This is a genomic window from Winogradskyella pulchriflava (assembly GCF_042434315.1).
In the GTDB taxonomy this organism is placed as follows: Bacteria; Bacteroidota; Bacteroidia; order Flavobacteriales; family Flavobacteriaceae; genus Winogradskyella; species Winogradskyella pulchriflava.
Genome location: NZ_JBHLTQ010000001.1, coordinates 1,037,324 through 1,094,994, shown reverse-complemented (window position 1 = coordinate 1,094,994; position 57,671 = coordinate 1,037,324). Strand labels below are relative to the sequence as shown.

Genomic DNA, 57,671 nt, shown 5'->3' with positions numbered 1-57,671 from the left:
TAGTATGGATGGACTAATTGACCAAGCTAAAGCACAACTTTGGCAAATAGTAAATGAATTGTCCTATGCTAAATACGAAGAAAAAAACCCTAATCTTAAAATTGCACTTTATGAATATGGGAATGACAATCTCAATGCTGATGAAGGTTACCTAAGGCAAGTCATTGCCTTTAGTGATGATTTGGATGAAATTTCTAAATCCTTATTCTCACTTACAACCAATGGTGGCAATGAATATTGTGGTAAAGTAATTTCAACAGCATTAAACCAATTAAATTGGGGAGATAATGAAGATGACTTAAAACTTATTTTTATTGCAGGAAATGAGCCTTATACCCAAGGACAAGTGAGCTACAAAGAAGCTTCAAAATTAGCGCATAAAAACGATGTCACCGTTAACACTATTTTTTGTGGTGATTACGACCAAGGTATTTCTGCCTATTGGAAAGATGGAGCGGATTTAACTCATGGCAATTATATGGCTATTAACCACAATAAAGCATCGGTTCATATTGCGTCACCTTATGATGATAAAATTTTAGAATTAAACGAAAAGCTTAACAAAACATATATAGCGTACGGAGAATCTGGTAGAGCAAAAATGGAACTTCAAGCTGAACAAGATTCTAATGCAAGAGGATATAACAAAGCAAATGCAGTAAGTAGAACGGTAAGTAAAAGTTCTAGATTGTACAAAAACAGTTCTTGGGATTTGGTAGATGCAGAAAAAGAAAAAGACTTTTCTTATGATGATTTAACGCAAGACCAATTACCTGAGGAATTAAAAGGTAAATCTAAAGATGAAATTAAATCCTATGTGAAGACAAAACGAAACGAACGCGAAAAACTTCAACAGAGCATTGCTCAGTTAAATATTAAAAGGCGTGATTATATTTCAAAAAAATCAACAGACGAAGCCAACGGTTTAGAAAACGCAATGATAAGTGCTATAAAAACACAAGCTAAAAAGAAAAACTATAATTGGGAGTAATAATAAAAGGCTCGATTAAAATCGAGCCTTTTTTTTTAGTTTATCGCTGGGCAATTACATTCATATTTCTCTCTTCTACAATTAAAATTATAGCCTAGAGTTATTTGATGAAAGCCACCAGTATTAAAATTAACAGTGTTTGCTTGATAAGAGTATGTATAAGCAAAAACAAAGTTGTTATAATCTACACCAAGAAACGGTGTTATGTATTGTAATTTTTGGCTACTTGTTCCAGAGCCATCAACAAATTCTGCACCATCTAAGCTTCGTCTATAAGACAAGCCTCCCCAAATTTTACCAAAATCCATCTCGCGATATACTTTAGCATTAATATCAATTGACGATTCTTCTGTTGCGTCTCTATACATATACATAATTGAAGGTTCATAACTCCAATCACTTCCATATTTACTGAATGTATAACCCATAGACGCTAAATAAGTCCTAAGATTATCAAATTCAAAACCTTGATCATTAAAGTTTATACCTTCATTCTTCAATATATTCTTAGCAGTAAAATGTGCATAGAAATCCACAAAATGGTATGAAAATCCAAAATCTATATTAAAATTAGTTGCACTTTGCTCTATACCAGCAATAAGTTGATCAAACTCCCCAGGTGCTAAAAAATCGCTTTCATCTAGCTTATACTGTAAAAACCCAGCACTTAAACCAAATGAGAGCATATTCAAATCAATTTCATTCCTGGAAAACATTAAATGATATGCAAAAGTCGCATAGCCACCAACAGTAGAATGATATCCATTAGAATCATTAAATAGAATTCCACCCAGTGCTACGGGCGAATCTCCTAATCTCCCATTAACACTCAAGGTTTGCAAACTTGGTGCATCATCAACTCCAAACCATTGTTGTCTGGCAGTCAACCTGACCTTGGCACAATTAGCGACACCTGCCATTGATGGATGTATTAAATAATAATTATCCGTTAAATAATCCGAATAAATTGGTACACCCTCTTGTGCAAAACCAAAATTTGCTACTAAGGCTGTAAATGCTACTAAACAAAACTTTTTTAATTTCATAATAAACTTTATCGTTTCAAGGTAAAATGGGCTTTAAACTCTTTTCGCTTTCCCGTTAGTGGTTCGTCGTACTCTACGGTAAACCAGTAGCCATTGCTCGGCATCCTGTTCCCATTGAATGTTCCGTCCCATCCTGGGCCTGTCGGGCTCAATTGCTTCAACAGTTTCCCATAGCGGTCAAATATATAAATTTTTGCACTGCTTCCAATGCCTTCTATGTTCCATGTGTCATGGTTGCCATCTCCATTTGGTGTAAAGTACAGTGGGTAATCCAGAACGAACACCGTCTCCACTGCTATACCACAACCGTTCTTGTCCCTGGCCACAACCTCATGCTCTCCTGACGAAACATTGGTAAACGTACCACTGTCCTGCCATGGACCTCCATCCAGACTGTACTCATACACTCCTGGTCCACTTGCCACTGCTTCTATAACGTGATTATTTGCAAAAGCTTGTGTGACCACATCAGCTACCAATGTCGGTGGCTCACTTTCTATCACTACAGTGCTGTCCATATTAACACACTGCGTCACTGTTGATGTACTGATATCAGTTACTATAACACTATAGGTTCCTCCTTGTAAGGGGTTTAAACTTGACCCTGTCTCTCCTACAAGTACGTTACCATCCAATGACCATTCAAAGGTATAGTCCGTCTCTGATAATTCAGTATCCAGTACCAATGGATCCAGTATCTCTGTTCCGTTGGTATTGACACACAGTATATAACTGTCAGCTAAATCAAAGTTTGGTAATGGATTTACCTGAAGGGTCAATTCTGCCACTGCAAAACAGATCGAACTGTCCGCTTGGTTATCAAACGTACCGTCGTTGTTCAAATCCACTGGGTCTCCATTACCGTCTCCATCGATGTCTACATACTCAAACAGACCGTCTGCATTGGCATCTATACCATCCGATAAGCCATCTCCATCCACATCGATAAGGTCAAAAATACCGTCTGCATCGGTGTCATAGGTATCAATGGTGCCATTGGCATCCAAATCCAATCCTGCTGTCAAGGCTGCTAAGTCTAGAGCGACTGGGATTACCGTTAAGGTGTTATTGTCCACTCTTGCATAGATGACTTGTGGGTTGACGACATTCTCATATAAATTTGGTAGCGGATTGACATTTAAGTTGGCATCTTCTTCCGTTGCATAGTAGCTCACGATATAGTCCGTTGGATTCTGGCCGTCGAGTACTTGGGCATCTTGTGTTGATAGATCAAACTGTACACTGTCGTTGCTCGGGTCTCCGTCCGTTTCCATATGGTCATCACATTCTTCGTAAAGGATAGGGTCCATGTCCGGATTGGCCTCTGCGGCTTCATCCACTTGGATATTGAAGCTTTGTGTGCTGATGGAACAGCCCGTGACGTTATTGGTAATCGTTACGAATATCTGCTGTGGGTTCGTTGTGTTGATGTATGGGCTTACCAAGGCATTCATCCCTGACTCTGCGTCTGCAAGGTTTTCATGGTAGGTCACTATGAACTGGGTTGGGTCCTGTCCGTTCAAGACTTCCTCGTCTTTAGTCGTTAGGTCAAAACTGTCAAATCCATCGGTATTGAGTTCGCACTGGATAAAGTCCGTTACCGCCACGACTTCTGGCAATGGGTTGACACGTATAGTAAAGTCTACCAAGGTGTAACAGCCCGTTACATCGTTGGTCACCCTGACATAAATCGTCTGCTCTGGTGTCTCTATGTTGGTATATTGGGTTGGGTCTACGATTGCGTTCATCCCTGAGTCTGAATCTTCTGGTGTCTCATGGTAGGTTGCCGTAACTCCGTTCTCACCATTGAGCAATAGCACTTCGTTTTCTGTTAAATCGAAGATTTCAAAACCATCTCCTGTATTGATCTCATCACATAGTTCTAAATCCGGCAACTGATCACTTGGTGTTGGGGTTGGGTTTGGTAATACTCTAATGGTCAAGGTCGTGTAGTCCACACAGCCTGTATCGGTATCCGTTACCACAACATATAGGGTCTGTGGGTTGGCTGGTAAGCCTCCTACAGAGGTATTGGTATATGCTGTCGGGTCTGGTATGGCACCTGTCTGTGCTTGTGCATCGGCATTTGTTTCGTAATAGGCTACGGACCAGCTGGCATTGCCTCCCGTAATCTCTTGGTCTTTTACAGTAAGGTCAAACTCGGTCATCTCGTTCCCTGGCGATTCCCCTAAATCATCACATAGCTCTAATGGTGTTGGCTGTACCGCTGTTGGTGGCAGCTCTACCTGAAGCTCAAATTCGCCTGTATCGTAACAATCCGATGTTGGGTTGTACAAGCGTACATAGATTGTCTGTGGGTTGCCCGTATTGGTGTAGTTCCCTACATTGATTATTGGGTTATTCCCTGATTGTGCGTCTGATGCGTTTACATGGTAGGTCAACGTCACATCAGCTGGGTTTTGGATACCAAGGATATCGGCGTCGCGCTCTGTAAGGTCGAACTGGGCAATACCATCGGCATCGGCATCACAGATGATCAGTGGGTCTAAGCTCGTTGGTACTTCTGGCGATGCTACCACGACGAGTTCTAATGTGTTTAAGGTCAATCTGTAACAGCCTGTTAACGTGCTCTCCGATCTTACATAGATCATCTGGCTATTGGCCACGATGTTGGTGTAAGGGCTTGATAATGGGTTGTCCCCCATTTCTGCATCTTCCTGGGTCTCGTGGTAACTGATCACCACATCGGATTCACCATTGGTAATGGCCACTGTACGAATCGTAAGGTCAAACTCTGCAAAACCGTCGTTGTCGTCATCACAGACTTCTATCGGTTCTGGATCTTGTTCTGGTGATGGTAACGGGTTGACCCTCAAGGTCAGCGTTACCGTACTGTAACAGCCCGTGTTATCGTTCTCTCCTCGTATATAGATCGTTTGTGCATTGCTCGTATTGATATATGGGCTTGCTATTGGGCTCGTCCCATTATCGGCATCTTGCTGTGTCTCGTAATACGTTAGGGTGATGCCTGTCTGTCCGTTTAGTATTTCTGCATTGGCATCTTCCAAAGTGAAAGGCTCTTGCTCGTCTCCTGGATTGTCCACATCACAAAGTTCTAATGGTGATGGTTGTAATAGTACTGGTAATGGGTTGACGATAAGTTCTAAGCTCGTTACTTTATAACAGCCTTCTACCGTATTGCCATCCTCCACGCGTATCCAGATGAACTGGCCGTCCTCTTGCGTATTGGTATAGGCATTGGGATTGGCGATAGGGTTCATTGGTGCATTGGCATCGGCTTCGGTCTCGTAATAGCTTACCGTGTACTGCATTGGGTCTAACCCGTTCAAAACTTCTGGTGCCTTGGTGGTAAGGTCGAACATCGCATAACCGTCCGCTGAAGCATCGTCACAAGCGTGCAATGGACTTGGCGCTACTATCTGTGGGCTTGGCTCTACGATCAGTACCAGTTCTACTATAGTGGCACAGTCCGTGGCTATGGTCTCGCTCTCTACTCTAGCGTATAATGTCTGTGTGTTAATTACGATATTGTTGTAATCTACTGTTGTGTCTATCGCGTCCACATTGTTCTCGGCATTGGCCATCGTCTCGTGGTAGGTCACCGTAAGCCCTGCTGCTCCTATGGTGATATCGTTCTCGGCATCGGTAAGGGTAAACATCCCAAATCCATCATTGTCTGGATCACAGTAGCGTAACGGCTCTGGTGTATTGGCCACCGGTGCTTGCTCTACTCCCAATTCTAGGGTTGTTGTATCGTAACAGCCCGTTGTGTTGTCCTCGACACGTACAAAGATGATCTGAGGGTTGCTGATATTCGTGTATGGGATTGCCAAAGGATTGGCTGCGTTATCGGCATCTGCCTGAGTCAGATAGTAACTCACTGTATATCCCGGATTGTTGCCCGTGATCTCTATGTTCTTTAGGCTCAAGTCGATCTCCGTTAAACCGTCTGGTGTGCCGTCGTCGCAGACTTCTAATGCTGTTGGTGGGATTAGAGATGGGAGTGGATGAACTACTAGTTCAAAAGTGACACTTGATTGGCAACCAGTATTTGTATTTGTTAGAACTGCCACTATTGTTTCAGGATTACTGATGTTTGCATATAATCCAGTAATTTCATTCATTCCTGTTGTTGCATCCGTTTGATTGGCATAATAAGCAACCGAAACATTCACTTGACCATTAAGTATTTCTAAGTCTTTTGTAGTTAAATCAAATAGCTCTTGTTCGTCACCAGAATTATCATAATCACATAATTCATAAGGTGTGACTGCTACAGTTGTTGGGACTGGATTTGCTATTAATTGCAAACTTGTTGTATCATAACAGCCTCCAGAATCACTATCAATACGTACATGAATTAATTGTGCTCCAGAAGAAGTATTTGTGTATGATGTTGGTAAAACACCTATATCCATGATAGCATCATTCTCTGATAAATGGTATGTAACCGTAAGTCCAGTCTGAGCACCTAATACTTCGGCATCTTTCAGACTCAAATCAAACTCGGTAAATCCATCATTATTATCATCACAAGCTTCTAATGGAGTTAGAGAATTTGCTTGTGGTGTTGTTATTACCTGAAGGTCTAAAGTCGTAGTAGCATAACAATCTGAATTAGAAACAGTTTCTAGACGAACAAAAATAGTTTGATTATATGCAGTAGAATTAGTGTATGGCTCAGGTAATGGAGACATATTATTATCTGCGTCTGCCTGAGTTAAATGATAAGACACTACTACGGTTGATGCATCATTACTACCTATAACTTCAGCATTTCTATCGGTAAGATTAAACGATGTAAATCCATCAGCTATGTTATCATCACACAAGATTATTGGTGTAATTGCATTATCAATTGTAATATCAGAGAATCCCAACTGAAAAGATGTTGTGGCAAAACATTCTTGCGAGTTGTCTGCAATACGTGCCCAAATCGTTTGAGGATCAGATATATTTGTATAGTTAGTTGGTAATACACCTACATTGTCAATAGCATCTTGTTCGGTAAGGTGATAAGTGATGATAAAATCGGCTGCGTTTTGGACTCCTAGAATATCATCATCATTATCTGATAAATTGAACTCAGCCGTACCATCCACATCACAAACAACTAGGTTTTGAGCAGGGTTTGCGGTTGGGCTTGGTTTAAATTCCACAAAAATAGAGTCATTAGCTTGACAAACACCTGTAAAGAAAATATCTACAGAATAAGTTCCCGTTTCACTTGCTAAAATAGTAGAACCTGTTTCACCAGTAATTACGTTTCCTTCAAAATACCATGTATGTTGTGCAGTAGTAACTCCAGTATCTAAAGTGATAGCTGTTCCACCACACTCTGCTGTACCAGCTGCAATCGTAATATCTTCACCTAAATCTCCACCTAAATCAAAACTTCCTGCTCTAAGAAATACTCCAGTATCATAGATATTATCCCTGTCATCAGCAACAACTAGTTTAATAGTATAATTCTCTCCAGGGACAACAGCAGATTGTGCAGTAAATACTGCTGTTCTACCATCAAAAGCAATTGGAGGTGCATTGTTTGGTGTATATGCTCCAAAATATTGTTCATTTGCTCCACCACAGGTAGCACCATTATCTGGGTGAATATTTGTAACAAGAATAGGTGTTGTTGTTCCAGGCAAAACTGCCAAATTTGTTGTAACACCATTAGAGTCCGTTAACAAAAACGCAAAAGCATCTGAATAGTTACACTCAAAACTACCCATATCATATTCTTCTGATGCCATAAGGAAATCAAAACTTATAGTATCGGCTAGTGGTGTAAAATCAAATTGAATAAAAGTAGCGTTATGAGAATCTACCAATAATTGTGAGTTTAAATCTGCATCGCCAGGCCAAAGATCAGTGCCTTCTCCTAAAAGATTATTGTTAGGCCCTCCCGCTTCACTGGCATCACCACTTGTTAATAATATCCCATCTTCAAACGGAAAATCCACTCCATTACTAAAAAAATAGCCAATTCCATTAGGCTCTGATGGGTTAAAATTAACACCTGTAGAAGATATTATATTAGATACCGTTGCGCATGGACTATTAACAAGTACATCTTCAATTAACTGCTCTGGAGTAAAAGAATTTTGATCCACTACAACATTGGGTCCTAGTACAAATACAGTTATTGTAGTTGAATCCGAACAGCCTTGAGGGTTATCGTCGGTAACAGTTAACACTACTGTATAAGTTCCTGGATTGGCAAAAGTATTAGAAACATTAGCTCCTGAGCCAATATTACCATCCCCAAAAAACCAACCATATGTAGCATTAGAGCCATCAACAGAAAATGTTGCACTTCCAGAAAAATCCACTGTTTCTCCAGGCAAAATTCCAATTACACCTGATCCATTAGGCGCTGGTACAGTAGTATCAATAGAAGCTACTATATCTTGGCAAGGTGTTGCACACAGAATATCTGCTTCCCAACCTGCTCCACTAGCAGAATCATTAGACACAAACTCAATAGTTAAGCAACCAGAGGCACTACTTGCAGATACAGTTCCTGGAGAGTTAGGCCCTGACCAAGTTCCTAAAATTGCAGCGCTAGTATCATCACCATCATAAATAGTCATAACATCTACATTGAGTTGTGTAATAAAGGTTGTGAAGTCTAGAATAACAAATTCATTGGTATTTTGTGGACAAATTGTGGTTACAAAATTTTCGTCATTACCATAATTACCGAATTCACCTCCAGAATCAAAAAATCTGTCAGGTGCGCATCTGTTAAATGTTCCGTTTTGCATTGAAACATCTTGAGAAAATCCAATTGATGATACAATTAAAGCAAAAACGTAGAGTATCTTTTTCATCAGTTAACTTTTTTCAAAAAGCAAATAGCCTTGCTATACTCGCAATGCAATGTTGGCTTTGTCGCTCTTTTATAGTTAGTTAGGTTCATTTAAGCTATAGAAAAGCAGTAAAATTTTACTTATACTACATATAGCTTTTATAAATGAGGACGAAATTTAATCAAATTATATGAAATGTCTCAAGATTTTAGTTGCAAAACACATTCTTAGGATTAACGTTTCAAATTGATATTTCCTATTTTTGCAAAAAAAAGATGTCGAAGACCAAAATTTCCATAGTACCAACTTCAAACGAAACTATTTTAAAGTTTGAAGCTGACCGATTTTTAACCGATCATAATAGTTTTGAATTCAATAATATAGATGATGCCAAACATTCTCCTTTAGCGCAGCAACTGTTTTATTTGCCTTTTGTAAAGAAAGTTTATATCGCTTCTAACTTTGTAGCTATAGAACGCTATAATATTGTTGAGTGGAAAGATGTGCAAGATGAAGTTGCAGAACAAATAGAAAGCTATCTATCTAATGATGGTATTGTAGTAACTGAAGAGGCTATAAAACCAAAGGCTGCCGTAACTGTTTATGCAGAAAGCACTCCTAACCCAAGTGTTTTAAAATTTGTTTGCAATAAAGTTTTGGTTCCTAATCTATATGAATTTACATCAATAGAAGAAGCCAAGCCTTCTCCTCTTGCTACTGAGTTGTTTCAATTTCCATTTGTAAAAAATGTGTATATGGAAAAGAACTTCATTTCCATAACTAAATTTGATATTATTGAATGGGAAGAAATTACGCTTCAACTGCGAGAATTTTTAAAGTCGTATGTTGAAGAGGGTAAAACCATATTAAATGATGATGCGCCTCAAAAATTGAACAAGACTGAAGAGGCTATTGAAAAGAAATTTGAAGCCTTAGACGATACCTCTAAAAACATAGTAAACATTCTTGAAGAATATGTTAAGCCTGCTGTGGCAAGTGATGGAGGTAACATAGAGTTTAGGTCTTACGATGAAAACACAAAAAAGGTAGAAGTTTTATTACAAGGTGCGTGTAGCGGTTGTCCTTCCTCAACATTTACATTAAAGAGTGGTATTGAGAATATGCTAAAAGAAATGCTTAATGACGAAGCCATTACGGTTAATGCTATAAATGGTTAATATTATAAGTGACTTTTTGTAATTTTAAGTTTCTTAAGAATATAAACCTTTTTAAAAAAAAAATATAATGGCAGTATTAAAAGTAATTGAAGTTTTATCTAATTCAGACAAAAGCTGGGAAGACGCAACTAAAAAAGCAGTAAAAGAGGCCTCTAAAACAGTAAAAAACATTCGTTCTGTATATGTGCAAGATCAAAGTGCAATAGTAAAAGGGGATGATGTTACTGAATTTAGAGTTAATCTAAAATTGACATTTGAAGTAAAATAAAATCATAAACTCACTCGGTTATTACAACCGAGTTTTTTATTAATAAATAAAAAAAACCAATATGGAAACACAAAAATGGATTGACGAAGGCTATAACTTAATAGTAGAATTTGGTCCAAAATTGATAGCTGCTATTCTAATATGGATTATAGGTAGCTGGATTATTAAAATGATCATTAAAGGCATTAGAAAAGCTATGACCAAAGCCAATTATGATGAAAGCTTAAAGAAATTTTTATTAAACCTAATTACATGGATTTTCAAGATTATTTTAATTATTGTTGTCCTTGGTACCGTTGGTGTAGAAACTACATCTTTTGCAGCTGTAATAGCCGCTGCTGGTTTAGCCATTGGATTGGCTCTACAGGGCTCACTAGGTAATTTTGCTGGTGGAGTTTTGATTATGATTTTTAAACCATTTAAAATTGGTGACTTAATTGAGGGACAAGGTGAAATAGGTGTCGTAAAAGAAATAGAAATTTTTACCACCAAACTTACTGGATTGTCTAATAAAGAAATTATAATACCAAATGGCGCACTTTCTAATGGTAATATTATTAATTACACTACAGAAGGCACACGAAGAGTTGATTTAGTCTTTGGAGTAGGATATGATTCTGACATAAAGCAAACAAAAGATGTTTTTGCCAAAGTTCTTGATGCAAATGCTAAGGTTTTAAAAGACCCTGCACCAACAATTGCAGTTTCGGAATTGGCAGATAGTTCTATCAACTTTGTGGTTAGACCATGGTGTAAAGTAGAAGATTATTGGGATGTGTATTTTGGAGTTACAGAGCAAGTTAAGGAAGCTCTTGATGCTGCTGGAATTGAAATACCTTATCCACACCAAGTGGAAATACAAAAAGAGGGTTAGTTCTTCTTTTTTAAAGCAATAAACTCCTTTAAATAATAAGGCTCAAAATAAGCGACATCTTCGGTGTCGCTTTTTTCATACTTTAGCTCCGCTAATTCTCCCATTTCATTTGCAGATGGTAATTTTCCTTCTATAAAAACAGCATTAGGATGTTGAATGATTTTTTTGGTTTTATCCACACCACTTCCTATAAAATAAACTTTACTAGTATTTAAAAGTTCTGCAAAACTATCTTCTGAAAGTATTTCGGCTTTAATTTCCCTGTGCAATTCTAGTTTAGAATCGTAAATAGCTGAATAGACTTCCATACGTCTAGCGTCTAACATAGATACAATAAAGCCTTCTTCGGTTTTTACTTGATGTGCTAAACTTTTCATAGTATCTACAGCGATCAAAGATTTATTTAATGCAAAACACAATCCTTTGGCTGATGACACACCTATGCGCAAGCCAGTATAAGAACCAGGCCCTTTACTTATAGCAACAGCGTCAATTTCTGAAGGTTTTAATTTTGAAAGCTTAAAAACTTCATCTATAAAAACATGTAACGTTTCTGCGTGAGAATAACCAGAACTATTATCTTCTTTTAAAACTAAAGTCTCTCCGTCTTTAGACAGAGAGACTGAACAATTAGTTGTTGCTGTTTCTATATTAAGCACTAATGCCATTGGCTAATATGTTTTCTATTCTTCTTCCGTTTCTGAAGATTCAGCTTTTTTATTTTTTTCTTCTATTAAATCTCCTGGCTTAAGGGTTTTAGAAACAATATTATAAGGACCTGTAATAATGTTATCACCTTTACTTAATCCTGAAATAACTTCAATATTGGTGTCATCTTGAATACCTGTTTCAACCACTCTTAGCTTAGCTTTACCATTATCATTTACAAAAACACATTCAAATTTTTCTTCTTCCTTAGACGTATCATCATTAATTTGTGCTTTTTCACCAAAAGGTTTCTTAGTAGAGCTTGTGTCTGTCTTAATTACTATAGCACTGATTGGAACAGCAATTACATTATTACGTGTCTTTGTAATGATATCTACTGTAGCTGTCATACCAGGTCTAAACGGCGAATATGTTTCGGGTTTCCCTTCGGTTAAATCTTTATATGACTCTTCTAAAATTCTAACCTTTACTTTAAAATTGGTCACCTGATCTGCTGCTAATGTACCAGCTGCTGAATTGGCGATTTCAGTAACCACACCTTTAAACTCTTTCTTTAAATAAGCATCTACTTCAACAATTGTTGAGTCACCTATACTAACCTTAACAATATCATTTTCGTTAACATCTACCTCTACCTCCATATTCTTAAGGTTGGCAACGCGAAGAATTTCTGTACCAGCCATTTGCTGTGTACCAACCACACGTTCTCCAAGTTCTACATTAAGCAAAGATATTGTTCCGCTCATTGGTGCGTATATTGTAGTTCTGGTTAAATTATCTTTTGCTTCGTTTACTGTAGCTGCTGCACTTTGCACACTATAATATGCCGAGCTCCTATTTGCTTGTGCAGTTTCATAAGTTGCGATAGCTCTATCCCAATCGGCCTTAGAAATAACACCTTTTTCAAAAAGTGTTTTACTTCTATCGTAATCGGCTTTGGCTTGTTTTAAATTTGCTTCAGCTTGCTCTAAACCAGCTCTCACATTTTGGTAGGATGCTTGAGATCTGCTCACTGCAGATTGAATTAAATCTGGATTTACCCTCACAAGCAAGTCTCCTTTTTTAACTTCTTGACCTTCTTTGAATGGTAATTCTAAAATTTCACCAGAAACTTCCGAAGATATCTTAACCTCAACTTCTGGCTGAATCTTACCTGTAGCAGAAACGGTTTCTACAATATCTGTAAGCGTAACTTCCTTAACGGTTACTTCTTTAAAATTTCCTTTTTTACCGAACCAACCCATTTTAGATCCTACTACAAGTAGGACCAATACAAGAATGACAATTCCGATAATAATTTTTACTGTTTTGCTCATAATTAAAACTTTAATTCAGTTGCTGGTATTCCAAAATATAATTCTAGAACTTTTAGTTTAAAAATGTAATCGTATTTAGCACGATTTAATTCAATCCTTGCATTATCGTACCTTAATTTAGATTGGCTAAAATCAAAGGCATTAGTTAAGCCAACATTATAGCGCTCCTTTGCATATTCATAGGCTAACTCTTGAGACTCTAAGGCTAATTCTGCCGCTTCGTAAGATTTTAAAGCACCTTTTGCATCTACATAGGCTTGATATACTGTAGATTCTAAATCGAGCTCTGCTTGCTCTAACTGATACTTAGAGTTCTCAAGATTGATTTTACTTCTCTGAATGTTTCCTTTAGTATTGAATCCATTTAAAATAGGAATGTTTAACTGCAGCCCATAGCCAATACCATCATTTTGATATAACTGATCTACAAAGGGATCTGCACCAACTTCAACAGGAAATGTATTAGGAAAAGTACCAATTACAGCTTGTCCTGTTCCTTCAACTGTACCAATTTGTTGTGTAATAGTTGGATTATCTGGATCTATTTGTTGTGTAAAGCTTGTAGTATTGGCATAACGTGTATTGTACCCAAAAAAAGCTGTTAAGGTTGGCCAATTTGCACCTTTGGCAATTTTTAAATCTATTTCGGCTAGCTCAACATTTTGCTCCGCTATTTTAATTTCGTTTCTGGTTTCTTTTGCTGCTGCAATAATTTCTGAAACATCCCTACCCGAAACACCATCATCAACGATATTATAACCCTCATCTTCAATATCAAAATTTTCATAATCTTTGATTAATAATAATTGAGCAAGGCTAATTAATGAGATTTGAATATTATTTTCTGCGTTAATAATCTGTTGTTGCTCGCTAGCGTCAGTAGCTCTAATTTCTAACAAGTCACCTCTTGGCAGAGAACCAGCATCTACCAATTCTTGGGTTCTTTGAATTTGTTCTTTAGTAACTTCGTTTTGGGATTTTAAGACCTCTAAATTTGCCTTATTTAAAATTACCGTTAAATAACCATTTGCAACAAAAAGCGAAATATCATCTTTCATTTTATCCAAACGATACTGACTAGATAACTTAGATATATCTGCACGTTGTAGTTGCCTAAAGTTTCTTAACCCATCAAAAAGGGTGTAACCTACATTAATACTTCCTGAAGCAGAAAGAAAAGTGGTTGTTTGTGCATTGTTTGTTATTGGGTTAAAACCTAGACCTGTATTCTCTGAAACACCAGCACCTGCATTAAGACTAGGAATAAAATTACCCTTAGCCGTAAGTTTTTCAACCTCAGCCATCTCAATGTCTAGTTCGCTTTGCTTTACTGAAATATTATTTTCTAAAGCATACTGAACACATTCTTTTAGAGTCCACTTTTTATTTTGGGTTTGACCTACTAATCCAATGAGTAGCAGTATTATGATGATTGGTTTTTTCATCTATTTTGAAAATTTTTATTTCATTAGAATGAAACAAACTAAAATTTTAATTTGCTTGTATCCATTTTAAGATACTTATATGTCTCTATTTAATTGAAAGTGTTACAAAAATCACTTAAACAAAATATTAAGTTGCCATCCTTACAACAACTATTTTAAGTATTCCTAATTATGGATTTCTAGTATGACTCTAAAACTAAGAAATTGTTACAGACTTTCTTCTGTATTCTCCAAGTTTTGCGGTTTATTATACTTTCTATAAATAAAATAGCCTATAGCTGCGACTAAAATATACGGAATTGCCATTAAAAACATAATTCCATCATTAATACCTTCTGCTGCAGATTGGTCTTCACCACTTTCTAACACAGCTCTACACATAGCACATTGCGCATTTGTACTTAGTGTAAAGTAAAAAGTAAAAAGTAAAAAAGTTATTTTCTTTTTCATATTATGTATAATATGGTGAAATCATAAGATATACAATAACTCCTGTTACTGCGACATATAGCCATAACGGAAAAGTAATCTTTGCGATTTTTTTATGACGTTCTATATTATTAGTAATAGCTCTTACATAAGTAATTAATACAAAAGGGATGATTACAATTGATAATAGTATATGCGTTATAAGAATAAAATAATAAATGTATTTTACGAAACCTTCACCACCAAATTTTGTAGAATCACTTGTCATGTGATAAGCTACATATAACACCAAAAAAACAACAGAACACCATATAGCGGTTGTCATTAAATTTTCATGAAGCACTATGTTTTTCTTTTTTATAGCAAAAAAAGCGATAATTAAAATTACTGCTGTAAGCCCATTTATAGTTGCATAAATTGGTGGTAAAAATGTTAGTGGCTCTACATCGAAACCAAGCTTTCTAAGATTAACTCCAAAAAGTGCAGCTACAGCCAGCGGAATTACTATTGAAAGTATAACAATCCACTTATTATATTTCTTTTCTTTTTCTAAATCAATATTATTGTTCATAAGCTAAATTCTATATGCAATAAACTATGGTTGTAATTATGGTGCTTCTATTCTTCTTTTAAAAGCTTTGCTATATCTTCTTTTAAAATCGTAATTTCTTGTGGTATACCTTCATCATCAACTCCCTCTGCTTCAGATATAATACCATTATAATATATTAATGGATTATTAGGAGATTTTAATCTCGAACGGATATAACCTTCTTTATCTATTAAGGCAAAATTTCCAGAATGTTCAAAACCATCAATTATATCTTCATTTTTTGCTGTGTAAAGATAAAATCCTTCATTAGCTAATTTGTATATGGCTTCTTCATCACCTGTCATTAAATGCCAATTAGGGTTTGTTATACCATAATTGTCTGCATAAGCCTTTAACACTTCGGGAGTGTCTATATCTGGAGTAATGGTAAAAGATGCTACGCCAAAATCTTCAAAATCTTTAAACTCATTTTGAATTTCAACTAGGTTTTTATTCATTCTTGGGCAAATGGTTGGGCATGTTGTAAAAAAGAATTCTATAACATAAACTTTACCTAAATAGTCCTTATCGGTAATCGTTTGTCCGTACTGATTAGTGAAGCTAAAACTTGGCACTTTCTTATGCTCACCTTCAGCATTTGGTATGTACACCAAATCACTCTTGCTTTGTTTAGAATTATTTGCAGGAGTTGTTGACAAATCTTCACTTCTACTTTCATCCCTAATAATATCGCTATTACTTGCTCTATCTATAATTTTTGGAATAAAAATTATACCAAATACTAAAATGATAAATGCAATACCTGCGTAAGAATAGTTTGTTTTTTTAGCCATTTTTTAAATCCTTTTCGCGTCTTTTATTAGATTCGTCAAACTCACCTTTTCGTCTATCTCTATACTCTTTGAATAAAACACGCATGTCTTCTGCTGCCATTTTGTTTTTTAACACAGCAACCTGTATGCAGTCGTAATCAAATAGTCCATAAACTGGTTTTTCTCCCTCAATTTCGGCATCTGTTCTATCGTCTAACCTTCCTCTTTGGTTTCGGTCTTTATCTATAATATAGACGTAGTTACTAGCAAGGTTTCCATCAAGTTTTACTTCTGATCTTAAACTATTAAAAACTGTATTAATTTGTTCGTCCTCTGCATATAAAAAATGCCAAAACCTAAGATCTTCGTAAGACTTAATTTCTTTAAGTAATTCTTCTGCTTCATCTTTTGCTTCTAAAGGCAGTAATACCACTACTTGAAATGTTTTAAACCCTTTATTCCTATCGTATATTAGCTCCTTTAAGTTTAATGCTGCTATAGAGTTTTCCATAGGTTTTTTACCCAAAAAAGATAAGACTGTAATATGATCTTTTAGCTGGATGCTATCTTTATTAACAGGTAGTTCGGAAATATTTTGTTTTACAACATCTAGCGGATTATAATTCTCTTTAGACAAAAGCATTATGATAATAAATGCTACTGGCAAAAAGAACAATATGCCTAGAATTGTGTAACGTTTTCTTTTACTTAATTCCATAATGCAAAAATAAAAAAGGTGGTTTAGAAAAACCACCTTTTGATATCATTTAACTTAATATTTTAAGTCTAAAAATCTCGTTTAATAAGTGCGTCATCGGTATTATAAACTTCAAATACATAACCACCTTCTTGTAACAAGATAAAGATAAGGTAACATATTAGAAAAACTCCTGTCCACACTACCATGCGTCTTAGGGATTTTGTTTCATCTCTCATGTGCATAAAATCCCAAGTAATGTAATACGCTTTTACAATGGTTAAGATGATGAAAATTAAATTTAAAGGTTTCATGTATATAAACGCCGAGAAAAGAATATTCATAAGCGTTGCAAAGAAACCACCTTCAAAAGGAGTCATCCAAGGAGACATTAAACCTTCTGGCTTATATATACCTAATACAACTTCGATAGCTGTAACAAAGGTTAAGAAAGCTAAAACTCCCCAAATTTTTTGTGTGTTAGACTTAAATTTCCAAAGTCCTCTAAATATTTCTAATTTATGTTCGTGTGCCATAACTGAATCTTAAATTGCTTTTATACTAAGTAGAAGAATGTAAATACAAATACCCATACTAAATCGACAAAGTGCCAATACAGTCCTACTTTTTCTACCATTTCATAACTTCCTCTTCGTTCGTAAGTACCTAGAATAACATTAAAGAAAATGATAATGTTAATCACTACCCCCGAAAATACGTGAAATCCGTGAAATCCAGTAATAAAGAAAAAGAAATCTGCAAATAGCGATGTTCCGTATTCATTGACATGAAGATTAGCGCCTTTTACAACTAACGTTCCGTTTTCTTTTATTTGTTTTAAGGATTCTGCTCTAGATAGTACTGTTTTTTCACCTTCATCATTAATAATCTGAGTTCTTACCAAGATGTTTTCATTAGCAGCTAACCCAGTATATATTTCGTTTACACTATAAGGTGGTAATGACTCCTCAGTAACAAACCAAAGTCCATTTTTACGCTCATGTTCTGCACGTTCAGTAGGAATAGAAACAGCAAAATCATCAATAGAAATACGCTTAAATTTCTCTTTACCATCTACAGTAACATACTCTCCAAACTGAAGAATATTTCCTCCCTTTGTTTGCACAGCACCATAATCTCCTTGAATAAATGTTGCCCATTCCCATGCTTGTGACCCAACGAATATAGCTCCACCAATAATTGTAAGGAACATATATAAAGTCACTTTAACCTTGTTCATATGATGACCTGCATCTACAGCTAATACCATAGTTACGGAAGACATAATAAGTATAAATGTCATAAACGCAACATATATCATTGGCAACTCCTGACCATGTAAAAACGGTACGTGAGTAAACACCTCATCTGCAATTGGCCATTCTTTTATAAACTTGAATCTTGAAAAACCATAAGCGGCCAAGAAACCGGAAAACGTTAATGCATCAGATACAATGAAGAACCACATCATCATTTTTCCATAACTTGCTTTTAGAGGTTGATTGCCACCTCCCCAAGTTTTTTCTTCTGTACCAGTACTTGCTACTGTAGAATCCATAGAATTTATTTAAATTTTAAGATTTGACAAAAATAATCAAATTATATCTCTAAAAAAATATAAAAACAAAAAGAGCACAAGCCAAAGTATATCTACAAAATGCCAGAAATTAGCTGCTAGTTCTAAACCCAACATATTGTTGGCATTGTACTTTTGTTTAAAATGATTATAAATTACGACAAGGATGCATATTAAACCAGCAATAACGTGCGCTATGTGCACTGAAGCGATGATATAAATATAAGACATCGTAATATTACTTGATGGTCCTGTAAAATAATGACCAGCATCAATAATTTGACTAAACCCTTTAAGCTGACTAAAAATAAACGCAACACCCAACCCTAAAGTTAATAGTAACCAAACCGTAGTCATCTGTCTGTTGTTTTGTTTTATGGCACGTTTAGCCAAAATAAAAGTGAGACTACTTAATAAAATAACACCCACACTAATAAAAAAAGCATCAGGCAATTCGTAATTACTTAGCCAGTCTTTATCTTTTCTTTGTTTAGCACTAACAATAAAAGCACTTATCCATCCTGCAAAAGACATTATTAGAGAACCAATACCAAACCAAAGCATCATCTTTTTAGATCGCGCTATTTTCTCTTCTGGTGTTCCTTGTGTTAAATCCATTTATCTTAAAAATTTATCTGCAACATATATAATCTGTAACATGGTAATATAAAAAACACTTGACAACATCAACTGTTTAGCAGCTTTGGCTGTACGTTGCTGAAACAACCTAAATGCATACATTAACATGACCATACCTAATATAAAAACCAGAATGGCTCCAACAATAGACAGTTTTAAATCTCCTGTAAAACCAAACACTGGAATTATAGAGGCGATAATCGTCCACACACTATACACAATAATTTGTACTGCTGTTCCTTTATCTGGTTTTCCTGTTGGTAACATAAAAAAACCACCTTTTTTATAATCTTCATGCAGAAACCAACCAATAGCCCAAAAATGTGGAAATTGCCAAAAAAACTGAATGGCAAATAAGGTTCCTGGTTCAATACCAAAATCGTTTCGTGCTGCAACCCATCCCAACATAAAAGGAATAGCACCAGGCAAAGCACCAACAAATACAGCCAAAGGCGTTTTTGTTTTTAATGGTGTATAAACACTAGTGTATAAAAATATAGAAATCGCTCCCCACATTGCTGTTTTGGGATTGATGATATATAAGGTAATAAGACCTAAAACTGTAAACGCTGTTGCTATAATAAACGCTGTGTTTACAGACATTCTACCAGCAGGTATAGGTCTGTTTTTGGTACGATCCATTAAAGCATCTAAATCTCGCTCAATAATTTGGTTATAGGCATTTGAGGCTCCAACCATAAAATAGCCACCAAGAGCCAATAAAAAGAAAGTTGTGAAATTTATAGTTTCAGCACCAAGAAGATACCCAGCAAGAGCAGAAAAAACCACACTTATGGACAAGCCCATTTTAGTGATTTCCTTAAAATCTGTAATCACAGAGGCTGTTGAAACCGAAGATTTTGTACTACTCAAACCGTTAGTGCTTTGTTCTATTCTTAGCGAGTGCAAAGATAGTTTGAAAATTGATTATGAGCAACGTAAAAGACTAGTTTTATAGAAACCAAAAAACAGAAACTACTTTTAGAAATCATTATACCAATTAAACAAATCCGTTCTAACACCAATACTAAACCAAAATGTATTAGAGTCCATCGTTGTAGCTGTAATTGCATCTGGATTAAAATCTCTGTAAATAATATTTGTAAAGAGTTTTAAATTGGTTTCTGGATTCAATAAATACCCAGCTTGTAGTTCAGTCATAAAACTATTGGTTTTATTCCCTTGACCTATTGTTATTCCTGTATCAGCATTACGTTCATTATAATCTCTATAAATATCACCTCCATAAGAAAAACTATCTTCTTCAGTATTAAAATCGAAACCTCTCTTCCCTATGATAAATTTTGCATCAGCAAACCAACGTTTGTAATTGTAACGACCAATTAAAACCAATTCCTTAAAATTGGCTCCCCAAAGGTGCGCCATAGGCTGATTAAAATGACCATAGTTTAAAACAATTGTATTATGAGAATAGGTGTAAGGACGTACTTGGTTATACTCAGCTTGCAGCAATAAATTATCTACCTTGAATGCATTGTAGTACTTAACACCCAATTGATAACCATATTTGTTCTTCCAGCTTTTATTACCACCTGTAATGTCACTAAGTGAAAACTCATCAAGAATAAATTGCCCATAAAGATTAACCTTATTGTTCCATTTGTATTTTCCACTTAATCCTAAAATGGCATTTCCGGCTCCTTGACCAGTTTGAAACTCTATAGCTCTAAAAAATATAATTGGGTTTAAATAATTTACATCAAAACCTCGTCCATTAGTATCTGCCCACATTACAGACTCAAACAAACCTATATTTAATCGTTTAGACACATTCCAACTTAAGTAATGATTTGCCATATACTTTGTTAAAAAAGCGTCATCTTCAACAACTTCTGGCCTTACATCTTTTAACCACATCCATGTACTAGTGTACTTTATTTTCCAAAAGCTAGTGTTCAATTTTAAAAATGGATACGGACTAGATACATCACTTTGCAATAAGGAACGATAACCATCACCTATAAAATTTTTTCCATGTCCAAATTGAATATTTAGAAAATCGGCTGGAGTATAAGATAAATACGCTTCGGCAACAGGATAGTCATACGAGTTTTCTTTAAAACGCTTTGCAATACCACGTCCTGGAATAATGGCAGGATCTGGCCCAAAAGCCTTTAGACTTTCTGCATAGCCATTAAAATAATCCGCAAAACGACCTTGACTTTCGTAAATTGAAGCTGATAAATTAAAACGTTTTCCTAAACCAGCTTGTACAAAAACACCTCTTGTATTGTTCCAAGTTGACCCAGAATCTCCTTCGGAATCGCTTCCAACTTGTAAATCCAAAATAGGATCTATTGTAAACCAATAATCCTTACCTTGTATTTCTACCAAATGCTCATTATATAATTTTCTACCAAACCAAGAGTCGGTATCTTTTGCCAAGCTCTCTTTTTCCGCTTTTATATCGTAATACTTTGCAACATCATTGTAAATAAATGGCTTGGATGCTGTATGGCTATTGGTACCTATGGCATTTATTTCATCATCAAAACGTGCGTAGTACGAGTGTGTAAAAGGAATATTTAACTGACTAGTATATTCTAGTTTTTCATAAGTCTTAAGTTGCGCATTAACCGCATCATATTCATTAGACAATGTTGCATTAAGACTATCTGCCTCTGTTAGTTTCGTCTCTGTAGTTTCTATAGAAGTGTATTTAGGCTCAGTCAGCGGAATAGCAACAGTTAAGCTATACTGAACAAAGGTCGGCTTGCCGTTATATGTTGCAGGTTTAACTTTAGGAAGCATTTTGAATACACGTCTTGCCTCATCCTTTAATTCATCATTAATAGCATCGGCATAAATCACTTTGAAAGCACCTTCTTTATCAACTTCAAACAAAATCTGAATATCACCTTGATAAGCTTCATCCAGAGTTGCTTGTGGCACTTTAAAGTTGTTATACACAAAACTATTTAGTGTATAATTAAAACAAGGTTTTAATTGTGCCACGGCTAATGAATCGCACTCACTAAAAATTGGAGGCTTTTCATAAGTAGAAATCGTTTGAGCATTACTTAAAAAAGAAATTAATAAAAGGGTTACAAGCCAAAAATGCTTCATAGAAAAGACTTAGTTTTTATGGTCGAAAGATACTTAATTTTTTTAGTAACCATAAAACAAAAAAACCGCTATCTAGTTGATAACGGTTTAGTTTGTGGTAATGGACTAATTAATCCCTTACATAAAATGTTATTGGCAGTGTATATATAACACCAACAGCTGTATTTCTTTGATAACCTGGTTCCATATTAGGAATTTTATTTATTAAGCGATCCGCTTCTTTCTCTAAAGCAGGATGCGGCCCTCTTACTTTTACATTTGTAACTGTTCCATTTTTATCAATGGTAAATTGCGTGTATATTTTTTGTTTACCAGAAAGTCCGTATTCTTCAGCAAGACTGGTGTTGAATTTATTATATACCAACTTGGTAATCTTTTCGGACATGCATTTTTTTCGTTGATCGTTAGTTGTGTATTTCTCACAACCTGGATAAATTGGCGCCTTTTCTATTTTAATAAAATCTACAGGAGGAAGATCTTTAGGCTCTTCAATGACATCAATATCACCTACATCTACAGGTTCTGGTGCTGTTTCTGGTGCATCTGGCGTAAAAATTTTATCCTCAATCTTTGGTTCATCATTTTCCACCTTTTTGTATTTATCACTCAAAAAGGTGCTTCGTTCCACTTTTGGTTCAGGTTTTTTAACCTGGACTTCTTCAACCTTATATACAGGAGCCACATCAATAGTAGCGACCTCATCAATGGTTACAGTATCTGGAATAATAATTTTTTCCTGAAACTGCATTTCAAAAAGTGCATAAGTACCCAATAAACAAAGTATCAACCCTATTTGGAAATATAGGGTTGAGTTTTTTTGTAAATTTGCATCATGCTTTTGTGATTTCTTTACTTCAACAACGCTCTGACCAGCGTTATTGAAATCTTTTTTAGAGTTTTTCATAATACGTATTATTTAAAATGTTAATATTATGATAAAGTCACAATAAGCATACCAAAACGAAAATCCCGTCCAATTAATTTTGAACGGGATTTTTATATGTAAAAAATATTTATTCTTTAGTCTTGTACTTGGAATACAATTGGTAACGAGTAAGGTACAATTACAGCCTTACCTCTTTGCTTACCTGGCTTCATTTTAGGAAGTAAGCCAATAACACGTTTTGCTTCTTTTTCTAATGCCGGGTGAGGACCACGAGCACCAACCTGTACTACATTTCCGTTTTTATCTATCTTAAACGAAACGAAAATACGTTTTTTACCCGCTTGCAGACCTAAATCACTAGCAAGGTCTTTGTTGAATTTTTTATTAACTAATTTCTGTACTTTTTCAGACATACAAGCTTTTTTAGCTGCGTTTCCTTTTTCATTTTCACAACCAGGGAAAATTGGCACGTTTTCAATTACAGAGAATGGTACCTCAATATCTTCTTCTACTTCTTCTACCTCTACTTCTTCAACTTCTACAATTTCTGTATCCATTTCAGTTTCTGTAGATTCTATAACTGTTTCCTCTACTTCCTCTTCATCTTCTACAACTTCAATAATCTCTGGAGCAGCAGGTGGTGGAGGTGGTGGAGGTGGTGGAGTTATAATCTGTTCTGTAATTGGCACTTCTTCTTCTAATTCATCATCTAAATTAAGTGAATCGGCAACTATATTACTTTTATCGTAAGTTTTATAGTTAATTGCCATATAGGTAATACCTAACATTAAGGCAAGACCAACTGCAAAGAAGAGTGAGCTGTTACGGCTTACGTCTGATTTAGGATTCTTTTTAGGTTCCATAGTACTTTTCTTTATTAGAGTGTCGCTAATTTAACTAAATAATAGCTAAAAATGCAACACTTGGAGTTATTTTAACTTAATAATATTGAATTTATGAACAATTAATGTGCCAAATAATACACCTAAGCAGTTTGCCATTAAATCATAAACATCATAAGTTCTGTTTGGATTAAGTTGATGCTGAATTAACTCTAACACCACACCAAATGCTATAACACTTACAAATACTATGGTATTGGTATGCCTTTTATGAGATGGCTTGAAATAAGTTGTCCATAAAAATGCCAACACAAGGTAAGCTACAAAATGATATATTTTATCATCAAAGGATGAACCCAAACTGGGCACATTGTTCAAATTGACAACACTAGCAATAACCAGCACAACAGTGTAAACCATTGCAACAGGCAATAGCATTTTTTTAACCACTTATAATGGCTTTATAGTCGTCTGCTGATAACAAATCATCAACCTGAGAAGCATCAGAAATTTTTATTTTTATCATCCAACCTTCACCATAAGGATCTGTATTTACCTTTTCTGGCTCGTCTTCAAGGTTTTCATTAAATTCAATGATTTCACCAGATAGTGGTAAAAACAAATCAGAAACAGTTTTAACGGCTTCTACAGTACCAAAAACTTCTTCAACGTCTAGAGTTTCATCTAAAGTGTCTACTTCTACATAAACGATATCACCTAATTCTCCTTGTGCAAAATCAGTAATGCCAACTGTGGCGATGTCGCCATCAATTTTAATCCATTCGTGGTCTTTGGTGTACTTTAATTCTGATGGTATATTCATCTGTAATGTTGTAAATAATTAATGAAACAAATGTAATTTTTTAATTGCTTCAATTCAAAATTAATTACCAAAATTATATCTTAAGGTAATTCCAGATCGTATTGATGTTTGCGGAAATGATGTTGAAATGGCAAAATCTGAAAACGTATAATCAAAATAGAAAATAGCCGTTAGGTTTTTACTAAATGCATAATCCGCTGAATACTTTAATCCCCAAATAGTCTGACCAGCTGTTACTTGGTTATTTTCTAAATCCAGATATCTAATAATTGTTTTGTTATCTCTAACCGAAACATCCGCTCGCATATTCAAATCACTTTTTATGATTTGTTTTGGTCCTGCAAGTGCGGAACGAATACGCAAATCTTTAATTCTATAACCTAAGCCTAAGGTGTATTCTCTACCTTGTATTTCGGTCATTAAATTATTGTCAAAACTCAATGAAAGCAATCTGTCTGTTTTAACCTCTGCTAAAACTTTAATTGAGTTTTTCATTTCAAACTCTAAACGAATTAAAGGACTGAATTGCTCTTCTAAATTGATATTACTGAATAAAGTCTTATTTTTAAAATTACCTGACTGATCCAAAGCTTCTTCTGGTTGGTCATCATAGGCTTCACCTGTATTACCGGCTTCAAAATCTAAATTAGTTCTAAACTGATTAATTGTATATCTAGATCTGTAACCATGCTGAATTGAAAAACGTCTAAACGTCTTTTTAAACCAAGGAATTTTCATTAAACCTGTGTACTTTAATGTCCAGTTTGGTATTGGTACATCTCTAAAGGCACTCGTTGTTATTTTTTTAGGATCTGACCCTTGATAAGCTGATAAAAATGCTGGTATTAATACACGCTGACTGTTTTTACCAAAGCCTTCAGGATAACCTTCAGCGTCAACGTTAAACGGTGTATCACCGTAAAATTGTCTTGCTAATCGGTTTGCTATTACTAATCTATTAGCTCTAAAATCATCAAATGGAGCAGATTGATTTTCGTCACTCTTACTAAAAGCAGTTTTTATTAATGCTGTTGATATGTTGAAGTTTCCAAATGAATTGGTAATTAGTTGCTCATAGCGATCACTCAAACCATCTAAACCATCTTCAGGGTCATCCACACCTTTAAATGTTTCAGCAACATTTTTTGCATAGGTTCTATTTCCAATCAAATCGATTTTTAAATCACGCATTGGCTCAATATTCACAGAATAGTCTAGCGTTTTGTTGGTTACTTCTGTGTACTGCTGATTGAATTCCGGGAATGTTGTTAACCAACCTTCTCTTGCCACTTTATTTCTAATGTCTTGCTGACTTCCAAATGTATAACCTAAAGTTGGTTTTAAAGTCCCTATAAAACCTGGAGTTGGCAAATAACCTGGCAAATAAGTACCATTATTTTCGGTATAACCAAACTGAATACGCTTTACCATAGTAACAATGTCTACCATAGTATTATACGCTTTTTTTCCTGTACTTAATTTGTTTGGATCTTGAGGTTGTTGCGGATTATCCTTATCATTCAACGATGCATTTGGAGTAGCAGTACGCGTTTTTGGTTGTGCATTTCTCGTTCTTCCTCGACCTCTTTGATTACCCTTTTTTACAAAACCTATAGATTTATAAAAGGTTTCCATATTAAGGGTTGAGTTGATATTGTGCGTATTAGAATTTTGAATAGAATGTCCTAAATTATATGTCCGTGGCACATCTGGAGTCGTTGGGTCATTATCTAAATCAACTTCAATTTCAAGTCCTTCATTAAGGTCTGATCCTTTTTGCCATTGGAATGTACCGTTATAAGCGTAAGTTGTTCTTAGGAAGCTTAGTGCAGGAATTTTGTATAACGGTAACTCGTAGTTAACTTGAATTTGTTGTGTCTGATAATTTGGATCTCCAAAATCAAAGAAACCATCCCATACATTTAATTCCGGGTCTTGCCTTCCGTTGATACGGTCATCAATAAAATAATTACGTACTATATTATTATTGGCTGCTGTAAAATTTAAACTTAAAGCATCTGTAATATTATAGTTTATAGCATATTGAAAATCGAAAGTATAATTTCTTCTATACAGTTCTTCGATACCAATATTATTTCCACCCAGTTCTACTTCTCTAAATTTTTGTCTACTAAATTGTCGATTAATATCAGTACTTACAGTGAAGCTTGAAGGCAATAAATTAAAATTAAAATCTTTTAAAATCTTCCAGTTTTTACCTGTAAACAGGGAATCGTTATTTTTAAAAGGTTCAATTCTTACAGGCTGAAACGCATAATTGTAATTAACTCCAGCTCTAACATTTTGATCTAGCGCATTTTCAATTTCAAAATCACGATGCTCAACCTTGTTGTATGAATAATTGAATGTTAAATTTTCAACATCATAGAATCTCTTTTTGGCTTCACCCATTTTTTGTTTTCTTACTCCAATGAAATTGATGCTTTTCCTTTTGGTGTAGTCTTCAGATTGTCGTCTTATTCGGTCTTCATCTTCACTAGTTTCTGCAGCATCTAAACGCGATTCTAGGGTAAGATCATTATAGAACTGATCATATTTTGGTGTCACTAATTCTTCGCTTTGTGCATAATTAAAAGGTATTTGAATTCCCCATTTTTTAGGTAATAACTGACCCAATTGCACATTGGTAACGACATCGTATTGTTGTACATCCTCAAGACTTCGTTCATTTGGCCCTTGGTCTATACTACCAAAACCTATTGTACTACGTCTTCCTGTAGCACTAACATCTGCAAAATCTGCAATGTTAGAATCCATACTAACTACAGCTGCCCAACCACCTTGGTTCTCTAAGTCGGACATTCTTAGCTCATTAAACCAAACTTCACCACACACATTAGAACTTGTTGATCCTGAATTTTTAACACCAACCATTAACACTCTAATATCTCCAAAATTAGGATTACCTTTTATTGCTACACGTTGCTGACCAATAGGTAAATTAGAAAATTCTAAAACAGAGTCTTCACTCAACTCATTATTTATATAATCAAAAAATAAAGGAACATTCTCAGTTGGAGGGTTTTCAATGTACCTTGACTTAATTTGCTGTAAGATTTCCAGAGGCACATTTATCTCGTTTTCAACAGGCCAAGCTTCATCCGCTGGTGTAGTTTGATTAACAAACCCTGTGTTTTTTAATGGTACTTCTATTTGATAAAAGTTATCGGTAAAATCATTACCCATTCTAATGAAGCCAACCATTTCTCCATCGTCTAACATTTGGCCTTCTTGCTGTTGTGCATGGATAAACATACGTAAGTTTTTATACTGACGCATATCAATACTAATATTTTTAAACACACCTCGAGAATCTTCTGGTTCTAAATCACAAGCTTGCAAAACCAAAGCTTGTTCATTTTGTCTTATAACATTATTGTTATTATTAAGCTCTTCTCGTCTTACGCCAGGAGGACTGACATACACCTCTCCGTTTTCTTGTTCTCCAATAATAGCAACATTAAATTCAGCATTAGCACTATTGTTAGTTGGGTCATTATCTAAATCCAAAGTATAACGCCTCCAATCACTTCGCACCAAATCTAGTGTAGCAAAACGCAATACTGTTTTCTCGGTAAATTCTCTAAGATATAATCTAGCAAAACGAACTGATCTAATATCTGAAATACCACCTATTGTATTTGTTGGTTCGTTAATAGGTAATCTAAACTGATACCATTTAACATCTCTTTGGTCTCCATTTGGTAGTGTAACTGTTCTTGGTTTTATATCATTAATTTGAGGGTTATTGATATTAAGACTTGCAGGAGTCATTTCTACCTCATACTCATAATAGCTATCAATAGTATTCATGGTGTTATCACGGTTAATATCCTCTACGTCTGGCTGAGTTGTAGAACCTCTATTAGTATCCGTGAATACATCTGGTGTATTACCTTCTAGTCCGTTGTAGCGCTTATAGCGCTCATAAATATCACCATCAGTGTTTAAATAATACCTATAATTATCTCTAGATGGATCTTCACCAAAATTATTTGCTCCAAAAATCTCAGTCAACATTTGACTTTCCTCTACATCATCATAACCATCTAAACCAACATCTTGGTTAGTACGTTCTTGCCCTGTTGTAGCAAAGGTGTATATTAAAGATTGATTTTGAGGCACTACATAAGGTGAACTTGGTTGTAAAGGATCTGCCTGTAAAAATTCTATATTACCATCATCTGGCAATCCATTTTCATATTGCTTTTTTCCATCTTTCAGCACATCTTCCGAGATGTTACCAAGGTTAATTGTAAGTTTTCCACCCGAACTTGATGGATTGTCTAAAAATGGATCTTGCACCCAAAACTCAATATATTCTACATTAGCCTGTTCAAAATCTGTAGAAGTTATCTGTCTTGTAATACCTGCCCAACTTTGGCTTGGGTTTAATGTATTATTGGTAGCATTAGGATCAAAATTATATGGCCCACGCTCTGTTGGATAATAGGCTAAGTCTAAGGTATTGATTACCGACGTTTGGCCTTGTACAATATCAATTTGCGGAAAAATTTCTTCGATAAAAACTCGTCTGGTGTACAAATCTGAAACGTCATCATCATCAATACCACTTGGTCTTTGGCTACTATAAAAAATTGGATCTATAGTGTACCAGTTTAAAAATGCTCTACCATATCCATTTTCAATGCCATTGTTGTCATTTCCTGGTATTGTAGCTGGCAACTCCTTTGGCCTACTCGATAATGACCAAGATAATGGACTAGACAAATCAATTGAGCCTTGCGTACCTTCAAAATCATCAATATAAGCCGTAGCTTCTCCGTCAAAATCTGTGCCTTTTGGTGCACCAGGTAACAGATAGGCAAACTCACCTCTTAAAGACAAGTTAGACGGCACATCTGTATCTACATTTGGAAGTTTATTAACCAACCGTGTTAAGAATGGAACTTCAGTTGAATAGTTACCATTAAAACCAAAAATAGTATTGTTAATAGGCTCTGAATTATAATTTGCCTTCTGCGTTATTGGTCTTTCATTAAGATTTAATAACGTGGCACCTAATACAAAGTTTTCATTAAACTGATGCTCAATATTAACACCTGTAAAACGTCTTGTCTGTTGTCCAAATACTGCATTGTTTTCTACCGAAACATTGATTGGAGTATTTGATGCTTTTAAGGCTTCATCTAAAATTTCTACACGACCCAGTTGGTAATTTACTGTATAATCAATGCCTTCTACCAAAACTCTACCACCAGCAGTTACTCTTACAGACCCTCTTGGCACATTGAACGCTCCTATTGGGATTCCACCATCACCTCCACTACTTTTAAAACGTCCTTTTATTTGAAACTTATTCTTTTCTGCTTCGTTTAAAGCCTGTGTTTTAGTGGACTTATAGAGTAAATCGTAAACGTACTTCTCTTGGTTTTCGTTAGGATATGTATCCAATTCGTAATCTGCATCGTTGTTATTTGGGTTACCATCATCATCCAAAACATCAAATAAATAGCGACCAAAAGGTTCTGCTTTGGTGAAGATAATTTTTCCATTTTGAGTTAATACCGTTATCCCATTTACATAATCAAAAAAGCCATCACCTCTTTCTTGAGGGTCATTATTAGAATTTAGCCTGTCTAAATGAAATAAACGAATTAAGGGAGTTTCACTAATCTCAGTATCGTCTCCTGTAAAAGGTGTGTTATTATCAAAAGGTGGAAATGTAGTATTCTCAACTGGTCTAATGTAATTGAGTGCAGAGGCTTCAGTATAAAAAATGTTTAATCTAAAATCTTCTTGACTCAACTGAAACGCACCTGTATCGTAGATGTTTTTCATCATTAAATCCCAAATTGGTTGCTCTACTGAAGTTACGGCACTTTTAAGCATTTTTAGAACCAAGCTTTGGTTATTAACCACTTGATTTCCATTAGTACCATCGCTAACTTCAGTTGCATCTACTCCATCGTTAGCAAATTCACCAACCTGAAACACTTCACCTCCTCTAGTATATTGAAATGCAACAGCCAAAACTTCGTCATTAAGTAAACGCTGGTTTAATGATATGTATCCTAATTCTGAGTTTAAAACATAATCTTGTCCTTCTTGGAGTTTTCTAGCTGCTTCTAATTTTCCGTAATCAAAACCTTCGTTAACATTAACTAGAACACCAGCTTCAACATTTGTAATATCTCTTACTGATTGTGTTAATAATGAACCTGGTCCACCAATGTTGGATGGGTCGAAATCATTATTTCCATTATCTGGTAATGGATTTGGATTATTTACAAATCCTGCAGGCAATGGATTTAACCCAATATTTTCTCCTTGCGACTCACCTAAATCTTGAAACGCTACAATATTCCTAACATTCTCCGTTTGGTTGTTTCTGTTTGTTACCCAAACTTCCACACGTGTAATTTGCAACCCTTGATTATCAATAAAAGGATATTGCAATAAGGCATCATCATAATTATCCCTAAAATAGTGTGATAAAAAGTAGTGCCTGTTTTCATCATAGTCTCTTGCATAGAACTCAAACTCTTCTACTGTACCACCTCCTTGGGCGACTACAGATTTTGATTGCGATTGTTGTTCAGAAAATACAGCTGTTACTCTTGTTTTACCAAATTGCAATTCGGTTTTTACACCAAAAAGGCTTTGAGCTCCTGTTATTAAGGAGCTATTTAAAGGCATATTTACATTACCAACTTCTATTTTTCTGACAATATCATCTTCGGTTGGTGTGTATTCTAACTTAATGAGTTGTTGAAAATCAAACGTAGCTTCAGTATCATAATTTGCAGTAACCTGAAGCCTTGTACCTACTTTTCCAAGTAAACTTAAACCAATCCTTTGGTCAAAATCAAAGGTAAAGTTGGTTCGGTTTCTTGGTGAGAATGATGGGTTATCCTGTTTTGAGAACAGTACTCCCAAGTCCACTTCTGCATAACCACTAGGAATTACATTTATGGTATTTCCTCCAAAGATGGTTTCAAATAAACCAGAATTGACATAGAACTCTGGCAAAAGGTTCTTTTGATCTTCTTCAGAACCCTCCTTTTGTCCTGCGGCTGCATCTGCCATTTGCTTGTAATACTCCCTTAATTTTTCTTGAAGTACTAATTTCTGAAATTCTTCTGGAGTAAGTATTAATGGGTAGTTGATATTGAAATTTCCTATTTTTTCTGTATATACATAACGGTCTAAAATAGGGTCGTAAGTATATTTAGAAACAATACTGTTTGGGTTTGGCATATTTAGCTTCCCAAAAGCAAAAGTGGTCTTTGTGGAATCTTGTTCAGTCTCGGTTTCTTGCGCAAATGAAGATGTGCTCATTAGCATCATTAACACTATGGCGCTATAAAAACCAAATAAGTTGAGTAGATTATAGTTAGTTTTATTCAATTGTATTATAAATTTTTTAGAGCTTCTTTTATAATGTGCTCTACTTGGGCATCTGGTTGTACTTTTAAAATTCTATCAACAACTTTTTCCGATTGTTTTTTATTAAATCCTAAAACATCTAAAGCAGATAACGCTTCATCTTTATTCCTATTGTTTGGTGTAAGAGAAAGTTCGTCTATACCGTAGACTTTTAACACTTTATCTTTTAAATCTATAATAACACGCTGCGCCGTTTTTGCACCTATACCTTTAACACTTTGAATTAGTGCCACATCCTCACTAGCTATACCTTCCTTAACCTGTTCTGGTGTTAATGAAGATAACATTGTACGTGCTGTATTAGCACCTATGCCACTTACTGAGATTAGCAACTTAAATATCTCTCGCTCTGTTTTAGATGAAAAACCATATAAACTATGCGAATCTTCTCTAACTTGAAGATAAGTATATAGCTTTAAATGCTCTCTATCTGGAATTTGTGAAAATGTATGGAGTGATATATTAATAAAATACCCTACACCATTGCAATCGATCACAATGTCAGTAGGATTTTTTTCAACAAGTTTGCCCTCTAAGTGCGTAATCATTTATTAACTAAGCTTAAAAACCCAAATGTAATAAAATTATTTACATTATAAGGGCAAGATAAAGACTAAGAAGATATCTATTTTTGCTGCCTTTTTTCGCGTTCTTGTGCATCGATAACCGAAATGGCTGTCATATTTACAATTTCATCTACGCTAGCACCCAACTGTAAAATATGCACAGGCTTTTTCATACCCATCATTATTGGTCCAATGGATTCTGAATTATTAAGTTCTTTAAGCAACTTATAAGTAATGTTTGCCGCATCTAAATTTGGAAAAACTAATGTATTTACTTTCCTGCCTGCTAATTTTGAAAACGGGAAAATATCTTGAAGCATTTTAGCATTTAGTGCAAAATCTGTTTGCAACTCACCATCAACTACCATATCTGGATATGCTTTATGTAAGTACGCCACAGCTTCTCTTACTTTTTCGGCTCTTGGGTTGTCTGAAGATCCAAAGTTAGAATAAGATATCATCGCTGTAACTGGTTCTATGCCAAACATTTTAGTTACTCTGGATGTCATACGAGCAATCCTTGCCAAGTCCTTAGCTGTTGGGTCTATGTTTATTGATGTGTCACTTAAAAACATTGGCCCGCGTTGGGTCATCATTACATTTGTTGTAGCAACTCTAGAAATACCGTCTGCCATTCCAATCAGCTCTAACATTGGCTTAACAACTGAAGGGTAACTTCGAGAATATCCTGTAATTAACGCATCTGCATCACCAACATTTACCATCATTGCTGCGTAATAATTTCGCTCTCGCATTACTTTTTCGGCAGAGTAAATAGTGACACCTTTTCGTTTTCTTTTTTCCCAATAAGCCCTTGCGTAACGGTTTTTACGCTCTAGCTCTTCATCTGACTTAGGGTCGATGATTGGTACATCTGCATCAAATTCAATCTCTTTCATTAAATTAATGATAGTATCCTTTCTACCTAGTAAAATAGGATGAGCAACACCTTCTTCATATACAATTTGAGCCGCTTTAAGGACATCGAGTTGGTCTGCCTCTGCAAATACAACACGTTTTGGATTAGTACGTGCTCTACCTAATAATTGACGAACTAACTTATTATCTGAGCCTAGTCGTTCTAAAAGTGAATTTCTATAGCGATGCCAGTCTTCAATAGGTTCTTTAGCAACACCACTTTCCATAGCTGCTTTTGCAACTGCAGGTGGCACTTCTGCAATTAATCTTGGATCAAATGGTTTTGGAATAATATAATCTTTTCCAAAGGTTAATCGGGTTTCGTTATAAGCAAGATTAACTTGCTCTGGAACCGGTTCTTTTGCTAATCTAGACAAAGCCTTTACCGCTGCCATTTTCATAGCCTCATTAATCTTAGTGGCTCTAACATCTAGAGCACCTCTAAAAATAAATGGAAATCCGAGTACATTATTTACTTGGTTAGGATGGTCACTACGACCTGTTGCCATGATTATATCATCTCTTGTATCTATAGCTAACTGATAGCTAATCTCTGGGTTTGGGTTAGCCATTGCAAACACAATAGGGTTTGCCGCCATAGATTTTAACATCTCTGGTGATACAATATCTGCCATAGACAACCCAATAAACACATCAGCATTTTCCATGGCCTCTTCAAGCGTGTCTATTTTACGATGTGTAGCAAATTCAGCTTTTTCTGCACTTAAATTTTCCCTGTCATCTCTTATAACGCCTTTACTATCCAGCATTACAATATTTTCACGCTTTGCACCAAAGGCTTGATACAAACGTGTGCAGGAAATTGCGGCCGCACCAGCACCACTCACCACAACTTTAACTTCTTCTATTTTCTTTTTAGCAAGTTCTAGAGCATTTAATAGTGCAGCAGCAGAAATAATTGCCGTACCATGCTGATCATCATGCATTACTGGAATATCTAACTCTTCCTTTAAACGACGCTCAATTTCAAAAGCTTCTGGTGCTTTAATGTCTTCGAGGTTGATACCTCCAAATGTTGGAGCTATGTTTTTTACGGTTTCAATAAATTCATCAATATTTTCAGTATCGACTTCAATATCAAACACATCAATATCTGCAAAAATTTTGAAAAGTAAACCTTTTCCTTCCATAACAGGTTTAGACGCTTCAGGTCCAATATTTCCTAACCCTAAAACCGCTGTTCCATTAGAAATTACAGCAACCAAATTTCCTTTTGCTGTGTATTTATAAACGTTTTCTACATTTTTTTCAATCTCTAAGCATGGCTCTGCCACTCCAGGAGAATATGCCAAGGACAAATCTCTTTGAGACGCATATTTCTTAGTAGGTACTACTTTTATCTTTCCTGGTGTTGGCTTTGCATGATATACTAATGCTTCTATACGCTTACTTTGCTTGCTCATAATCTAATTGGATTAAGCCGCAAAGATACGTAATGAAAATGGGTCTAAAATTCAATAGTTTCAAAAATTGTACGTTATTTAGCAAAGCTGCTAACCAAAAATATTAATGAAAAACCTCCTTTTAATAGCTATAGCTCTTTGCGGTTTTATTGCTAGTGCTCAAAATATCAGAAAGTTAAAGCTAATAGACGAAGACACGAAGAAAGTTATTCCGTTTGCAAATATTCTTTTTAATACCGAAACACATAAAGGCACATCAACAGATATTGATGGAATTTTCCATTTAGACGAAGCCATAAAAACTATAACTATTAGCTATGTTGGCTACGCGACTAAAACTGTAGTTGTAGAAGACATTGTGAACAATACGATTACTCTGAAACAAACTATTAGTGAGCTCGATGAAGTTGTAATTGATGGCGAAAATCCTGCGCATCGTATCATTAGATTGGCTGTTGCTAATAAAGACCTTAATAATCCTGAAAATTTAAACTCTTACACCTACAAATCTTACGACAAGATTATTATAACATCTGGAAACCAAAAAAAGGAAAGAGATACTATTAGAGAAAAACTCGATAGTATTATGAAAGGTTCTTATTTTTTTATCACAGAAACTATTGCCAAACATAAATATCTGAAACCAAGATTTTCTGAAGACAGTGTTATAGCAACGAGATCCTCTGGATTTAAAAACCCTCAATTCGCCATGTTAGCGAATGCATTTCAGCCATTTTCTTTTTATGAAGAACATATTTCATTGTTTGAAACAAATTACCTAAACCCTATTTCTAAAGGTAGTACACGTAAATATAAATTTAGACTTAAAGAAGAATATATTAAAGGTAATGATACTGTTTTCGTAATTTCCTTTGAACCAAAAAGCAATAGAAATTTTGAAGGTCTAAAAGGCTTACTACAAATCAATTCTAATAAATATGCTGTACAAAGTGTGGATGCTACGACATTTAATTCAGGAAAAATTAATGTTACCATTCAGCAGAAGTACAATTATATTGAAAATTCGTATTGGTTTCCTGAACAATTAAATTTTGAAATTACTGTTGGTGAAGGTTTTGGAAGCGCTAAGTATGTAGGCAAAAGTTATTTGTCTGAAATTAAACCTAATGCATCTTTGTCTAAAAAAGATTTTCCTTTTGTTTCTGTAACATTACCTAAAGGAGCGAGCTCTAAAGGCGAAAACTTTTGGTCACTAAACAGAAGGGACACCTTAGACTTTAGAGAAAAAAGAACATATGTTTTTATAGATAGTATAGGTGAGAAAATAAAAATAGATAAGATTTTTAACTTATTACCTAGTCTGCTTAAAGGACGTATTCCTTTTAAATATGTTGATGTAGATATAAATCAACTATTACGATATAACAAATACGAAGGCAATAGACTCGGGTTGGGCTTGTATACAAATGACGATATTTTTAAAGATGTCTCCATTGGTTGTTATGCGGCTTATGGTTTTAAAGATAAAGCCTGGAAATATGGTGGAGATCTTTTAATTGAAGTGCTAGGAAAAAAAGATATTTCTTTTCATCTTAGCTATGTAAACGATTTACGCGAAACAGGCAATTTCTCTGGTAATAGCGTTGAAAACCCTTTTGTGCAGCGCAACTGGATTGCTAGCCAAATGGATGGCATAGAAGCCTACAGCATTAATACCAACATGAAACTCTACAGATATATAAATTGGTCTTTAGGCTTTAATACAGCCAAAGTTACTCCGCTTTATGATTATCAATTTGTGCATAATGGCTCTTCAATCACCAATTATACAAACTCTGAAATAAATCTGGGTATTGGTTACCACGTAAAAGAAAAGCTGGTTAACAACTTTGGTATCACAACCAGAATGCCTAATGATGCACCTGTATTCAACCTTATATATTCGAAAGGGTTAAACGGGACTTTTGACAGTGATTTTAGTTATAACAAATTACGATTGACGTTAGACCATAGTTTTATTACCAAAGGACTTGGTAAAACAACTTACCGTTTAGATTTAGGCTATATAGATAGTACACTTCCTTACGGATTATTGTTTACTGGAGAAGGTACTTACGATAAAGATATTCCTTTTGTTGTTCGAAATTATTTTCAAACAGTTGTACCTTATGAGTTTTTATCAGACAAATACGCACATCTTTTTACTACGCATAATTTTGGAAGATTATTTAATAACAAAGGTTATCTTCAACCAGATATTTTATTGCACAACAACTTTGGAGTTGGTAGTTTAGATGACACTTCATCTCATCAAAGTATAGCTTTTAAAACCAAAGAAAACATTTTTTTTGAAACCGGTTTAGAACTTCAAAACCTTATTAAAATACCAGTTATGGAATTAGGTTATTTTGGAATTGGAGTTGGTGCCTTTTACCGTTATGGTTATCATCATCTAGAAAAATCCAGTGATAATTTTGCCTTTAAATATTCTATGGGCTTTAGTTTTAAGTAGACTAGTGTAGCAAATTACTTATTGGTAGCGCATAAAGATTTAGCGTAATATTTTCTATCTTTAAATTTTATCGCAATCTATGCCACGCTTCTTAATTTGTATATTTTTTTTATTTGGTAGTTTATGTTATAGCCAAGTATCTGTAGATAAATTAATTGATAGTTTAAATTTAAGTTCTACTACAGAAAAGAAGATAGACTTATGCCAGAAAATTGCTCTAGAATTAAAATATTCTGATTGGCAACGCGCGAATACATACTTAGAATTAGCAGAAAGCGAAGCGAATAAAACAGATAATCCCGATAAATATTTAGGACCCATTTATGATGACATTGCTTCTTTATACTACTCTAAGGATGTATTTGATGTGACATTAGATTATTACCTAAAAGCTTACAACATTTATGAAAAAGCCAATAATAGTAAAGCTTTAGCAAAATCTGAAAATAACTTATCCATCGTTTATGCTAGACTCAATAATAAAGAAAAAGCCTTAGAGCATTTTCAAAATGTTTATAATAATCTAAAGCAAAAAAACGACTCATTGGGATTAGCACAAATCCTAAATAACATGGGTACGCTCTATCTCGAACAAGATATAGACTCTGCTTTAAATTACTATCTAAAGTCGTATACCATTTCAAAATCGCTCAACAACGATAACTTAAGCGCCTATATCTATACCAATTTGGCTAGGGCTTATATGACGAAGGATGATACGCTTCAAGCAAATTTCTATTTCAAAAAAGCACTTTCAACTACAAATACTGCAATTTCTGATCCATTAAAAGCTTTTGTATTCCACACATTATCCCAGCATTATTTAAAACAACAAGAAAACGATTCTGCAATAATTTATGCAAAAAAAGCTGTAGATTTAATGGAGAATAATTATTACACTTTTAATAATCAAGATGCTATTAATACGCTGTACAAAGCCTATATAAATAAAGAAGATTATAAAAATGCAGTGAACTATTTTGAAGCTTTCAATACGATAAGAGATAGCTTAAATATTGAAGAAAAAGCTGTTAATGTAGAACGGTTAAAACTTCAGCAAGAGTATAAAACGCGTGCTCAAATACAAGAGTTGAAAGACTCAAAACAACGTTTTAAATATCTATTAATTGGTTTGAGTTTAGTGGCAGGTATTTTGGCATTATCAATTTTACTGATTAAGTATAAAAACCGAATTACCAAAAACCGATTAGAAAAGAAACTTCTAGAAGCCAAACAACAAGAGCTCAGGCAAAGTCTTGATGCTAAAAACAAAGTACTCATAGGTAAGGCAATGACAGAAATGAATCGTACTGATATTATTAATGGTATTTTAGAAGACCTTAAACAGATAAAGTTAAAAGCGGTAAAGAAAGAAACCCAAAGTGCCATTGATTTTATTTTGAAGCGTTTGCAACGTGATTTAAATACTGACATTTGGAAAGAATTTGAGGTTAGCTTTGAGCAGGTACACAAATCATTCTATAAAAACTTAAACAAAGCGCATCCTGATCTTACTCCAAAAGACAGACGACTTTGTGCTTTATTATTTTTGGATCTTACCTCAAAAGAAATTTCCCAAATTACAGGACAATCATTTAAAGCTGTTGAAAATGCACGTACCAGATTACGTAAAAAATTGGATCTTACCAACGAAAAAATTAATCTTTCTACATATTTAAACTCACTTTCTGTGAGTTAGAGCACACTTTTTTAAATTTATTAAATAACTAATAATCAATTTTTTGAATAATTTTGAGTGTTATCTATTGGGCAAAAATATAGTGTTGAGTGTTTTAACAATAGGTGATTTTTAGACTTCATATAATTTGTGTTATAAGTTTGTGTCAGAATGATAAAGCATCTTTTATGCCTTCAAAATCAAAACAACAAAACAAAAGTTTAGATGAACTTTTAGAGGACTCTAAAACAAAAAAAGAGGCTTTAAAGAAAATCATCAAAAAAATTAATACTAACACAAAATCAAAATAATTATGAAAAAGATTACTCTTATCTTAGTTTGCTTATTTTCAACACTATTTGTTGCTGCTCAGTGGAATACCGATACTGCTATTAATACACTAGTAGCAGATGCCGATTCTAGCGTTCCTCGATCAATTGTTGGCTCAGATGGTTCTACTTATATTGTTTTTTGGAAGGAATTACCATCACCAGACAATTACGAATTAAGAATTCAAAAATTGGATGCTATGGGCAATCAATTATTTGGTACAGAAGGAAAGTTAATTAGCAATACTATGCCAATGAGCTCATTTACTCAAGTTAAGTCGGTTGCCATAGATGCCAACGACAACATCTACGTTGGTGCAACAGCAACCTCAGGAAATGGTGGATATGCCTTTAAAGTAGATAGTAATGGAAACAACCAATGGACAAGCGATGGTATTAGTTTGGGTACAGCTTATATAGTAAGAATGTGGCCATTATCTAACGGAGAGGTTATTATTTCTATGCTAAATGGTTCTAGTTATAATGGAGAAATGCAAAAATACTCAGCTAATGGAACTCCTGTTTGGGCAACTCCTACGGCTGTAGAATCTCTTAGCGCACCTGCCAACATTTACGAGATGTCTAATGGAGATGTTGTTTGTCTTTACCATAAACTGGGAAGTGGAGTTACGTCAACTATATATGCACAACGCTTTAATTCTACAGGAGCTAGTGTTTGGGCATCACCTACACAATTATTCTCTAGTAACAACAATACGGTTTATAATGTTATCTATTATGGAGCACAAGATGGAGATGTCGTTTATTACTCATATAAGCTCGCTCATGACAGTCGTTTTGATGCTTATGTACAACGTATTAATCCAGATGGAACACTACCTTGGGGAATTAACGGCGTGGATTTTGACACCAATCAAACCAATTATGAGCAAGAAATTCAGATAGCTTTAACTCCCGGTTCTCAATATGTATATGCTTTATGTAGATATACAGATTCAGGTCAAGGTAATGTTGGTATTTATTTACAAAAATTTGATAAAGTAACTGGTGCCAGAATGCTAACTGACAATGCAAAAGCAGTTTATAGTATGGGTTCAGGTGTCAATCCTTTGGGTGATTTTAGAGTAACAAATGACCACCCTGTTTTTTTAACATCGCTCGGAAACAATCTTGATATGGTCCTACTAGATAGTAATGGTGATTTTGTATGGACAGAAGAGTCTAAACCTGTTGCAACTTTTGCAGCTGCGAAAAGCAATGTTAATCTTCATGCTAAATCAAACAATGAATTTGTAATTACATTCTTAGAAGATAAAGGTAGTGGTTCTAGAGTTTATGCTCAAAACTTTACAGATGCAGCGTTGTCTATAGACGACGTAAATTCAACTAGCGCTTTACAATTTACCAATCCAATTACTAATGAATTAAAATTAAAAAGTAGTAATACTATTAATTCTGCTCAGGTCTATAATACATTAGGACAATTGGTTTATAAAACTACCAATAACAGCCATAATGAATTAACAGTTAATTCTCAAGACTGGAATCCTGGAATGTATCTTGTTATTGTTTCCGCTGAAAACGGAAACACACAAACCCTAAAAATTATAAAGAAGTAACTATTAATAGCTGCCCCTTTATGAAGCTCTTTTGAAATTATTCAAAAGGGCTTTTTTATTGGTCTTTTAAAAACTCAATATTCCGCTTCAACCCAGAAAACTTAGTACGCTTAACAGCCGACTTTTTAAACACTTGCCTAAAGGTATCTTCTGTAATCTCCTCCCAATCTTTTTTGGTCATGGATAGCAATTCTGGATGAGGGTTGAATAATGGTTCTTTATGTGATTTAGAAAATCGATTCCATGGACACACATCTTGGCAGATGTCACAGCCAAACATCCAATCCTCAAATTTTCCTTTAAATTCTGTTGGTATATTTTCTTTGAGTTCTATTGTAAAGTATGAAATACATTTGCTACCATCCACAACATAAGGTTCAGTAATGGCTTCTGTTGGACACGCATCAAGACAAGCTGTACAAGTGCCACAATGGTCAGTTACTGGTGTGTCGTAATCTAATTCTAAATCAATAATTAATTCTGCAATAAAATAGAAAGAACCAACTTGTTGGGTTAGTAAATTGGAATGTTTCCCTATCCAACCTAAACCAGATTTTGCTGCCCAAGCTTTATCTAAAACAGGTGCAGAATCTACAAATGCTCTTCCATGAACCTCACCTATTTCTTCTTGAATAAACTGTAATAATAATTTTAATTTATCTTTAATGACGAAGTGATAATCAGTACCATAAGCATATTTTGAAAGCTTATAGGAATCTTTGGTTTGAATTTCAGAAGGGTAATAATTCAATAGCAAGGATACTACACTTTTAGAACCTTCTACTAATAATGTTGGGTCCAAGCGTTTATCGAAATGGTTTTCCATATAACGCATTTCACCATGCATATTTTTATTTAACCAAGCTTCAAGTCGAGGCGCTTCTGCTTCTAAGAATTCAGCTTTACTAATACCACAAGACAAAAATCCGAGGCGTTTGGCTTCGGATTTTATCATTTCGGTATATTTATGCTTAGTCACTTTATTAGTTTAAAGAACTAAACTACAATAATGTTTTTAAACTTTTAAAATATTATAACTCTAGTTGCATCCTAAATCTGAAGAAGACATATAATCTGCATTGGGGAAACAGTTTCCAGAAGGCAAACTTTCTGGCACATAACGTTGCAAATTATCATCATATAAGGCACTTTCAACAAATGCTGTTAACTGATTGATTTCAGTTTCAGTTAAATTTAATGGTACGAAAAATTGAGATAATTGTGTTGAAGGAACAGCAGCGTTTTCTGCAATCGCTTCGTTCTTATATTCTATAACTTCTTTAACTGAATTAAAAGTTCCGCCATGTCCAAAAAACTGAAGCCCTTTTAAATTATATAACTGTGGTGTTTTAAATTTATAGTCATCATCAGGATTTCCTGTAAAACCGCCACGTCCTTTTTTTGTAGCTTCATCTACAACAGTTAGTACTTCAGGACCTTCTAAATCTCTCATGCCTAAAGCATGAAAATTCATTCCATTAAGTCCTGGCCCTGAATGACATGTATAACAATTACCCTTTTCGAAAAAAATACGAGCTCCAGCTATTTCATCATTATTCATAGCGTTAGCATCTCCATTTAGCCATTTTTGAAATGGAGCTTGGTTTGGTAACAAAATGCGTTCGTAAGCTGCAATGGCTAAACCAGCATTGATTTTTGTATAGCGTTCTGCTTCGGGTGTTTCAGGAAAAGCGTTATCAAAGAGTTCTTTGTAAGACGAATTAATAATTTCATCTGAATCTATAACTAATCTATGGACATCTAAACCTGCTATGGCCTGAATTTCCACACCTTCAAAACCCAAATTATTTACTTCCTTTGGTGTTCCTACAGTCCATGCAGATTGCGTACCTTCATTTGTTCCTACACCACCAAATTGCCCATTCCATAGCATTACATCTTGATAGGCTACATTTAGAACACTTGGAGATCTTATAGGCTGTACATCTAACTCAGCCTCTGCATACATTTGATTTTTAATTCTACCTTCACCATAACTACCAAATCCTAAACCTCCTTCTCCAATACCTTGTTTTATTCCGCTTTGAAACCCTGCATCTACATGATGGCAACTTGCACAAGAATAAGTGTACATACCTTCAGTTTTGTTTGAATTTGTAGCAATCATCGTTTCATGGTATAGTAACTTACCTAGTTCTACTTTGGCTTCAGTAATTGGATTGTTTATATCACTAGGAATTGAATTATAATCTGTTTCTAATGGTAGGATTAACTCAGATGTAGAGCCATATAGTTCAATGATACGGTTTTCTAACACAATGCTACTAGACACAGCTTCATAATCATCTTTATCTGAAAAACAAGATGTAAGTGAGAAAGCAGTTAAAAATAACAATGATTTTAACAGTAGATTTTTCATGATTGATAGACTTTTGGTTAATCAAATATAGATTGATACCTAGCAACGTAAATGACGTTTAGACCAAATCACAAAAAATTAGTTGAATTAATGTAAGGTGTAAATTTAACCGATGAAAAGAAAGTAGAATTCTATTAATCTATTATTAAATAATGACCACTATATACTCATAATTAGATGTTTAAGAAAATTTCTAAAACAGACCTCCTTGCGTTGGTCCTTTTATTTTTCCTAAATGTTTATAAGCTTGTTCTGTTACTTCACGTCCACGAGGAGTACGCATTATAAAACCTTGTTGAATCAGAAATGGTTCATATACTTCTTCTATCGTTTCCGTACTTTCACTTACTGCTGTTGCTATTGTACTAATACCTACAGGTCCACCTTTAAACTTGTCGATAATGGTGGTTAGGATTTTATTATCCATTTCGTCCAAACCGTGAGCATCAACATTTAGAGCTTCAAGTGCAAACTTGGCAATTTTTATGTCAATTTTGCCATTACCTTTTATTTGCGCAAAATCCCTTACGCGTCTTAAAAGTGCATTGGCTATACGAGGTGTGCCTCTACTACGACCTGCGATTTCAATCGCAGCTTCCATAGAAATTGGAACGTTTAGAATTGAAGCACTACGCTGAACAATAGTCGTTAGTAAATCTGTTTTATAGTATTGTAATCGGCTCTGAATACCAAAACGTGCACGCATAGGTGCAGTTAATAAACCTGAGCGTGTTGTAGCTCCAATTAAAGTAAAAGGATTAAGATTGATTTGAACGGTTCTGGCATTTGGACCAGACTCTATCATAATATCAATCTTGTAATCTTCCATAGCTGAGTATAAATACTCTTCTACGATTGGGCTTAATCGATGTATTTCATCTATAAACAAAACATCTCTATCCTCAAGGTTAGTTAATAAACCTGCTAAGTCTCCTGGCTTGTCTAATACTGGTCCAGAAGTTACTTTAATACCAACATCCAATTCGTTGGCCAAAATATGTGCTAAGGTCGTTTTGCCTAATCCAGGAGGTCCATGAAACAATGTGTGGTCAAGGGCTTCTTCTCTAAGATTTGCCGCTTGGACAAATACTAGTAAATTCTCCAATACTTGATCTTGACCTGTGAAGTCTTCAAACGTTAAGGGTCTTAACTTTCTTTCTACATCAAGCTCTTCTGGACTAAAATTATCGTTAGATGGATTTAGGTTTTCGTTCATAGCATCTCCTGCATAGGCAGGAATATTATTAAATAATAAAGATTCTGAAACAAGTTCAGAATGACAAATAGTTTTTAAAGTCGAAATAAATTCAACTTAAAACAAATATAACGAAAAAGCCTTTCTGAAAACAGAAAGGCTTTTGATATTGTGAGTCTCAATTATGAGATCATTTTTTTTTAGAATTAATGTTGTAATTCCTCTTCACCATCATATAATGGCACGTTTTGAGGTACAAAGTCCACATCATGACCTGGCTTACTATAATCATAAGGCCAACGGTAAACATGAGGAATTTCACCTTCCCAGTTTCCATGAATATGCTTTACTGGTGCTGTCCATTCTAATGTTGTAGATTTCCATGGGTTTTGTTCTGTTTTCTTTCCATAGAAAATTGAATAGAAGAAATTCCATAAGTACACCAATTGGAAAATACCACCAACTATTGCAAACATTGTAATAATAACATTTGCATTTGCAGTATCATCAAATAATGGGAAATTAGAGTTTGTATAGTAACGTCTTGGTAAACCTGCCATACCTATAAAGTGCATTGGGAAGAATACACCATAAGCACAAATAGCTGTTACCCAAAAGTGTAAATATCCTAAGTTTTTATTTAGCATACGACCAAACATCTTTGGGAACCAATGGTAAATACCAGCAAACATTCCATATAATGCAGAAATACCCATTACTAAATGGAAGTGAGCAACTACAAAATACGTATCATGTACATTAATATCTAAGGCACTGTCACCAAGAATAATTCCTGTTAATCCTCCTGTAATAAATGTAGAAACAAATCCTATTGAGAACAACATGGCTGGATTCATTTGAAGATTTCCTTTCCAAATGGTTGTTATCCAGTTAAAGGCTTTTACCGCAGATGGAATTGCAATCAATAATGTTGTAAATGTAAATACAGATCCTAAGAAAGGATTCATACCAGAAATAAACATATGATGACCCCAAACTATCGTTGATAAGAAAGCAATAGCCAAAATAGACATAATCATAGCTCTATAACCAAATATAGGCTTACGAGAATTTGATGCCATAATTTCTGAAACTAGACCCATTGCTGGAAGTATTACAATATATACCTCTGGGTGACCTAAGAACCAGAATAAGTGTTCAAATAATACTGGCGAACCACCTTGATAGTGTAACACTTCACCTTGTATAAATATATCTGATAAGAAGAATGAAGTACCAAAACTTCTATCCATTATTAATAATAATGCTGCAGATAATAATACTGGGAATGAAATAATTCCAATTACAGCTGTAATAAAGAATGCCCATATTGTAAGTGGCAATCTTGTCATTGACATACCTTTTGTACGTAAATTTATTACAGTTACAACATAATTTAATGAACCAAGTAAAGATGATGCAATGAAAATTGCCATTGACACCAACCACAAGGTCATACCCATTCCAGAACCTCCTTGAGCCATTGGCAATGCTGATAGTGGAGGATAAATTGTCCAACCTGCAGCTGCTGGTCCTGCTTCTACGAATAATGAGATAACCATTATTACACTAGATAAGAAGAATAACCAATAAGATACCATGTTAAGGAATCCTGATGCCATATCTCGTGCACCTATCTGTAAAGGAATTAATAAGTTACTAAATGTACCACTCAAACCAGCTGTTAATACAAAGAATACCATGATAGTACCATGTATAGTTACAAGTGCCAAGTATATATCAGCATCCATAACACCATCTGGTGCCCATTTTCCTAATAATGCCTCAAATAAAAGGTTTGGTTTTTCTGGCCAAGCAATTTGCATACGGAACATAATTGACATTAAAACACCAATAACTCCCATTATGGTACCTGTTATAAGGTACTGCTTCGCAATCATTTTATGATCTTGACTAAATATATATTTAGTTACAAAAGTTTCTTTGTGATGATGTACGTCGTGATCGTCGTGACCGTGTGTATCTACTGTTGCTGACATAATCTCTTTATCTATTTCTTAAAATGATTTTTAATTTTAGTTTAATGAATTAGCAAAAGTTTTTTGCTCTTTCATCCAAGCATCAAACTCTTCTTGAGTTTCTACAATAATCTTCATTTGCATATTGTAGTGCGATTTTCCACAGATTTTATTACAAAGCAAAAGGTAATCAAACTCATAAGTTAATTCTTGCCCAGCTTCTTCAATTTCTGCTTGTCTTTCTTTTCTAAGATTATTAATATTTTGAACTTTATCAATAATATCAGGATTCTGACGCATTTCTTCTGTTGTAACTGTTGGTGTAAAACCAAACTGAGTCACCATACCTGGAACACAGTTCATTTGAGCTCTAAAGTGTGGCATGTAGGCAGAGTGCAATACATCTTGCGAACGCATTTTGAACAATACTGGTTTACCAACTGGTAAATGCAATTCGGTTACAATAACATCATCTTGAGCATTAGGGTCATCTTCATCAACACCTAATATGTTAGCTCTGTCTAAATCTATTAACCTAACGTTAGCCTTACCTAAAACATTATCTGCACCACCATATCTAGCTTTCCAGTTGAATTGTTGCGCATATAATTCTACTACTAAGGGATCTTCATCTTCGTCTATATTCATTATATCATTCCAGGTAAACAAACCATAGATAATTAAACCTGCTAAAACTATAACAGGAATAATAGTCCAAATGAATTCTAGTGTATTATTGTCTGCATAAAACAACGCTTTTTTACCCTTTTCTCCTCTATATTTAAAAGCAAAATAGTGTAATAAAAATTGCGTTATAGTTTGCACTATAAATATGATAACCATTGAAATAACCATTAAGTTATCTAAACCAGGTCCATGTTCTGAAGCTGCGTTAGACATTAATGGCAGATCACCTAAATACCAAAAACTTAAAATGGTAATGATATAGATGAATGCTAAGAAGCCCATCATTAAGTAACCATTTAGCTTATTGTCTTTGTCATCAGCTACTGGAGAGCTAGTTGAACCAACTTGAGCTAAATCAAAAATCTTTATCAATTGCCATATGGCAACAGCTACAAAGAGTACAATTATAATCGTTAATAAAGCAGTCATTATCGTTTCTGTTCTTTTTTAATAATTAATAATGGAAATGTTCACTTTCCTTCATAAATGGGTTTCGCTTAGCAAGCAATGGTGCTTTTCCTAAAGCCGTGAAGACAATAAATAAGAATAGTCCACCAAATAATAATATTGAACCTATTTCTGGTACACCAATAAACCATCTTGGACCTACTGTAGCAGGCATTATCATATTGAATACATCAATATAGTGTCCGCAAAGGATAACAATACCAGCCATTATCACAAACCAGTTGATACGCTTGTAATCACTGTTCATTAATAATAATAGTGGGAATATGAAATTCATAGCTAACATTCCAAAAAACGGTAATTTATAATCTTCAATACGTGTTACAAAATAAGTTACCTCCTCTGGTATATTAGAATACCAAATCAACATAAATTGTGAGAACCACAAATACGTCCAGAAAATACTAATACCAAACATAAATTTAGCTAAATCGTGTATATGACTATCATTTACAAACTCTAATAAACCTTTAGATTTTAAGTAAATAGTTACCATTGCAATAACAGTAATACCACTTACAAACATACTTGCAAACACATACCATCCGAACAATGTACTAAACCAGTGTGGGTCAACACTCATTATCCAATCCCAAGACATCATTGATTCTGTGTAAATATAGAATACTAAGAATGCTGCTGAAATTCTAAAGTTCTTTTTAAAGTTTCTGTTATCGTCTGCATTATCTTGAGCAATAGAGAATTTTCTAGAGAAGTGTCTGTATAATGACCAACCACCTAAGAAAATTAAACCTCTTACAAAGAACCAACCAAAGTTTAACCAACCAGATTTACCTTGTATTAATTTATCATTGGCTACAACCTCTTCATTCATCCAAATGAATATATGATCTTTAGCAAAAAATGCTATTGCCAAAACAATTAAACCTCCAGGTAATACATAAGATGTAATACCTTCCATAACTCTAAACAGTACTGGTGACCAACCTGCTTGTGCAGCATATTGAATAGCATAAAATGCCAACACACCTAAGGCTATCATAAAGAAAAAGAACGCTGCAACATAAAGTGCCGAATAAGGTCTGTTATGTATTTGGTGTAACGCGTGCTCTTCATGTTCTGTCATTCCGCCATGAGCATCATTACCATGACTTTCTTCAACATGTGATGCAGATTCACCATGAGATTCACCGTGGGCTTCTTCTGCATGCTCATCACCATGAGCTTCAGTAGCATGGGCATCACCATGTCCATGATGTTCTGCTGCTATAATTTCAGAAATATTATCTGCAGTAACACTTTTAGCATCCATGAAGCCATACACAACACCTAATAGTCCTAAAACTATCATGATTATTGCGCCCATTCTTAATCGATTTGAAATTTTATATTCCATTATATAATCTTTATCTAAATCTTATTTTTCTAAATCTGCTTTTAGCTTTTCAACATAAGCAACAACTTGCCAACGCTCATTTTCATTTAATTGGTTAGCATAAGAACCCATAGTATTTCTACCATAATAAATAACATGATAAATACTACCTGCTGTAATTGCTCTACCAGCATCGTCATAGCTAGGTACACCAAGTATTTTTTCGCGCTGTACTAATTTCCCTTGACCGTCACCTTTTACACCATGGCAAATACCACAATAAATGGTATATAATGGTCCACCAACTGCATGATCTACTTGTGTAGAATCTAATGGGCTTTGTAAATTAGCCTTGGCAAACTCATAACCTTCATTGGTATTATCAATCTCGTATGGCATAAAATCTCCTCTAGGGATTGTACCTTCTGCTGGCAATTGCGCTTCTACTCCATTTGCAAATGCATCAGATTCTTGATAAGTCTCATACCCAACTGATTCATACATGTTAGGCATATATTGATAATTAGGTCTTGAGTTCTTTTTACAAGACACAAAACTTACCAACATTACTAATACTACGATATATTTTAAGGATGTCTTCATATTAATGTGCATCTTCATCTTTATCTACAATATTTATTTCAACAGCTCCAGTCTCTTGTAATAATGAAGTCAATTCACGTTCATTACCATGTACTGCTATTTCCATTAAAAAATGGTCATCTGTTGTTCTTGGGTCTGGGTTTTCAGCTTTCTTAAAAGGCCACATTCTACTTCTTAAATAAAATGTAATTACCATTAAGTGAGCAGCAAAAAATACGGTGAGCTCAAACATAATAGGTACAAAAGCCGGCATATTTTCTAAATAACTAAAACTTGGTTTACCACCTATATCTTGTGGCCAATCTTTAATCATTATAAAATTCATCATAACAATAGCAACCGTAAGGCCAACACAACCATACATAAATGATGTTATTGCAATACGCGTAGGTGCTAAGCCCATTGCCTTGTCTAGTCCATGAACAGGAAAAGGCGTATATATTTCTTCAATGTGATGTTTCTCTGCCTTAACCTTTTTAACGGCTGACATTAATACATCATCATCTGTATAAATAGCATGAATTACTTTTGAAGCTTCCATAGACTATATTAATTGTTTAATAATGTTTTTGCTTGTCCTGCCCAATCATCTCTTTCAGCTCTTCCAGGGAAAGAACCTGTAATTGAATCTAACAAGTCATATTCTGTTTTTGTCATCTTACTTACTTGTAAGAAAGTATAAATACCTATGCTATTTAATACTTCTTCCATTTTTGGTCCTACACCACTAATTTTCTTTAAGTCATCAGCTGTTTGTGTAGATGCATCAAAAGAACCAATAGTACTTAAAAGATGACTTACTTTTTCAGAGTTATCTCCTGAATCTATCACTTTAGGTGCTGTTGTACCAACTGCTATACTATTAGATGTTCTAGCATCTGCTCCAGTACCAACTAAGCTATCTCCTCTTTCTCTGATTTTTTTGTAACGCTCACCAGACGATTTTAAAATTGTCTTAACCTCTGCTTGTGCAATTACAGGGAATGTACGTGAGTACAATAAGAATAACACGAAGAAGAATCCAATTGTTCCGATGAAAATTCCTATATCTACAAAAGTTGGAGAGAACATTGTCCATGAAGATGGTAAGTAATCTCTATGTAATGATGTTACGATAATTACAAAACGCTCAAACCACATACCAATGTTTACCACAATTGAAATAAAGAATGAGAACATAATACTTGTTCTAAGTTTCTTAAACCACATAAACTGTGGAGAGAATACGTTACAAGTCATCATTGCCCAATATGCCCACCAGTAAGGTCCTGTTGCTCTGTTTAAGAATGCATATTGTTCGTATTCTACACCAGAATACCAAGCAATAAACAACTCTGTGATGTATGCCACACCAACAATAGAACCTGTAATCATAATGACTATGTTCATTAATTCGATGTGCTGTACGGTAATATAATCTTCTAGGTTACACACTTTTCTCATAATAATAAGAAGCGTGTTTACCATTGCAAAACCAGAGAAAATTGCACCTGCAACGAAGTAAGGCGGGAAAATTGTGGTATGCCAACCTGGAATTACCGATGTTGCGAAGTCAAACGATACAATAGTATGTACAGAAAGTACAAGAGGTGTTGCTAAACCAGCAAGTACCAATGATACTTCTTCAAAACGTTGCCAATCTTTTGCTCTACCAGACCAACCAAAACTAATAAGAGAATAAATCTTCTTTTGAAATGGTCTAACAGCTCTATCTCTAATCATTGCAAAATCCGGCAATAAACCTGTCCACCAGAATACTAATGATACCGATAAATACGTAGAAATTGCAAATACATCCCAAAGTAATGGCGAGTTAAAGTTCACCCATAATGAACCAAATTGGTTTGGAATAGGCAATACCCAATAAGCCAACCATGGACGACCCATGTGAATAATTGGGAATAAACCTGCCTGAACAACCGAGAAAATTGTCATTGCTTCAGCAGAACGGTTAATTGCCATTCTCCATTTTTGACGGAATAGTAAAAGTACTGCAGAAATCAGTGTTCCTGCGTGACCAATACCAACCCACCAAACGAAGTTAGTAATATCCCAAGCCCAGTTTACAGTCTTATTAAGACCCCAAACTCCAATACCAGTTGAAATGGTATAAATAATACAACCTATTCCCCAAAGGAATGCTACCAAAGCAATGCTGAAAACAATCCACCAAGCTTTGTTTGCTTTGCCTTCTACTGGTCTTGCTACATCTACTGTAACGTCATGATATGACTTTTCGCCAGTTACTAAAGGTCTTCTAATAGGTGCTTCGTAATGAGACGCCATAATTATATACTTGTTTCTTTAATTTATTATGCTTTTGGTGTATTTCTCACTTTTGTCTGATAGATTACATTTGGCTTTGTACCAACGTGCTCTAATAAGTGATACATACGATCATCTTCTTTTAATTCTGCAATCTTACTGTCTTTGTCATTAACATCTCCAAATACCATTGCACCATTTCCACATGCTGCAGAACATGCTGTCTGGAATTCTCCATCTTTAACTTCACGTCCATCACGCTTAGCATCAAGGATTGTTTTTTGTGTTTTTTGAATACACATAGAACATTTCTCCATAACTCCACGAGAACGAACAGTAACATCTGGATTTAATACCATACGTCCTAAATCGTCATTCATATAATAATCAAACTCATCATTCTTGTTGTACAAGAACCAATTAAATCGACGTACTTTATAAGGACAGTTGTTAGCACAGTATCTCGTACCTACACAACGGTTGTAAGCCATGTGGTTTTGACCTTGACGACCATGAGCTGTTGCTGCAACAGGACAAACCGTTTCACAAGGTGCATGGTTACAGTGCTGACACATTACTGGTTGGAAAGCAACTTGTGGATTATCCGCAGGACTTTCCATTTCGCCAAATTCGCTCAATGAGCTACCTAAACCAGAAATATTTTCTTTCTTTTTGTTATCACTTTCAAATGAGTCTTCAGAAGAATAATAGCGATCAATACGCAACCAGTGCATATCTCTACTACGTCTCATTTCTGATTTACCAACAACTGGTACATTATTTTCTGCATGACATGCAATAACACATGCTCCACAACCTGTACAGGCATTTAAGTCGATTGATAAATTAAAGTGATGACCAACTGAACGATCAAATTCATCCCATAAGTCAACATCTGGTGAAGTTACAGGAGTCTCTACGTGGTTTAAAGATACTTGTGGCACCTTGTTCCAACCGTGTTTATGATCGTCTGGTTTATATGTATTAAAAATTTCTAAACTTGTTTCTTTAATGATGTCTCCACGTCCCATTAAAGTGTTGTGCAACTGCACACAAGCAAACTCATGTTCACCTGAAGCTTTGGTAATAGATACATTCTGTACAGCATTGAAGTTCTGGTATAATGGATAAGCATTAACACCAGTTTTCATTTCTTCTTTAAGTGCATTAGATGTTCTTCCATATCCAAATGCTAGACCAACAGAACCTTTTGCCTGACCTGGTTGTATAATTACTGGTACATTTTCAATAGTTACACCATTAACAGTAACATTAGCGTAGCTACCATTTAATCCGCCATTAGCAACATTCCAGTTTTTTAACTCAAATTTATCAGCATCTGCCTGAGAAATTGTTAAGTAGTTATCCCAAGTGGTTCTAGTAATAGGATCTGGAAATTCTTGCAACCAAGGATTATTAGCTTGCTGACCATCACCCATACCTGTCTTAGTATAAAGCGTAAGCTCCATACCTTCTGATTTAGCTGAACTTGCTAAAGCTCTAGCAGCTGTACCACCAGTTAAAACACCAGCTACATCAGCACTATCACCATTTACAGTAGATGAAGTTGTCGTTGTAACGTACTCATCTTTATCCTCATCTTTGATACCAACACCTACGGCTACATCATGAATGATTCCACCAACAAATGTTCTATCTTTTTTATCTTTTAGTTCTGTTGTAGAAGTCTCTATTGTAGTAGCACCTCCATTACCGTTAGATTTACCAATAACAAAAACACCATCTTGAACAGCTTTATTAAAAGAAGCTCCTCCTAATATATTACTAGTCCAATATGACTTTATAAAATCTCTGTAAGAACCTGATTTGCCTGTCCAGCTCATCAGTACTTCTTGAAATTGCTTAGTATCAAATAAAGGACGAATAGTAGGCTGCATCATTGAAAAATGACCAGACTTAATTTCAAAATCTCCCCAAGACTCTAAGTCGTGTGGTGCAGCTGCGATATATTGGCATTCCGTAGAAGTTTCATCTTGTTTCATTGAGAATGCAACAGATAAATCAACTTTTTCTAAACCTACTTTAAAATCTGAAGCATTTGGTAACGAATATATTGGATTAACACCATTCATAATAATAGCTCCAACCTTACCTGCTTTCATGTCAGCAACCAATTGCGTTACCGCCTTATTACTTCCTTGTCTAGTTTTTATAGTTGTTTTAGGATCAAAAGCTTTACTTCTTAAATGCTCGTTAATCTCTAATACTGTAGTCTGCGCATTAACATCTTGAATACCAGTTACAACAACTCCATTACTACCAGCCAAGCTTAGTTCTTTTGCGGCTGCTTTTACAGCTGCATCTAAATTTTCTGATAATGTCCCAGGAATTGCAACACCAGTTACATAACTATATAATTTTGCTAAGGCTAATTTTTGCTCACTTGGTGTTAATGGCACACGCTTATCTGCATTAGCTCCAGAAAGCGACATATTAGACTCAAACTGAATATGCCTTGACATCTTACCGTGATCTGGCACACGTTTTTTAGCGTAAGCCGACTCAAAACCTCCTCCTTGCCAATCTCCTAAGAAATCTGCACCGATAGAAACAATAGTCATTGCTTTAGAGAAATCGTAATTAGCCATTCCTCTTGTTCCATACTTAGCTTGGTAAGCATCTAAAGTTGCTGATTCTGAAACAGCATCGTAAGCAACATGTCTTACATTACCGTATTTTGAAGCAAAATCTGCTATTAATTGATTTGTTGATGGACTTGGCAACGATGTTGTTAGCAGCACAATTTGCTTATCATCACTTAATCCATTTAATTTTGAAGTTGTTTCAGACATGAAAGTATCCCAAGAAATCTTAGCACCACCTTTCATAGGTGCCTTAACCCTTAGGTTATCGTACATTCCTAAAACTGAAGCATGAACTCTGGCATTTGCAATACCATTAGTTGCAGCATCTGTATTATTTTCTATTTTTATTGGTCGTCCTTCTCTTGTTTTTACTAAAACACTAGCAAAATCAAATCCGTTTGCAATAGTTGTTGCATAGTAATTTGCTACACCAGGAACAATTTCCGTTGGTTGCACTACGTAAGGAATTGACTTAATTACCGGACCTTCACAAGCTGCTAATGAAGCAGCAGCTGTACTAAATCCAACGTACTTTAAGAAATCACGACGCGATGTTGATGAAGACTCTAACGCTTCTTTATCACCTAAAAACTCATCTGTTGGAATTGCTTCCACAAATTCATTCTGTTGTAGCGTCTCAACAATAGAGCTGTTTTCGTTTAGCTCTTCAACACTTTTCCAGTATTTCTTGTTTGATGACATATAATTCTGAATTACTTCTTGTTAAAATTAATAATGGCACTTACCACATTCCAATCCACCCATCTGCGCCGCAGTTAACTGATCTACACCATACTTTTTAGACAACTGTTCGTGTATCTTAGTATAGTATTCGTTATCCTGAACTTTCACGTTTGTTTCTCTATGACAATTGATACACCAACCCATTGTTAATGGTGTGTGTTGGTACATTATTTCCATTTCCTCTACAGGACCATGACAGGTCTGACACTCAATACCAGCAACAGAAACGTGTTGCGAGTGATTGAAATAAGCAAAATCTGGTAAATTGTGAATTCTTATCCATTTTACTGGTTTAGATTCCCCTGTGTAACCAGTTCCGTCCCAACCTACAGCATCGTATAATTTTTGGATTTCAGCATTATAATCCACACCATAATCTTTTCCTTCCGCTAAAGTTTCTGGCGCAACTTCTGAAATTGATTTATGACAATTCATACATACATTTAAAGAAGGAATACCCGAAGTCTTACTTACTCTAGCAGATGAGTGACAGTATTTACAATCAATAGCATTATCACCAGCATGAATTCTATGTGAATAATGAATTGGCTGCACTGGCTCATAACCTTGATCTACACCAACTTGCATAAAGTAACCGTAAACAAAGTAACCACTTGCCAACAAAAAGAAGATGGCAGTTACTAAAACTAAAAATTGATTCTGCACAAATGCTTTCCAAAGCGGCAATCCTTTTTCTTTGGTTGCAACCTCAAGACCTTTAGCTTCAGCAAAACGATTTAATGTACGCTTTACCAATACCAATGACATTGCCAATAAACCAAATAATAATGCAAGCGCACCAAGTATTAAGTTGTTTGAAACTCCAGGCTCGACAGGATCACCATCTTTTTTCCCACCTTCATCAACAATTACAGGAGCTGGAGCAGCTGTATAAGCCAATATATCGGATATTTGCTGGTCATCTAATTGAGGAAAAGCAGTCATTGCTGTATTGTTCCACTCAGCAAATATCTTATTTGCATAAGCATCACCAGACTTAATTACTGCTGCACTGTTACGAATCCAAGCATTAAGCCAAGCTCTATCTAAACCCTGCTCTTCAGCTAATCTAGCCTCTACATTTCGCAATGCAGGACCAGTCATTGGTTTATCTAATTTATGACAAGCTGCACAATTGGCATTAAAAAGCGATTTTCCATTTGCTGGGTCACCATCTTGAGCAGTAAGTGAGGTTGAAAACGTGAGTAATAAAACAAAACCTAAAGAAAGAATCTTTGAGGTTAAATTACGGTAGATCACCTGTTTCATATTATTGGTTAAATTATCTTCTAAACTTTGGTACGATTTTTTCATTCAAATGCGAACAAAGAGGTTTATAAAAAACTCTCGCAAAAGTAAGATATTATGTCGATTTTAGAAATGTTAGTGAAGTGTTAATACTTAATTTATAACTATTCTAAATAAGTTTTTTCAACCATTTGCGTTGAATACTATACCTTTGCATTTAAATTGATTATTATGATATTAAAAACCAAGTATTTCTGTATTTCAATTTTGCTAATGGCATTTACATTTTCTTTAAATGCACAAGAAGGAAAAGTAAATATTGAGCAAGATAGAGACATTGATAAACTTCTTGAATACAAAAAAGACGTTAAGACTGTAAAAATTTACACCATACAAGTATATAATACTCTAGATCCTGATAAGGCTGAACGCGAGAAAGCTAATTTCCTAAACGCTTTTGGCACAGAGTGGCCTGTTGATACGCATTGGAACACTCCTAATTATAAAGTATGGGTTGGCAAATTTGCCACAAGACTAGAAGCTGACAGAGCATTAGTAAAAATTAAAAAGAAATATATTGATGCTATTATACTTCAGCCGAAGCTGGATAAAAAATAATTAAATAAAAAAGCGACCTAAAAATTAGGTCGCTTTTTTTTATGTCTAAAGAATATTGATTTACTTCAATTTCTTTTTTACTTCAACTTCTTGGAATGCTTCTATAACATCTCCTTCTACAATGTCGTTATAGTTTTTAATCTGCATACCACAATCGTAGCCTTTAGATACTTCCTTAACATCATCTTTGAATCGCTTTAATGAAGCAAGTTCACCTG

The 57,671-nt window shown here is 34.9% G+C and carries 42 protein-coding genes (2 of these 42 running past the window's edge); 9 read left to right on the top strand and 33 right to left on the bottom strand.

Annotated elements, in window-relative coordinates:
• Window positions 1–991, top strand: partial view of a vWA domain-containing protein gene (locus ACFFGA_RS04725; protein ID WP_386060378.1) — the 3' portion only. Its footprint begins 176 nt before the window's first position; the window shows 991 of its 1,167 coding nt (coding positions 177–1,167); its start codon lies off the left edge, out of view; its stop codon occupies window positions 989–991.
• 35 nt (window positions 992–1,026) lie between these two features.
• Here ACFFGA_RS04725 and ACFFGA_RS04720 read toward each other — a convergent pair whose 3' ends face one another.
• Entirely contained in the window at window positions 1,027–2,037 is a 1,011-nt protein-coding gene (locus ACFFGA_RS04720; RefSeq protein ID WP_386060375.1) for a PorP/SprF family type IX secretion system membrane protein, read from the bottom strand.
• Window positions 2,038–2,045: 8 nt separating this feature from the next.
• Window positions 2,046–8,852: an FIDD domain-containing protein gene (locus tag ACFFGA_RS04715; protein WP_386060372.1), complete on the bottom strand. Its 6,807-nt coding sequence runs from the start codon at window positions 8,850–8,852 to the stop codon at window positions 2,046–2,048.
• A gap of 254 nt (window positions 8,853–9,106) precedes the next feature.
• On the opposite strand from ACFFGA_RS04715, the gene ACFFGA_RS04710 reads away from it, so the two are divergent.
• From ACFFGA_RS04710 to ACFFGA_RS04700, 3 genes are all read left to right on the top strand, one after another.
• Window positions 9,107–10,009 (top strand): NifU family protein, encoded by a 903-nt coding sequence (locus tag ACFFGA_RS04710; RefSeq protein WP_386060369.1) that lies wholly within the window; start codon window positions 9,107–9,109, stop codon window positions 10,007–10,009.
• Between the two features lie 67 nt (window positions 10,010–10,076).
• Entirely contained in the window at window positions 10,077–10,277 is a 201-nt protein-coding gene (locus ACFFGA_RS04705; RefSeq protein ID WP_138432236.1) for a dodecin family protein, read from the top strand.
• Between the two features lie 61 nt (window positions 10,278–10,338).
• Window positions 10,339–11,151: a mechanosensitive ion channel family protein gene (locus ACFFGA_RS04700; RefSeq protein ID WP_386060366.1), complete on the top strand. Its 813-nt coding sequence runs from the start codon at window positions 10,339–10,341 to the stop codon at window positions 11,149–11,151.
• On the opposite strand, the gene tsaB is transcribed toward ACFFGA_RS04700, so the two are convergent.
• From tsaB to ACFFGA_RS04605, 19 genes are all read right to left on the bottom strand, one after another.
• Entirely contained in the window at window positions 11,148–11,819 is a 672-nt protein-coding gene (tsaB, locus tag ACFFGA_RS04695; RefSeq protein ID WP_386060364.1) for a tRNA (adenosine(37)-N6)-threonylcarbamoyltransferase complex dimerization subunit type 1 TsaB, read from the bottom strand. The genes ACFFGA_RS04700 and tsaB overlap by 4 nt on opposite strands.
• Window positions 11,820–11,834: 15 nt before the next feature.
• Window positions 11,835–13,136: an efflux RND transporter periplasmic adaptor subunit gene (locus tag ACFFGA_RS04690; RefSeq protein ID WP_386060361.1), complete on the bottom strand. Its 1,302-nt coding sequence runs from the start codon at window positions 13,134–13,136 to the stop codon at window positions 11,835–11,837.
• 2 nt (window positions 13,137–13,138) lie between these two features.
• Window positions 13,139–14,581 carry a TolC family protein gene (locus tag ACFFGA_RS04685; RefSeq protein WP_386060358.1) on the bottom strand — a complete coding sequence of 481 codons (1,443 nt, stop codon included), beginning with the start codon at window positions 14,579–14,581 and terminating at the stop codon, window positions 13,139–13,141.
• A gap of 207 nt (window positions 14,582–14,788) precedes the next feature.
• Window positions 14,789–15,031, bottom strand: coding sequence for a CAMCR motif-containing small membrane protein (locus ACFFGA_RS04680; protein ID WP_386060356.1), 243 nt, complete (start codon window positions 15,029–15,031; stop codon window positions 14,789–14,791).
• Between the two features lies 1 nt (window position 15,032).
• Window positions 15,033–15,581 carry a DUF420 domain-containing protein gene (locus ACFFGA_RS04675; protein ID WP_386060353.1) on the bottom strand — a complete coding sequence of 183 codons (549 nt, stop codon included), beginning with the start codon at window positions 15,579–15,581 and terminating at the stop codon, window positions 15,033–15,035.
• A gap of 47 nt (window positions 15,582–15,628) precedes the next feature.
• The gene (locus tag ACFFGA_RS04670; RefSeq protein ID WP_386060350.1) at window positions 15,629–16,396 is read right to left on the bottom strand and encodes an SCO family protein; all 768 of its coding nucleotides are present in this window, start codon (window positions 16,394–16,396) and stop codon (window positions 15,629–15,631) included.
• Window positions 16,389–17,093, bottom strand: coding sequence for a hypothetical protein (locus tag ACFFGA_RS04665; protein WP_386060348.1), 705 nt, complete (start codon window positions 17,091–17,093; stop codon window positions 16,389–16,391). Before ACFFGA_RS04665 ends, ACFFGA_RS04670 begins: the two co-directional genes overlap by 8 nt.
• Window positions 17,094–17,161: 68 nt before the next feature.
• Window positions 17,162–17,608: a cytochrome C oxidase subunit IV family protein gene (locus ACFFGA_RS04660; RefSeq protein ID WP_386060346.1), complete on the bottom strand. Its 447-nt coding sequence runs from the start codon at window positions 17,606–17,608 to the stop codon at window positions 17,162–17,164.
• Between the two features lie 20 nt (window positions 17,609–17,628).
• Window positions 17,629–18,630 carry a cytochrome c oxidase subunit 3 gene (locus tag ACFFGA_RS04655; RefSeq protein WP_386060343.1) on the bottom strand — a complete coding sequence of 334 codons (1,002 nt, stop codon included), beginning with the start codon at window positions 18,628–18,630 and terminating at the stop codon, window positions 17,629–17,631.
• A gap of 36 nt (window positions 18,631–18,666) precedes the next feature.
• The gene (locus ACFFGA_RS04650) at window positions 18,667–19,266 is read right to left on the bottom strand and encodes a cytochrome c oxidase subunit 3 (RefSeq protein ID WP_386060340.1); all 600 of its coding nucleotides are present in this window, start codon (window positions 19,264–19,266) and stop codon (window positions 18,667–18,669) included.
• Entirely contained in the window at window positions 19,267–20,160 is an 894-nt protein-coding gene (gene cyoE / locus ACFFGA_RS04645; protein ID WP_386060338.1) for a heme o synthase, read from the bottom strand. It abuts the gene before it with no gap.
• Window positions 20,161–20,268: 108 nt separating this feature from the next.
• Window positions 20,269–22,374 carry a gliding motility outer membrane protein RemB gene (gene remB, locus ACFFGA_RS04640; RefSeq protein ID WP_386060335.1) on the bottom strand — a complete coding sequence of 702 codons (2,106 nt, stop codon included), beginning with the start codon at window positions 22,372–22,374 and terminating at the stop codon, window positions 20,269–20,271.
• A 109-nt stretch (window positions 22,375–22,483) separates the two neighbouring features.
• Window positions 22,484–23,278, bottom strand: a complete 795-nt coding sequence (locus ACFFGA_RS04635) for an energy transducer TonB (protein ID WP_386060333.1) — start codon at window positions 23,276–23,278, stop codon at window positions 22,484–22,486.
• Window positions 23,279–23,394: 116 nt separating this feature from the next.
• The gene (locus ACFFGA_RS04630) at window positions 23,395–24,123 is read right to left on the bottom strand and encodes an energy transducer TonB (RefSeq protein WP_386060330.1); all 729 of its coding nucleotides are present in this window, start codon (window positions 24,121–24,123) and stop codon (window positions 23,395–23,397) included.
• Window positions 24,124–24,189: 66 nt separating this feature from the next.
• Complete coding sequence (locus ACFFGA_RS04625) at window positions 24,190–24,540, bottom strand: VanZ family protein (RefSeq protein WP_386060327.1); 351 nt, start codon at window positions 24,538–24,540, stop codon at window positions 24,190–24,192.
• Between the two features lie 4 nt (window positions 24,541–24,544).
• The gene (gene gcvH / locus ACFFGA_RS04620; protein ID WP_386060324.1) at window positions 24,545–24,925 is read right to left on the bottom strand and encodes a glycine cleavage system protein GcvH; all 381 of its coding nucleotides are present in this window, start codon (window positions 24,923–24,925) and stop codon (window positions 24,545–24,547) included.
• A gap of 60 nt (window positions 24,926–24,985) precedes the next feature.
• Window positions 24,986–32,317, bottom strand: coding sequence for a T9SS outer membrane translocon Sov/SprA (gene sov, locus ACFFGA_RS04615; protein ID WP_446697944.1), 7,332 nt, complete (start codon window positions 32,315–32,317; stop codon window positions 24,986–24,988).
• 5 nt (window positions 32,318–32,322) lie between these two features.
• A complete protein-coding gene (gene ruvA, locus ACFFGA_RS04610; protein ID WP_386060321.1) occupies window positions 32,323–32,904 on the bottom strand; it encodes a Holliday junction branch migration protein RuvA in 582 nt (193 codons plus the stop codon).
• Between the two features lie 77 nt (window positions 32,905–32,981).
• The gene (locus tag ACFFGA_RS04605) at window positions 32,982–35,264 is read right to left on the bottom strand and encodes an NADP-dependent malic enzyme (RefSeq protein WP_386060318.1); all 2,283 of its coding nucleotides are present in this window, start codon (window positions 35,262–35,264) and stop codon (window positions 32,982–32,984) included.
• A gap of 106 nt (window positions 35,265–35,370) precedes the next feature.
• On the opposite strand from ACFFGA_RS04605, the gene ACFFGA_RS04600 reads away from it, so the two are divergent.
• From ACFFGA_RS04600 to ACFFGA_RS04585, 4 genes are all read left to right on the top strand, one after another.
• Window positions 35,371–37,737: a DUF5686 and carboxypeptidase-like regulatory domain-containing protein gene (locus ACFFGA_RS04600; protein ID WP_386060315.1), complete on the top strand. Its 2,367-nt coding sequence runs from the start codon at window positions 35,371–35,373 to the stop codon at window positions 37,735–37,737.
• A 79-nt stretch (window positions 37,738–37,816) separates the two neighbouring features.
• A complete protein-coding gene (locus tag ACFFGA_RS04595) occupies window positions 37,817–39,436 on the top strand; it encodes a tetratricopeptide repeat protein (protein WP_386060312.1) in 1,620 nt (539 codons plus the stop codon).
• Window positions 39,437–39,603: 167 nt separating this feature from the next.
• Entirely contained in the window at window positions 39,604–39,726 is a 123-nt protein-coding gene (locus ACFFGA_RS04590; RefSeq protein WP_386060309.1) for a hypothetical protein, read from the top strand.
• Between the two features lie 2 nt (window positions 39,727–39,728).
• Complete coding sequence (locus ACFFGA_RS04585) at window positions 39,729–41,324, top strand: T9SS type A sorting domain-containing protein (protein ID WP_386060306.1); 1,596 nt, start codon at window positions 39,729–39,731, stop codon at window positions 41,322–41,324.
• Between the two features lie 55 nt (window positions 41,325–41,379).
• On the opposite strand, the gene queG is transcribed toward ACFFGA_RS04585, so the two are convergent.
• The 11 genes from queG to ACFFGA_RS04530 form a co-directional block, all read right to left on the bottom strand.
• On the bottom strand, window positions 41,380–42,279 hold the full coding sequence (gene queG, locus ACFFGA_RS04580) for a tRNA epoxyqueuosine(34) reductase QueG (RefSeq protein WP_386060642.1): 900 nt from the start codon (window positions 42,277–42,279) through the stop codon (window positions 41,380–41,382).
• An 84-nt stretch (window positions 42,280–42,363) separates the two neighbouring features.
• Complete coding sequence (locus ACFFGA_RS04575; RefSeq protein ID WP_386060303.1) at window positions 42,364–43,704, bottom strand: cytochrome-c peroxidase; 1,341 nt, start codon at window positions 43,702–43,704, stop codon at window positions 42,364–42,366.
• Between the two features lie 193 nt (window positions 43,705–43,897).
• A complete protein-coding gene (ruvB, locus tag ACFFGA_RS04570) occupies window positions 43,898–44,920 on the bottom strand; it encodes a Holliday junction branch migration DNA helicase RuvB (RefSeq protein ID WP_386060300.1) in 1,023 nt (340 codons plus the stop codon).
• 185 nt (window positions 44,921–45,105) lie between these two features.
• A complete protein-coding gene (locus ACFFGA_RS04565) occupies window positions 45,106–46,899 on the bottom strand; it encodes a cytochrome c oxidase subunit I (protein WP_386060297.1) in 1,794 nt (597 codons plus the stop codon).
• Window positions 46,900–46,935: 36 nt separating this feature from the next.
• A complete protein-coding gene (locus tag ACFFGA_RS04560) occupies window positions 46,936–47,994 on the bottom strand; it encodes a cytochrome c oxidase subunit II (RefSeq protein WP_386060295.1) in 1,059 nt (352 codons plus the stop codon).
• Between the two features lie 25 nt (window positions 47,995–48,019).
• Window positions 48,020–49,360 carry a quinol:cytochrome C oxidoreductase gene (locus ACFFGA_RS04555; RefSeq protein WP_386060292.1) on the bottom strand — a complete coding sequence of 447 codons (1,341 nt, stop codon included), beginning with the start codon at window positions 49,358–49,360 and terminating at the stop codon, window positions 48,020–48,022.
• A gap of 51 nt (window positions 49,361–49,411) precedes the next feature.
• Complete coding sequence (locus ACFFGA_RS04550; protein WP_386060289.1) at window positions 49,412–49,972, bottom strand: c-type cytochrome; 561 nt, start codon at window positions 49,970–49,972, stop codon at window positions 49,412–49,414.
• Between the two features lies 1 nt (window position 49,973).
• Window positions 49,974–50,513 carry a DUF3341 domain-containing protein gene (locus ACFFGA_RS04545; protein ID WP_386060286.1) on the bottom strand — a complete coding sequence of 180 codons (540 nt, stop codon included), beginning with the start codon at window positions 50,511–50,513 and terminating at the stop codon, window positions 49,974–49,976.
• Window positions 50,514–50,521: 8 nt separating this feature from the next.
• The gene (locus tag ACFFGA_RS04540; protein ID WP_386060283.1) at window positions 50,522–52,258 is read right to left on the bottom strand and encodes a helix-hairpin-helix domain-containing protein; all 1,737 of its coding nucleotides are present in this window, start codon (window positions 52,256–52,258) and stop codon (window positions 50,522–50,524) included.
• 26 nt (window positions 52,259–52,284) lie between these two features.
• Window positions 52,285–55,545 (bottom strand): TAT-variant-translocated molybdopterin oxidoreductase, encoded by a 3,261-nt coding sequence (locus ACFFGA_RS04535; RefSeq protein WP_386060280.1) that lies wholly within the window; start codon window positions 55,543–55,545, stop codon window positions 52,285–52,287.
• Between the two features lie 27 nt (window positions 55,546–55,572).
• A complete protein-coding gene (locus ACFFGA_RS04530) occupies window positions 55,573–56,856 on the bottom strand; it encodes a c-type cytochrome (RefSeq protein WP_386060639.1) in 1,284 nt (427 codons plus the stop codon).
• A gap of 252 nt (window positions 56,857–57,108) precedes the next feature.
• Between ACFFGA_RS04530 and ACFFGA_RS04525 the strand changes: the two genes are divergently transcribed.
• Window positions 57,109–57,453 carry an SPOR domain-containing protein gene (locus ACFFGA_RS04525; protein WP_386060277.1) on the top strand — a complete coding sequence of 115 codons (345 nt, stop codon included), beginning with the start codon at window positions 57,109–57,111 and terminating at the stop codon, window positions 57,451–57,453.
• A 60-nt stretch (window positions 57,454–57,513) separates the two neighbouring features.
• Here ACFFGA_RS04525 and infB read toward each other — a convergent pair whose 3' ends face one another.
• On the bottom strand, window positions 57,514–57,671 hold the 3' portion of the coding sequence (infB, locus tag ACFFGA_RS04520) for a translation initiation factor IF-2 (protein WP_386060275.1). 2,584 nt of this gene lie beyond the right edge of the window; only the last 158 of its 2,742 coding nucleotides appear in the window; the start codon falls outside the window, past its right edge — the gene reads right to left on this strand; its stop codon occupies window positions 57,514–57,516.

Excerpts from the sequence above, each read along its gene's own strand:
- ACFFGA_RS04720 (WP_386060375.1), bottom strand. The coding sequence starts at position 2,037 with ATGAAATTAAAAAAGTTTTGTTTAGTAGCATTTACAGCCTTAGTAGCA.
- ACFFGA_RS04715 (WP_386060372.1), bottom strand. The coding sequence starts at position 8,852 with ATGAAAAAGATACTCTACGTTTTTGCTTTAATTGTATCATCAATTGGA.
- ACFFGA_RS04710 (WP_386060369.1), top strand. The coding sequence starts at position 9,107 with ATGTCGAAGACCAAAATTTCCATAGTACCAACTTCAAACGAAACTATT.
- ACFFGA_RS04705 (WP_138432236.1), top strand. The coding sequence starts at position 10,077 with ATGGCAGTATTAAAAGTAATTGAAGTTTTATCTAATTCAGACAAAAGC.
- ACFFGA_RS04700 (WP_386060366.1), top strand. The coding sequence starts at position 10,339 with ATGGAAACACAAAAATGGATTGACGAAGGCTATAACTTAATAGTAGAA.
- tsaB (WP_386060364.1), bottom strand. The coding sequence starts at position 11,819 with ATGGCATTAGTGCTTAATATAGAAACAGCAACAACTAATTGTTCAGTC.
- ACFFGA_RS04690 (WP_386060361.1), bottom strand. The coding sequence starts at position 13,136 with ATGAGCAAAACAGTAAAAATTATTATCGGAATTGTCATTCTTGTATTG.
- ACFFGA_RS04685 (WP_386060358.1), bottom strand. The coding sequence starts at position 14,581 with ATGAAAAAACCAATCATCATAATACTGCTACTCATTGGATTAGTAGGT.
- ACFFGA_RS04680 (WP_386060356.1), bottom strand. The coding sequence starts at position 15,031 with ATGAAAAAGAAAATAACTTTTTTACTTTTTACTTTTTACTTTACACTA.
- ACFFGA_RS04675 (WP_386060353.1), bottom strand. The coding sequence starts at position 15,581 with ATGAACAATAATATTGATTTAGAAAAAGAAAAGAAATATAATAAGTGG.
- ACFFGA_RS04670 (WP_386060350.1), bottom strand. The coding sequence starts at position 16,396 with ATGGCTAAAAAAACAAACTATTCTTACGCAGGTATTGCATTTATCATT.
- ACFFGA_RS04665 (WP_386060348.1), bottom strand. The coding sequence starts at position 17,093 with ATGGAATTAAGTAAAAGAAAACGTTACACAATTCTAGGCATATTGTTC.
- ACFFGA_RS04660 (WP_386060346.1), bottom strand. The coding sequence starts at position 17,608 with ATGGCACACGAACATAAATTAGAAATATTTAGAGGACTTTGGAAATTT.
- ACFFGA_RS04655 (WP_386060343.1), bottom strand. The coding sequence starts at position 18,630 with ATGGATTCTACAGTAGCAAGTACTGGTACAGAAGAAAAAACTTGGGGA.
- ACFFGA_RS04650 (WP_386060340.1), bottom strand. The coding sequence starts at position 19,266 with ATGGATTTAACACAAGGAACACCAGAAGAGAAAATAGCGCGATCTAAA.
- remB (WP_386060335.1), bottom strand. The coding sequence starts at position 22,374 with ATGAAGCATTTTTGGCTTGTAACCCTTTTATTAATTTCTTTTTTAAGT.
- ACFFGA_RS04635 (WP_386060333.1), bottom strand. The coding sequence starts at position 23,278 with ATGAAAAACTCTAAAAAAGATTTCAATAACGCTGGTCAGAGCGTTGTT.
- ACFFGA_RS04630 (WP_386060330.1), bottom strand. The coding sequence starts at position 24,123 with ATGGAACCTAAAAAGAATCCTAAATCAGACGTAAGCCGTAACAGCTCA.
- ACFFGA_RS04625 (WP_386060327.1), bottom strand. The coding sequence starts at position 24,540 with ATGCTATTGCCTGTTGCAATGGTTTACACTGTTGTGCTGGTTATTGCT.
- gcvH (WP_386060324.1), bottom strand. The coding sequence starts at position 24,925 with ATGAATATACCATCAGAATTAAAGTACACCAAAGACCACGAATGGATT.
- ruvA (WP_386060321.1), bottom strand. The coding sequence starts at position 32,904 with ATGATTACGCACTTAGAGGGCAAACTTGTTGAAAAAAATCCTACTGAC.
- ACFFGA_RS04605 (WP_386060318.1), bottom strand. The coding sequence starts at position 35,264 with ATGAGCAAGCAAAGTAAGCGTATAGAAGCATTAGTATATCATGCAAAG.
- ACFFGA_RS04600 (WP_386060315.1), top strand. The coding sequence starts at position 35,371 with ATGAAAAACCTCCTTTTAATAGCTATAGCTCTTTGCGGTTTTATTGCT.
- ACFFGA_RS04595 (WP_386060312.1), top strand. The coding sequence starts at position 37,817 with ATGCCACGCTTCTTAATTTGTATATTTTTTTTATTTGGTAGTTTATGT.
- ACFFGA_RS04590 (WP_386060309.1), top strand. The coding sequence starts at position 39,604 with ATGCCTTCAAAATCAAAACAACAAAACAAAAGTTTAGATGAACTTTTA.
- ACFFGA_RS04585 (WP_386060306.1), top strand. The coding sequence starts at position 39,729 with ATGAAAAAGATTACTCTTATCTTAGTTTGCTTATTTTCAACACTATTT.
- queG (WP_386060642.1), bottom strand. The coding sequence starts at position 42,279 with ATGATAAAATCCGAAGCCAAACGCCTCGGATTTTTGTCTTGTGGTATT.
- ACFFGA_RS04575 (WP_386060303.1), bottom strand. The coding sequence starts at position 43,704 with ATGAAAAATCTACTGTTAAAATCATTGTTATTTTTAACTGCTTTCTCA.
- ruvB (WP_386060300.1), bottom strand. The coding sequence starts at position 44,920 with ATGAACGAAAACCTAAATCCATCTAACGATAATTTTAGTCCAGAAGAG.
- ACFFGA_RS04565 (WP_386060297.1), bottom strand. The coding sequence starts at position 46,899 with ATGTCAGCAACAGTAGATACACACGGTCACGACGATCACGACGTACAT.
- ACFFGA_RS04560 (WP_386060295.1), bottom strand. The coding sequence starts at position 47,994 with ATGACTGCTTTATTAACGATTATAATTGTACTCTTTGTAGCTGTTGCC.
- ACFFGA_RS04555 (WP_386060292.1), bottom strand. The coding sequence starts at position 49,360 with ATGGGCGCAATAATCATGATAGTTTTAGGACTATTAGGTGTTGTGTAT.
- ACFFGA_RS04550 (WP_386060289.1), bottom strand. The coding sequence starts at position 49,972 with ATGAAGACATCCTTAAAATATATCGTAGTATTAGTAATGTTGGTAAGT.
- ACFFGA_RS04545 (WP_386060286.1), bottom strand. The coding sequence starts at position 50,513 with ATGGAAGCTTCAAAAGTAATTCATGCTATTTATACAGATGATGATGTA.
- ACFFGA_RS04540 (WP_386060283.1), bottom strand. The coding sequence starts at position 52,258 with ATGGCGTCTCATTACGAAGCACCTATTAGAAGACCTTTAGTAACTGGC.
- ACFFGA_RS04535 (WP_386060280.1), bottom strand. The coding sequence starts at position 55,545 with ATGTCATCAAACAAGAAATACTGGAAAAGTGTTGAAGAGCTAAACGAA.
- ACFFGA_RS04530 (WP_386060639.1), bottom strand. The coding sequence starts at position 56,856 with ATGAAACAGGTGATCTACCGTAATTTAACCTCAAAGATTCTTTCTTTA.
- ACFFGA_RS04525 (WP_386060277.1), top strand. The coding sequence starts at position 57,109 with ATGGCATTTACATTTTCTTTAAATGCACAAGAAGGAAAAGTAAATATT.